Below are 57671 nucleotides of genomic sequence, written 5' to 3' on the forward strand. Positions count from 1 at the left end.
AAGGCTGAAAGGGTAAACATAGCTGTCAGGTTTTCCCTGTGCCGAAAACCGCTTGAATGGCAACTGGTAATTCTGCTCGCGCGTGATGCTCAGCAGGTGCTTGGCTTGTTCGACATCAATCAGTTGCAACAAAGGTACTTGGCGATCTCGCCCACCAAAACGGGTGAAATCGATGCCTTTGGCATCGTCATTGAGCAGGACCATCGCCCAGCCCCCCAACGTGAAGTGCCCGGCCACCAGCGCACTCAAGCGCCCGTCGATCCGAGCTTCAAGCGCGGGGATGGAACTGTTGACCGCGCTGAACAACATGTCACGCCCCGGAACGCGGCCGGCTTCTTGCGCGGCGTGCATGGCACCAAACGCCATTTCGTCATTGGCTGACCACACCAACGCAGTGTCGGGGTAGCGTTTAAACAACTGCGTTGCCTGTTCGTAAGCGCGCTGCTGACTCCACTCGCCGTAAACCATTTGGCGCAAGCGCACCTGCGGGTGCTCGCGTAGCGCGCGCAGCATGCCTTTTTCCCGCCAGCGCGATGCCGGGGTATTTTTCACGCCTAAAAAGGCCACGAGATCCAACGTCTTGGCCGGTCCCAACGCCGCATGCTGGCGCACCAACTCATTAAGCATCAGGTAGCCGCCCTCCTCGTCGTTGGTCACCATGCTGCCCACCCAGGTTGAATAGTTACCCGCATCCGGGCCGACCATTTGTATTTGCTCACCGGTCAGCCCGTTATTAACCATGAACAGCTTTACGCCGCTGCCTTGTGAGAGACGCAGGATTTGCGGGGCAATGTATTGCTCGTTGACGAAGACCAAGTAATCGGGACGGCGCGCTCCTTGCAGCGCTGCTCGCGCCTGAGCGATTGATGTATCAGGCGAGCGCCCGGCGTATTGCACCTCCAGGTGCATGCCTAAATCCTGGGCCGCCGCCTGCATGAACTGCGAATAGCTCACCCAAAAAGTTTCATCAGCGTTGCCGGGGTTAAGAAACAACACCGTCGCGCTGTGAGCCACCATCGAAAATGGCAGGCACAGCACGACTACGCATTGGCGCAAAAACTTGAGCATTGTCACCTGTTCCTGAACATTGAACCATCTGGTAGCTGGCACAATACCACTAGACAGCTGGCCCGCTGTCGCTTGCCCGGTAATCAATCGCTCTGGAATGGAGCAGGTGTTGCCCCTTCATGCTCAGGTCACTGGCGGCTGACCCAAAAAACCGCCGCCGCCACGACCAAAACAATCATAAAAAAAATGGCCCAAGCATCGACCTTGCTGTCGCTTTTACGCACTTTGACTGGAGTACTCATCGCATCGCCTTTTTTCGGTTTTATGGGTGAATGCTTGAAGACTTTAATCAGTTAAGTTGAGCAATGCCCACAGCACAAGTAAGTGATTGAGAATCAGCCTCTTATAGTCGATTTGGTTCTTTACATATGCTTAAACATCACTTTTGCGCATAACTGCAAACTGGTATCGTGCCTCGCTCCGTGGGGAGTGCGCGGCCGTGCGCGCAGATAAGCTGTCAGCAGCCTGAGAACAGGACCTATATGTACGTATATGACGAGTACGATCAGCGGATCATCGAGGACCGCGTAAAGCAGTTCCGGGATCAGACCCGACGCTATCTGGCAGGTGAGCTGAGCGAAGAAGAGTTCCGCCCCCTGCGCCTGCAAAATGGCCTTTATGTTCAACGCTTTGCCCCGATGCTGCGGGTTGCCGTGCCTTATGGCCAACTCACCTCGCGTCAAGCGCGGATGATGGCCAAGATCGCCCGCGACTACGACAAGGGCTATGCCCACATCAGTACCCGCCAGAACGTGCAGTTCAACTGGCCGGCGCTCGAAGACGTGCCGGACATTCTGCAAGAGCTGGCCACTGTGCAAATGCACGCCATTCAGACCAGCGGCAACTGCTTGCGTAACGTCACCACTGACCAGTTCGCCGGTGTTGCCGCCGATGAATTGATCGACTCACGCCCCTGGTGTGAGATCGTCCGTCAGTGGACGACCTTCCACCCCGAATTCGCTTACTTGCCGCGCAAATTCAAAATCGCAATCAACGGTTCTGCTTCAGACCGTGCGGCCATTGAAGTGCATGACATCGGTCTTGAACCCGTGTTCAACGAAGCCGGCGAGCTGGGCTTTCGTGTACTGGTTGGCGGCGGCTTGGGCCGTACGCCCGTGATTGGTTCGTTTATTAACGAATTCCTGCCGTGGCAACACCTGCTCAGCTACCTGGAGTCCATTCTGCGGGTGTACAACCGCTATGGCCGTCGGGACAACAAGTACAAGGCGCGGATCAAGATTCTGGTCAAGGCCCTGACGCCTGAAGTGTTCGCAGAGCGGGTTGAAGCCGAAATGGTTCACCTGCGCGGGGGGTCCACCACCCTGACCGAGGCCGAAGTGCAGCGAATTGCCAAGCACTTTGTCGACCCCGACTACAAGGACTTGCCTGATTTCAGTGCCGAACTGGCAGAGCTTGACGCCCAGCACCCAGGCTTCGCTCGCTGGCGCACCCGCAACACCCTGGCCCACAAAAAGCCGGGCTATGTCGCTGTTACCCTGTCGCTCAAACCGACGGGCGTTGCTCCAGGCGATGTGACAGACAAGCAGTGGGACGGCATTGCCGACATGGCCGATCGCTACAGCTTTGGCCAACTGCGAACCTCTCACGAGCAGAACATCATTCTGGCCGACGTTGAACAAAGCCAGTTGTTCACCATGTGGGGTGAACTGCGTGAGCAGGGTTTCGCCACGCCAAACATTGGCTTGCTGACCGACATGATCTGCTGCCCGGGCGGGGATTTTTGCTCGCTGGCCAACGCCAAGTCGATCCCGATTGCCGAATCGATCCAGCGCCGCTTTGACGACCTGGATTACCTGTTCGACATTGGTGAGCTTGACCTGAACATTTCCGGTTGCATGAATGCCTGTGGCCACCACCATGTGGGGCACATCGGCATTCTGGGCGTGGACAAAAAAGGCGCCGAGTTCTATCAGGTATCGCTGGGTGGCAGCGCCAGCCGTGACGCGAGCCTGGGCAAGATCCTCGGGCCCTCGTTCGCTCAGGACGACATGCCGGATGTGATTGAAAAACTGATCGACGTTTACGTTGAAAAACGCAACGAAGACGAGCGCTTTATCGACACCTATCAACGTATTGGCATCGATCCCTTCAAGGAGCGCGTCTATGCAACGAATCATTAAAAACAACGAAGTGATCGATGAAACTTGGCATTTACTGCCAAAAGGCACGAACTTCGACGATATCTCTAACTGTGATGACCTGATCGTTCCACTCGCGTTGTGGCGCGAGCACGGTCCGGCGCTCAGGGCACGCGATGGGGGCCTGGGCGTGTGGCTGGACAGTGACGAAGAGGCCGAAGAGCTTGGCAGTGACGTCGCGAACTTTCAGGTCATAGCCCTGAACTTCCCGGCCTTTACTGACGGGCGTAGTTACTCCAACGCCCGTCTGCTGCGAGATCGCTACGGCTACAAAGGTGAACTGCGCGCCATTGGTGATGTACTGCGCGATCAGTTGTTCTACCTGCACCGCTGTGGGTTTGATGCCTTTGCTATCCGGGCCGATAAAGACCCGTACGAAGCGCTTGAAGGTTTGAAAGATTTCAGCGTGACGTATCAAGCATCGACCGACGAGCCGCAACCGCTTTTCCGTCGCCGCTGAGCCCCGTGATGGCCCTGACTGATTGAATGAATGAATGATTGAGTCAGGCCGCACTTTAGCCCCCATTGAAGGTTTAAGGCATGGCGGGGAACATCAGCTCAGGGTGCTCTTGGATCTCCTGACGGGTCAGCCGAGTGGCCAACGCCACTCTGGACTGACTGTGTGCGCCTGCAATTGACTCTGCTTGTGAAGCATATTCATCACTCGACACACTCTCACGCGCCGTGAAAAGCCTATCCATGTATTGCTGATGTGGAATATCTGATGCTTTAAAACTTTCCGGGTATTTTTTCTCCAAAAAAGCCGTCCAAAAATCCCTCGCGACAATACTCGCCGTGAGTGCTGCAGATGTTTCCTGAGCCATTACATAGGCCTCGCCAGCGTCTAACTCCTCTTGTGTAACGTTGGCAACATTCACAAAGCGCATACTCTCGGGCCTGTTGGGCAAGTTCAGCGTCTCTGCCAAACGAATGTGGTAGTACATCTGTATTTCAAGTGGATCGATTTGCGCCAAATGGTTTTCCAGCCACACAGGACTAAGCCTTTCTGCCAGCGCAAGCCCTTCTGGCGAGCCGAGCCGGTACGCAACACCCTGGCGGTCTTGTGGCGTCATTTCACTGACCGGACCGGCCGAAAAATCAGGGCTTATCGCATCGCTCAGTTGTTGCAGTTGCTCTACAGCCTCCAAGGCAAGCGCACGTACCCGCGCCTTACGTAGCGCAATAACGGATTCAACATGCTCGTTAAGCTGCTCAATCCTGAATAACCCCCGGGCCAGTTTCAGGAGTTGCTGCTCGGTCTGCGGCTGGTGTTCAGCCATATAGATTTGTTGTTGCAGTTCAATGTCCGCAAACACCATTGCAATGCCATCTGAACACGTGCGCGGGTGGGTGCTGACCTCAAACACTCGACTGCGCAAGCCGCTGTTTTCATGCATGGCATTCACCAGCGCCCAGACGCGCAGGCGCAAATTTTCACGCTCGTGTAAAAATTGCGAGGACTCACTCAGGTCTTCCAGTACCCGAAAAAAATCCGATGCGTACTCGGCGCTGTTCAAGTCTTGCCAGGCGGCGAGCTGCGCTGCGCTTGGCGCAACCGCCCAATGCGCAATGCCCTGCCGGGGCATGACATGATGACGCGGGATCGATATTCCAAAATTAATGCCCTGCTCCCTTTGGTAGAGATAGAGACGGCGTAACGAATCGTTACTCAACGGGTTGTCGTGCAAAAACGTCACACGGTTAATGACGTTGCGTTCGGCGGTTAGCACTTGCGATGGAACATGACTGATCGCATTGTCACGCAAGTCCACTATGTTTAGGTGCTCAAGCATCTCGATGCCTTCGGGCCACTGCGTAAGCCCGGTATAGCGCACATACAAATACTCAAGTGCTCTCATCTGGCTGATCATCAACCTGCTGCCTAACGGATTGCCCGTGAGGTTGAGTGACTTGAGCTTTGTCAGCCCTGCCAGCGTACGGGCGGCCTCAGGGGTTAATACAAGCTGATTCCCTCTGAGATCTAGATCCAGCAACTCGCTCATTTCACCAATCGATCCGGGCAGCTCAACCAGCTTGTTTTGCTTGAGCGACAGGATCCGCAACTGGTGGAACTTATCAAGAAAGTGTGCAGGAAACGCCCCGCCCGGTGATTGGCTCAACCTCAACACATTGATATGCGCAAAGTCAGCCGACAACACGGGCAGACAGTCGACTGGCCAGGCATTCAGATCCAGTTCATAACCGATATGCCCACCTATGTGGGCGCTGGGCGTTAGCCGTCGCCAGGCGCGTATCAACACTTGGCTGATAGACCTTTTTACCTGTGCCGACACCTTAAAGCGCGGGGCGTTAAGCGGATGACTCCAGACCGTTGAGTTTTCCCACGCATGAAGTTCATGACGCAGTGTTTCAAGCTCAGCCTTAAGCGCACCTAATGCACGGGCAATCTGCGCAGGAGGCAGTTTTAAGCGGTGCAAAAACTGCCCGGCCTGCTCATCGTTCATTAAGGGGTACAACTCCAACACTGCGTGTTTGAGCAACTGTGGCTGCACATCTGGCAACGTGTGCCCCGAACGGCCGCCCAGGGTATAACCGACCCGTCCGTCAGCTAATCGCATTGGTGATTTAAACCAGGGTTTGAGGGTATGCATGCCCAATGCCTGTGCGCTTCGCTCACGCGCCTCAGTTGCTACCCTGGCAATTTTTGCTGTGAATGAGGCATACGGGTCTTGCGTTGAAAGCCCCATCTCAGAGCGTTCATTGGCTGACAGCAGCGTCAGTACGCACTGCAACAATGACCGGGAGCTGTAGCTATCGGCTGAGGATGTTGCAAAGTATTCGTAACCCTGCGCACTCTTGAACAGTTCACGCACACGGCGGGCCGTTGCACTGCCTGCACTGTCGAGTTCAAGCCCAGTGGCCTTGTCTCGGATCACCACGCGCAGTTCTCTGGGCCAGCCGGGCAGCCAGGGTAAGGACTTCCACCCAAGCGCACTGCTGTCTTCAGAGCTCAAGGCATCATTAAACAAGCCCTCCAAAGCGCGGTTCAATCGCAGCGTTTGCACCAAAGAACGGGCCTCCTCCAGCACCGTCATGGGTAAACGCTCTTCGCGCTCAAGCAGACTGACTTGCTCGGCAGTCAAATGCTCCAGCAACTCAGTGATCACCACGGCCGACAAACTTGGAAATTGCCGTTTAACGATGCTCCCCGCAGAGGCAAGCGTTTCGCCTTCAAGGTAGAGAGATGAGAACACCTCCTTTTTTTGTGTCTGCGTAAACTCTCCCAGGTGTTGAGCCAGCCTTTGAACTTGCAGTTCAAGCGATGACAGTTTTTGACCTAGCAAGCCTTCTATCTGATCCGGCGATAAACATTCCAGCGTTACGTTCAATAAGTCGCCCTGGGCCACCTGCGATTCAGTCACTTGCAGCCGTGGTAACCGAGAGACTAAATCCTTTCCATACTCTTTATACGCCTGGCCATCGTCGCTGATCACGCGCAAGACACGGTCGGCTGGCCAGCCGGGCAGCCGAGGCAGTACGTTCAACTGTATGTCCGCATCAGACGCATGCCCGGTATGGGCTGACTGCATTCGGGTTATGAAAGCCTCAATTCTTTCGATCAGCGCCATACGTTTCAGGCCATCGGCCAATAAGGACGGTGTGCTCAGGTTATCTATCAGCACCTTGCACAACACAGCGTCCGAAGTATTGGTCGCGGCCAAAAGACGATCGACAGCGCTGGCTGACAAAGCCTGCGCGTCGGGGCCCAGGCGGCGAAATAATTGCAAACGAGTCCATTCAAGGGGACGGTCCAGTTCATGGGTCCAGACCCCCATACCGTTGTGTTTCAACTGAGGCCTGTACGCCATTGGATCGGTGGGATGGCGCACGGAAAATGCCTGCGTTGCGGCCTCTGTATGCAGGCTATAAACCTTGTCATCCAGCTTTATATATGACTGGCCATTACGTGTATAAATGCCCTGCACGTCCGGCTTAATACCGCCAAGATCAACGCCTTCAACGGCATAAGGCGCCATTTGCGGGTTCCATAGTTTTCGTGCACCGCTTTCGAGTTTGACGGGGACCAGAGCATCCACCACCCCAGGCGCCTTCAACATTTTGCTGGCCGCTACAGGACCTGCGAGTAACGCAACATTCTGTGCGATATCAAATAGGTAATTAATGGCGGCCACTTTGTCACCGGCCTCCCACGCCTTGATACCTGCGTAGACCTCTTCGCCCAACTGGATGACACCCACCGCCAACAACACTTCCCCCAACACCGGGACAAACCCCAATGCCAAGCCCAGCGCACTGATACCCAGATTTAAATAAATAGCCTGACGTTCCAGACGCTCCCGGGTGTCTTGGTCTTCCGTGGGCACGATTAATATTCGTGCGTCATCTTTAATCCGCTTTAATTGTTGCAACCACATGACGTCGAAAGGGTCATCAGTTCTGGGGGTGACGCGTGACTCTGTAAACAAGGCAGGCTCATAAATAATCGGCGGGCGCCGCAAGAGCAGTGAGTCCCACGACGCATGCTGAGGATGAGTGCGGCGTATAAACTCTGCGCGCTGGCTCAAAGGCACACGCTGTGCAAAATAGTCGGCAAACTCCTGGCGCTTTAACCATTCACGTAAATGCACCTGAAACGTACTGAACGTCTCAAATGCATAAAATGACTTATCGGGACTTTGGGGAAGATAGACCAAGCAGGGTTGTGCCTGCGCAGCGGGCTTTCTCTGCGGCCATAACACCATGATGCCCGTCACTTCAACATCCATTATTTCAAATACGCCATAGGCGGGATTGCCCAGACCAAGGGTCGATGCAGGCCCCATGAGCACCCGTGATCCAAAGCTGTAAGAGTCGACGCTAATCTCGCCTTTCATATACGCCATGTGCAGAGCACATGAAAACTCATGGCGTAAATGGTCACTGAAGGTGATTTTAATTTTATAAGCCTGCGCACGAGGATCCGTGGCGGGCCAAGCGTTTTCGACCGGTGTAAAAACGCTGTCCAAATGCAACTGATACTGCAGGCCCGCGTTCAAGTCCCGGCATACGCGCGCAAACTGTTCAGGCGCCAGTTCGGTGTGCACGGTGGGCTGATTATTATTCACTGAATAGATAGAAGTCCCCGGATCGAAACCCTCGGCCTGCGTTTCTGACAACTCAAAGTTCTGCATGGCTGCTTGCAACAAGCTCTGATACGTCGTGGTCGCGCCCACGTTTACTTCAAGCGACTCAGGCACCCACGAAGAGGGAAATAACAGGCGAATAAAGGAGTCAGCTACGTTAATGTTTTGCCGTGAAATAAACGCCAGCACATTACTCGGCAGATGGACGTGCTTGAGTCCATAGCGCTTGACGTCAACGCTATACCACCCCTGCGCTATTAATGCGTTTTTTAGACGTGTTTCTACAAATTGCACCATTGGCGTAACGCTGGCCAAGATACGAGAGACTTCTTTATAGGTGTCGTCTCGTCGCTGCATACTTTCACGCAGTGCATCACGCACAGACGGCGGTGCTTTAACAAACCAGGGAGGCAGTAGAGTGGGTATGAGCGCTTGATGTTTATTGTCGGCGCGCGTATTGGCCAGACGTGTTGACTGATCATCGACCAATTTCATAGCGTCGCTAGGTATTATTTTATTCCTGTTAGTCATCACAAAAGCCTGTTTCAAATTAGAAACATCAGCTTAAAAACTGGCACTCAGGCACAGGCGTTAGTTATCTAATACCTCGCATGGACAATTAAAAATAAACGTTAAACTCTGCACGACTTATCGCCAGCTCATGCCAGTGCCCTTTGCCAGGGGCTGTACGAAATGTATCTGCGCTCGGTGATGCGGCGCTGACAACATGTCGTACAGCCCCTGAAGCCTGCCGGATGCCCCCATTGCGACAAGCCCGCAGGCTTACCAAAAACGCTGTTGCGACACTCGTTTCCAGAGTGAGTCGACCAGGTGTTCTGCCGAGGTGCTGGCGGCCAGCCCAACACGCTCCTGCAAACTTTTACGCTGGGCGTAATGCAGGTGGTAGAGCTGCGCGGTCTGTGCACGCTCGCACAAATATTCATCGCTGGTTTTCAACTCGTCCACCAGCTGTTTTTCAACCGCCGCTACGCCTAACCAGACTTCACCTGTGGCCACTTCATCAATCGCCAACTGCGGGCGGTATTGAGACACAAAGTTTTTGAATAACTGGTGGGTGATATCCAAATCCTGTTGGAATTTTTCGCGACCCTTTTCAGTATTTTCGCCAAACACTGTCAGCGTTCTCTTGTATTCGCCAGCTGTTAGTACTTCGTAATCAATGTCATGTTTCTTCAGCAGGCGATTGACGTTGGGCAGTTGAGCGACCACACCAATCGAACCGAGGATGGCAAAGGGTGCGCTGATAATTTTGGCGCCAATGCACGCCATCATATAGCCACCGCTGGCCGCCACTTTGTCGATACACACCGTGAGCGGGATACCCGCCTGACGGATACGGGCCAGTTGCGAAGACGCCAACCCATAGCTGTGCACCATGCCGCCGCCGCTTTCCAGGCGCAGCACAACTTCATCGGCCGGGGTGGCCAGGGTCAGTAAGGCCGTGATTTCGTGACGCAGGCTTTCAGTGGCAGAGGCTTTGATATCGCCGTCGAAATCCAGCACAAAGACACGAGGCTTGTCGTCGGGTTGTTTTTTTAGTTTTTTATCGGCTTTGCCTGTTTGCTTGCGTAACGACTTGAGTTGCCCTTTGGACAACAGCGACTGTTCAAGACGCTCACGCAGCCCCTTGTAGAAGTCATTCATCTTGATGACCTGCAATTGCCCCGTCGCACGACGGCCTTTACCCCGCAGCGCGGCGACAACAACCAGAACCACGATGATCGCGACCACCAGGGTCACGGTTTTGGCCAAAAAGCTGGCGTACTCAGCTAGAAATTCCACAGACTCTCCTTTAAACGTTACACCCCGTGAATCGCAGGGTGCGTGATGACGCTCAGCATACCGGCGCCAACCTGAGGCTGCCAGCCGCGAAACACCTTGCACGCAGGCGCATCGGGCAATTCAAACGAGCGTATGTTTTTTCATTGACAGCTTCCCGGCTTACTCCTAACCTCGCCAGACTTTCAACGTACCGGGGCATAGCGGACGTGGGCAGCATCTACTTGATAAGACATGGCCAAGCCTCCTTCGGTGCAGACGACTACGACGTGCTGTCGCCGCTGGGCAAGCAACAGGCACAAATAGTCGGCCAGCATCTGGTTGACCTGGGCGTGTGCTTTGACCGCTGTGTATCCGGAGATCTGACGCGCCAGCAAGACACGGCCCGCCATGCGCTGGAGCAGTTCAGCGCCGCCGGGTTAGCCAGGCCCACACTGGAGGTTGACGCAGCCTTCAATGAATTCGATGCATTCGGCGTGCTTAAAGCCTTGCTTCCCGGCTTGTTGCAGGATGAACCCCACGCAGTGGCCGCGATGACCGACGCCGTCCATGACCCGGTCGAATTCCAGCGTATTTTCGATCTGATTGTTGCGCGCTGGCTCAGCGGCACGTGGGACACCCCAGAGCTGGAAAGCTGGCTGGCCTTTGTCGAGCGCGTGCAGGGCGGCCTCAATCGACTGCTCGATCACGCCCATGACGCACAGCATAATATCGCCGTGTTCACCTCCGGCGGCACCATCACCGCCCTGCTTCACCTGTTGACCCGCATTCCCGCCGACGAAGCCTTCAAGCTGACCTGGCACATAGCAAACACCTCGCTCAGTCGCCTCAAGTTTCAAGGCCGCGAGGTGACACTGGCTTCCTTCAACAGTCATGTGCATTTGCAACTGTTGAAGACGCCGTCACTCATCACCTATCGTTGAGCGTCGGCAACCGCGACCCTCGGGTCGCCGTAACCCACCATAAAAGGATCGAACCATGACTTCTGTAGCTGATGCCGTGCAAGCAATGAAAGCCAAATTCAACCCAGCCGCTGCTGCTGGCCTGGACCTGGTGTTTGGCTTTCGCATTGATGACACCAAGAACTTCTCGCTGATCGTTAAAGACAGCACCTGCGAACTGCAAGAAGGCGAAAACCCGGACGCTCAAGTGACGCTGGTGATGGACGGCGAAACCCTGGAAGGCATCGTCAGCGGCGAAACTGACGGCATGCAAGCTTTTATGGGCGGCAAGCTGCGCGCTGAAGGCGACATGATGCTGGCCATGAAACTGAGCGAACTCTTCCCGAGCTAAGCCCAGCGCACCACGAAAAACCGAAGCCCACGCAGCTTCGGTTTTTTTTGCGCTGCGTTTTGTGCAACTGCCATCAGACACACTGATTACCCATTAACACCCACGCCTATTAAGGCCTGCATCGACTTGTCGCGAGCGGGGTGGCCCATTAGATTAGCGAATGTTGTCTGGCCCCAATAATAAGCAGAAGAGATAGATATGGCGCTCACCGACTCGTCCACCCGTATCCGCCCTGGCGAAGAACTCGACGTCAGCCAGATTGATCCGTATCTCAAGGCCCATATTGCGGGGCTCTCTGGCCTGCCGACCCTCAGCCAGTTCCCTGGCGGGGCTTCGAACCTGACGTATCTGATCGAGTATCCGGGTGTCGAACTGGTGCTGCGGCGTCCGCCCTTTGGCCACAAGGCCAAATCCGCTCACGACATGGGCCGTGAGTTTCGCCTGCTCAATCATCTCAAGGACGCCTTCCCCTACTGCCCAAAAGCCTACGCCCACTGCACCGATGACACGCTGATCGGCAGTGAGTTCTATGTGATGGAGCGGGTCAAGGGCATCATTCTGCGTTCCGACCTGCCCCCTGAACTGAATCTCTCGCCTGCGCACACCAGCCAACTGTGTCGCCGTTTTATCGACACACTGGTCGAGCTGCACAGCGTCGACTACACGGCCTGTGGGCTGGCTGATTTGGGCAAGCCAGAAGGTTATGTACACCGCCAGATCAGCGGTTGGTGTGATCGCTACGAAAAGGCCCTCACCCCGGATGCCCCGCAGTGGGAAGCGGTCAAGGCGTGGCTCAAGGAAAAAATGCCTGCCGATCATCCGACGCCTGCCATCGTTCACAACGACTACCGCTTTGACAACGTGATCCTCGACCCGCATAACCCGATGCAGATCGTGGGCGTGCTGGATTGGGAACTCACCACACTGGGTGACCCGCTGATGGACCTGGGCAACAGCCTCGCCTATTGGATAGAAGCCGATGATCCACCCGTCGTGCAACGCATGCGACGCCAACCGAGCAATGCTCCCGGCATGTTGACCCGCCGTGAATTCGTTGATTACTACGCACAACGTTCCGGTATTCAGATCGACAACTACGATTTCTATTACATCTACGGTTTGTTCCGCCTGGCAGGCATCGTTCAACAGATCTACTACCGCTACTACCACGGCCAGACTCAAGACAAACGTTTCGCCCCGTTTGTACAGATGAATGCACTGCTGGAGCAGATGAGCCTTAAGGTCATCCGCCAGTCCAGCCTTTAAACCTGCGCTCACCCGGGAATCAGCATGACCAAAACTCAACTGTTCGACCTTGATGGCAAAATTGCCTTTGTTTCAGGCGCCAGCCGTGGCATCGGCGAAGCCATCGCCAAGCTGCTGGCCCAACAAGGCGCCCATGTGATCGTTTCCAGCCGCAAGCTTGAGGGCTGCCAATCGGTCGCGGAGGCAATCATCGCGCAAGGTGGCAACGCCACCGCGATTGCCTGCCATATCGGCGACATGGAACAGATTCACCACACCTTCGCGCGGATTCGTGCCGAGTTCGGGCGCCTCGATATTCTGGTCAACAACGCGGCCACCAACCCACAGTTCTGCAACGTGCTGGACACCGACCTCGGCGCATTCCAGAAAACCGTCGACGTGAACATTCGCGGCTACTTCTTCATGTCGGTTGAAGGCGGCAAGTTGATGCGTGAACACGGGGGTGGCAGCATCATCAACGTTGCCTCTATCAATGGCGTCTCGCCGGGAGCGTTCCAGGGCGTTTACTCGATGACCAAGGCGGCGGTGATCAACATGACCAAAGTGTTTGCCAAGGAGTGCGCCTCGTTTGGCATTCGCTGCAACGCCTTGCTACCGGGCCTGACCGACACTCAATTCGCCTCGGCGCTGGTCAAAAACGAAGCCATCCTCAAGGGCGTGTTGCAACAGGTGCCACTCAAACGTGTCGCCGAGCCGGATGAAATGGCCGGCGCGGTGCTGTATCTGGCCAGCGCTGCTTCCACCTACACCACCGGCATTTCATTGAATGTGGATGGCGGGTTTTTATCCTGAGACCAAATCAGTAATTTAGTTCCACTGATTGCAAATTCGAAATATTTATTCCATTAATGGCCTTCCCTGAAAATAAGCATTCAAAGGAAGTGGCTATGCGTTCACTTGGAATAGGCTTGATCGGCACCGGATTTATGGGACGCGCCCATGCGCTGGCGTTTCGCAACGTCAGTGCAGCCTTCGAGTTACCGGTGAAACTGCACCTGGCGGCGTTGGCGGATGCCGACGCTGAACGGGCCCGACACTGTGCTGGCGCATGGGGCTTTGCTCAGGCCCACAGCGACTGGCAGCCATTGATCGCCAACCCCAACGTGGACCTGGTGGCCATCACCACCCCCAACCACTTGCACTTCCCGATGGCGATGGCAGCGATTGCGGCAGGCAAAGCCGTGTACTGCGAAAAGCCCTTGGCCGTGAGCCTGCAACAGGCCGATCAAATGCGCCAGGCAGCCAAGGCCGCAGGTGTCGTAACACGCGTGGGTTATAACTATCAGCACAACCCGATGCTGGTGCTGGCCCGCGACATGATTGCGCGTGGCGATCTGGGTCGCATCGTCAGCTTTGAGGGTGAATTCAGTGAAGACTTCATGGCCGATCCGGCCGCGCCCTGGTCATGGCGCTGCGAGCCGGGGCATGCTGGCGGGGCACTGGCCGATTTGGGCAGCCACCTGTTGGCCCTGGCGCGCTATCTGCTGGGCGACATTGAAGCGGTATGCGCCGACAGCCTGACTGTGCACACGCAACGTCCCGCACACACGGGCAGTCATGAGCAAAAAAGCATCCGGGTAGACGACCAGACCCATGCCTTGCTGCGCTTCAGTCAGGGCGCGCGCGGCACCTTGAGCAGCAGCTGGCTCAAACACGGCTACAAAAATCACCTCAGTTTTGAAATCAGTGGCACACACGGCACGCTCAAATTCGATCAGGAGCGCTTGAACGAACTTCAACTGTGTCTAGAGGGGCAATCGGGCTTCGAACGCTTGCTGTCAGGGCCAACACTGCCGGGATACGCGGCTTTCAGCCCGGCGCCAGGCCACCAATTGGGCTACAACGAGTTAAAAACCCTGGAAGTGCACGCGGTGATTCAAGCCTGCGCCGGGCTGCCCGCACCCGGCCCGGACTTCGAAGAAGCCTGGCACGTAGAACGCCTGGCCGATGCCATTCGTGTGGCGGCGCTGGAGCAGCGCTGGGTCCAGCTCTGAGGGCTCGTCAAACGATCGCAAAACCGATGACCGTGGTGTCTTTCAGGCACCCTGTTGCACGGTTTTACGACCGCTTCGCAGCCTCGCACCCCTCGTCAGCGACTACAGGTTATACGCCGCGCTGACGGCCATCAGGCAGCGCTTGGCTTCACGCACGATGTCACCGATGACCTGCTGGCAACTCTTCAGATCGCCAATCGCTGCCGCCACTTGCCCGCTGGGCAAAACTCCTTCATCCGGCAGGCCGTCTACCATTGGTTTGCGACAACGCGCCTGGGTCGGCTTTGAGCGACTGGGCAAACACACTGAGCATATGCCGCACACTCATGCCCGTCTGATTGGCGCGCAACCCGATACCCGCCTGCTGGATGAACTGACCCGTGCCGGGCTTGAGGCGCGCAGTATTGGCGATTGTCAGCACATCGGTTACATCGAAGGCGCCATCAGCGCAGGTCATAAGGCTTACGCTATCTGTTCAGCCACCGTTCAGCGAATGCAATCAATTCTTGTTTAGCAATACGTATCACTATGTTACAAATTAGCTCCCTATCTAATTTGTAACGCGGTGCGCTTTCCATGCTGGTTCCATTTCTGATCATGCTGCGCGAAGGGATTGAGGCCGCGCTTATCGTCGGCATCATTGCCAGTTACCTCAAGCAAACCGGACACGGGCAGTGGATGCCCGCCGTGTGGATCGGCGTGTTTCTCGCCGCTGCCTTGTCACTGTTGGTCGGCGGTGGGCTGGAATGGATGAGTGCCGAATTCCCGCAAAAACAACAGGAACTGTTCGAAGGCATTGTCGGCCTGATTGCCGTGGGGATTCTCAGCGCCATGGTGTTTTGGATGCGCAAGGTGGCGCGCTCGATCAAGCACACCTTGCACACCTCGCTGGATCACGCCCTCGCAGGCTCCAAACACCACGTCACGGCGCTGATTGCGATGGTGTTTTTTGCCGTGGCCCGTGAAGGCCTCGAAACCGTCTTTTTCCTCCTTGCCGTGTTCCAGCAAAGCGAGGGCCCCGCAGCCCCGCTGGGCGCACTGCTGGGTCTGATGCTGGCGATTGGCGTGGGCTTTGCCATTTACAGCGGCAGCATGCGCCTCAATCTCGGCCTGTTCTTCCGTTGGACCGGCCTGTTCATCCTGGTCGTGGCCGCCGGTATTTTGGCCAATTCAGTGCAGGCGCTGCACGAGGCCGGGTTGTGGAATCACCTGCAAGGCGTGGTCTTTGATCTGAGCGCCACCCTGCCGATGGACGGGCCCACAGGTTCAGTGCTGGCGGGCATGTTCGGGTACCAGGATGCGCCCACCGTGAGCGTGCTCGGTGCGTATGTGATGTACCTGGCGGTGGCGCTGGTGATGTTTTTTCAGGCGCCCGGCGCCCCTCAAGCGCCTCAATCTTCTCGCGTGACAAACCCATAAGGTCCTGCATGTCTACCCCTGCAAGCGGTACACCCCCTCGCGCCCTGCGCTGGGCAGTGGCTGGCTCGGTGATCGTGATGATCGCGGCCGGCGGGCTGTTCTATTACGCCTCGCAACTGGCTGCGGCCAAACGCAAGGCTCACCGCAATGAAATCACCGTCACGATTCACCCCCACAGTTGCGAGCCAAACGCACTGAGCGTGCCTGCCGGGTTCAATAGCTTTCGCATCGTCAATGCCTCTGAACGCGCCGTGGAATGGGAAATTCTCGACGGCGTGCTGGTGGTCGAAGAGCGCGAAAACATTGCCCCCGGTCTCAGCCAGGTGATCAACGCAACTTTGGCGCCGGGCGATTACGTCATCACCTGCGGCTTGCTCAGTAACCCGCGTGGCACCTTGCACGTCACCCCGACGGCTGAATCAGAAGCCAGCGCCAAGGCCCCGCCTTCAATGGTCGCGTTTATCGGCCCGCTGTCCGAATTTCGGGTCTACCTCAGCAGCCAAAGCAATGCATTGATCAATGCCGTTGACGGGTTGTCGCACTCCATTGCAGCGGGCGAGCTTGAGCACGCGCAAAGCCTGTATGTGCCCGCTCGCGAGGCGTATCAGCGCCTAGCGCCAGCGGCGCAACGACTGGCAGAGCTGGACAACGCGATCAATGCCCGTGCCGATTACTTTGAGCAGCGCGAGCAAGACCCAGGCTTCAGCGGTTTTCACCGGCTTGAATACGGTCTGTTCGACCAACACAGCACCCAGGGCCTGGCTCCGGTTGCCGAACAATTGCAGGCCAATGTGGTGCAGCTCAAGCAACAGCTGTTGGCGCAATCACTGCCCCCTGCGCAATTGGTCAACATTGTGGCCCGCACCCTGCACAACCTGGCCGACACCCGCGCCAACAGCGGTGAAGAAGAGCGCTACAGCCATATCGACGTCAATGGCTTCGCCGCCAACCTCCAAGCCACACGCAAAGTGGTGGAACTGCTGCGCCCGTTACTGGCCAAGAACAACGCCGACATCCTGCTCAACATTGATAACGCCAGCGCAGCGCTGGAGGCCGAATTCAATGCGCTCAAATCACCCAACGGCTACCTCCCGTACGACACGGTCACGAGCACGCAACGCCAACACATCAGCACCAAGGCCAAGGCTCTGGCCGACGCACTCGATGGAATCGACCCCGCCCTCGGCCTTTAAGGCCTGTAATTGCAGACGAGATGCACATGAGCGATTCACCACACAGCCCCAACGACTTCAACCTGCAACGCCGCCGCCTACTGATGGGCATGGGAGTCGCCGGTGCTGCTTTGGCGGGCGGCGCCCTGAGCTGCCCGGCCATGGCGGCCAGCGCCCCTGCGAACGCGCAAGTCACCCAGGCGCCCAGCAGCGACAAGACCCGTGACCATCACGACGTTCACGGCCAACACCAGACCGGCATCGTCACCCCGCGCCCGGCTGCCGGCATGCTGGTGGCATTTGATGTGCTGGCCAGCGACCGCGAAGACCTCGAACGCCTGTTCCGTACCTTGGATGAGCGCATCGCCTTCTTGATGACCGGCGGGCCGGTCGTCCAGGTGGACCCCAAGCTGCCGCCCACGGATTCAGGCATCCTCGGCCCGGTGGTCACCCCCGACAACCTGACCATCACCGTCTCGGTGGGCGCGTCATTGTTCGATGAGCGCTTTGGTTTGTCCGGCGTCAAACCCAAACGCCTGAGCCGCATGCAAGGCTTCCCGAACGATGCCCTCGACCCCGCACAGTGTCATGGCGACTTGAGTGTGCAGTTCTGCTCCAACACCGCCGACACCAACATCCATGCCCTGCGCGACATTGTTAAAAACCTGCCGGATTTGCTGCTGGTGCGCTGGAAACAAGAAGGCACCGTGCCGCCGCAGGCACCGGCCAAACCCGGCGAGCCGGCGCAAAGTGCGCGTAATTTTTTGGGCTTTCGTGACGGTTCAGCCAACCCCGACTCCAATGACCGCACCGCCATGAATCAGATCGTGTGGGTACAACCGGGTAGCGACGAGCCGCGCTGGGCGGTCGATGGCAGTTATCAAGCGGTGCGCATCATCCGCAATTTCGTCGAGCGCTGGGACCGCACCCCCCTGCAAGAGCAGGAAAGTATTTTTGGGCGCAGCAAGGCCAGCGGCGCGCCGATGGATGGCAGCCGCGAAACTGACGTGCCGGACTACAGCAAAGACCCGCACGGCAAGATCACCCAGCTCGACGCCCACATTCGCCTGGCGAACCCGCGTACCCCGCAGACCCGTAACAGCCTGATTTTGCGCAGACCCTTCAACTACTCCAATGGCGTCAACAAAAACGGCCAACTGGACATGGGCTTGCTGTTCATCTGCTACCAGCGCGACCTGGAGCAAGGCTTTATCGCCGTGCAAACACGGCTTAACGGCGAACCCCTGGAGGAATACCTCAAGCCGGTAGGCGGTGGCTATTTCTTCACCTTGCCGGGTGTGCACGACGACCAGGATTTCATTGGGCGTTCGTTGCTCGATGCCGCATCACCCCACCCCCGCGCCTAACCTCAACCTCCCGGAAAAGCCCCATGAAGAAGACGCCGCTTGCCCTGTTTCTCGCTTTAGGTTTGCTCCACACCCCGCTGTCGGCTTTCGCGGCAACGGCGCCCCTGGATTTGGTGGCGCCGATTTCCGACTACAAAATCTACGTCACCGAACAGTTGGATGAGTTGGCCAGCCACACCCAGCAGTTCACCGATGCGGTGAAAAAAGGCGACCTGGCCACCGCCAAAAAACTCTACGCCCCCACTCGCGTGTACTACGAGTCGATTGAGCCGATTGCCGAACTGTTCAGCGACCTGGATGCGTCTATCGATTCACGGGTCGACGACCACGAACAAGGGGTCAAGGCAGCCGACTTCACCGGTTTTCATCGCATCGAATACAGCCTGTTTTCCGAAAACAGCACCCACGGCCTCGATCAGTTGGCTGACGGCCTGAACAAAGACGTCAAAGACCTGCAAAACCGCGTGGCTGGCCTGACATTCCCGCCGGAAAAAGTGGTGGGCGGCGCGGCGGCACTGATGGAAGAAGTGGCCGCGACCAAAGTCACCGGCGAAGAGGATCGTTACAGCCACACCGACTTGTACGACTTCCAGGGTAACGTCGATGGAGCGAAGAAGATTGTTGATCTGTTGCGACCCTACCTCGAACAAAACGACAGCGCCTTTGCCGCCAAGGTGGATAAAAACTTCACCACTGTGAACACCATCCTGGCCAAGTACAACACCGCAGACGGTGGTTTTGAGACCTACGACAAGGTCAAGGAAAACGACCGCAAAGCCTTGATTGGCCCGGTCAATACGCTGGCCGAAGACCTGTCTACCTTGCGCGGCAAGCTGGGTTTGAACTAAACGCTCAACCACAGCGTCAATCAACGTGACCTGCGTGACAGACCCGCAGATTGACGCTGTTTTTTACCCGTTTAATAACGCTGCTGACTGTTTAATTGCATAGCTTGCTTAGTGTTTAAACCAACTAAGTGTTCGCCAGTATTTACTGTCAGTTAAAAAACACGCCTGTCATTCGGATTAAGTTTTGACGCCGTTAATACTTTCCTGAATAGCAGCTGTCTGGTTTCTGGAAACACGATGTGTTGATCTGACTTTCATAGGATTTTCACAAAAGTGCGTTTAACGTATGCACTGTCCTTGTACAGCAGGGTCAAGAGTTCGCAACGAAATCATGCAGATAACGCAGCCCGATGACTTTACCTTTTTGCGCAATGAGCTTTAATCCTCTGGGCGCGTGAACCTGCTGTGTCCTGTGACTGTTTCACGTGAAGCCCCGTTGTCTTGTGCCATTGAAACTGACTGGAACGAATACTTTGAAACCCTACCCTATCCAGTGTGTGTCGATCGTCATTCCGGTCTACAACGAAGAACAAAGTTTGCCTGAGTTGTTGCGTCGCACCGAAGCGGCCTGCGCGCAACTGACCCAACCGTATGAAATTGTTCTGGTGGATGACGGCAGCCGCGATGAGTCGGCGCAAATCCTCCAGGACGCCGCCGAGCGCGAAGGCAGCCCGGTGGTGGCGGTCATTCTGAACCGTAACTACGGGCAGCACGCCGCAATCATGGCCGGTTTTGAACACTCCAAAGGTGATGTCGTCATCACGCTGGACGCCGACTTGCAGAACCCGCCGGAAGAAATCCCGCGGCTGGTGGCCCAGGCGGCCTTGGGCTATGACGTGGTTGGCACGGTGCGCAACAACCGCCAGGACTCGGCCTGGCGCCGCTGGCCGTCACGCTTGATCAACCTTGCGGTGCAGCGCTCAACCGGGGTTGCCATGAGCGACTACGGCTGCATGCTGCGCGCTTACCGGCGCACCATCGTCGACGCCATGCTCGCCTGCCGTGAGCGCAGTACGTTTATCCCGATTCTGGCCAACAGCTTTGCCCGCCACACCACCGAGGTGCTGGTCGAGCACGCTGAGCGCGAACACGGCGACTCTAAATACAGCCCCATGCGCCTGATCAACCTGATGTTCGATCTGGTGACCTGCATGACCACCACGCCTTTGCGTCTGCTGAGCATTATCGGCTTTAGCATGGCGCTGCTGGGTGGACTGTTCGCGATCATGTTGATCGTGCTGCGCTTGATCTTTGGCGCGACCTGGGCAGGCGACGGCACCTTCGTGCTGTTTGCGGTGCTGTTTGTGTTTACCGGTGGCCAATTTATTGGCATGGGGCTTCTGGGGGAATACCTGGGCCGCATGTACAGCGATGTGCGGGCGCGGCCACGATTCTTTATCGAAAAAATCGTACGCGCCGAACCCGCCACCGCTTCAGTTTCAACTAATCCAACTCCCCTCTCTTCTTCGACGCAGGTCCCATCATGAGTTTGAAAGCTGTTGTTTTCGCCTATCACGATATTGGTTGCACAGGCATCGAAGCCTTGCTCAATGCAGGCTATGACATCGCCGCGGTGTTTACCCATGCTGACGACCCCAAGGAAAACAATTTTTACGCATCGGTCGCCCAACTGTGCGCACGCAAAGGCATCCCGGTGCACGCCCCCGAAGACGCCAACCACCCCCTGTGGATCGAGCGCATTCGCAAACTTAATGCGCAGTACATGTTCTCGTTCTACTACCGCCATCTGCTGGGTGAAGAGTTGCTGGCGAGTGTCAGCCACGGCGCCTTCAACCTGCATGGCTCATTGCTGCCGCGCTACCGGGGCCGCGCACCGGCCAACTGGGTGCTGGTCAATGGCGAAACGGAAACCGGCGTCACCTTGCACCGCATGGTCAAACGCGCCGATGCAGGCGACATTCTGGCCCAGCAACGCGTAAGCATCGAGCGTTCGGACACGGCGCTGAGCCTGCACGCCAAACTGCGTGATTCTGCCGCTAAATTGCTGGCCGAAGCACTGCCATTGCTACCCGAAGGCAAGCTTAAAGAAACCCCGCAAGACGAATCCAAAGCCACTTACTTTGGTCGCCGCACTGCCGCTGACGGCCTGCTGCAATGGTCGCGCCCGGCTGAAGAACTGTTCAACCTGGTGCGCGCAGTCACCCAACCGTACCCCGGCGCCTTCTGCGCGGTGGGCGAACACCAATTGATTGTGTGGGCAAGTGAAGTGATGCCGGGCAACAACGGCATGGCACCGGGTCACGTGATCAGCTGCGATCCGTTGCGCATTGCCTGCGGTAAAGACTCGCTGATCATTAACGCCGGCCAACGCAACGCCGATGGCTTGTATTTGAGCGGCCCGCAATTGGCCCGTGAACTGGGTCTGGTCGATGGCTCGCGACTGCGTGGCAGCGAGTCCGGGCGCCCGGCGCGTCGTACCCGCGTACTGATCCTGGGGGTGAACGGGTTCATCGGTAACCATTTGTCTGAGCGTCTGCTGCAAGACGATCGCTACGAAGTGTATGGCCTGGACATCGGCTCTGATGCCATCGAGCGTCTGCGCAGCCACCCTAATTTCCACTTTGTGGAAGGCGATATCAGCATCCACACCGAGTGGATCGAGTACCACATTAAAAAATGCGACGTGGTGCTGCCACTGGTGGCCATCGCTACCCCGATCGAATACACCCGCAACCCGTTGCGGGTGTTCGAACTCGACTTTGAAGAAAACCTCAAGCTGGTGCGTTACTGCGTCAAGTACAACAAGCGCGTGATCTTCCCGTCCACGTCCGAAGTGTATGGCATGTGCCAGGACAAGAACTTCGACGAAGACACCTCCAATCTGGTGGTCGGCCCGATCAACAAGCAGCGCTGGATCTATTCGGTGTCCAAGCAATTGCTCGACCGCGTGATCTGGGCCTATGGCCAAAAAGGCTTCAAGTTCACGCTGTTCCGCCCGTTCAACTGGATGGGCCCGCGCCTTGACCGTCTGGACTCGGCACGGGTGGGCAGCTCGCGCGCCATTACCCAATTGATCTTGCACCTGGTGGAGGGCACGCCGATTCGTCTGGTGGATGGCGGTGAGCAAAAACGCTGCTTCACTGACGTGGCCGATGGCATCGAGGCGCTGGCGCGCATCATCGAAAACCGTGATGGCAAGTGTGACGGTCAGATCATCAACATCGGCAACCCGGAAAACGAAGCCAGCATTCGTCAATTGGGTGAAGAGTTGCTGCGTCAGTTTGAAGCGCACCCGTTGCGTGATAACTTCCCGCCCTTTGCCGGTTTCCGTGACGTGGAAAGCCAGTCGTTTTACGGCACCGGTTACCAAGACGTCAGCCATCGCAAGCCGAGCATTGAAAACGCCCGTCGCTTGATTGACTGGACGCCCACCATCGAACTGAGCGAAACCATCGGTAAAACGCTGGACTTCTTCTTGCGTGAGGCCATGGTAGAAATCGCGGAAAAACGCTAATGCAGGCAGGCCTACGCATCGACGTCGACACGTATCGCGGAACCCGTGAGGGGGTTCCGCAACTGCTCGAACTGCTGGATGAAGCACAGATCAAAGCCACGTTTTTTTTCAGCGTGGGGCCGGACAACATGGGCCGCCATTTATGGCGGCTGATCAAGCCTCGGTTCTTCTGGAAAATGATGCGTTCCAAGGCCGCCAGTTTGTATGGCTGGGATATTTTGCTGGCCGGCACCGCCTGGCCCGGCAAACCGATCGGCAAGGATCTGGGGCACTTGATGCGCCAGACCCTGGCCGCAGGCCATGAGGTGGGATTGCACGCGTGGGATCACCACGGCTGGCAAGCCAACACCGGGCGCTGGAGCGAGGCACAGTTGATCGAGCAAATACGCCTGGGTGTCGACACGTTGAGCGACATCACCGGGCAGGCTGTCGAGTGCTCGGCTGCCGCCGGGTGGCGTGCCGATGAACGTGTGGTTGAGGCCAAGCAAAGGTTTGGTTTTCGTTACAACAGTGATTGCCGCGGGCACAGTCTATTTCGGCCAAGGTTGGCCGACGGCAGCCTGGGCGCGCCGCAAATCCCTGTCGATTTACCCACATTCGATGAAGTGGTCGGGCCGCACGTAAGTGCCGCCGACTTCAATTCATACATTCTTGATCGCTTCAGCCCGCAACGGCTGAACGCGTACACCATCCACGCAGAAGTAGAAGGGATTCTTATGGCAAACGACTTCCGGCAACTGCTGGCGCAAGCCCGCGCCCGCGATATCCAGTTTCAGCCGCTGCGCAACTTGCTGCCTGCTGATCTCGAGAGCGTGCCCGCCGGGCAATTGAGCCGTGGCGTACTGCAAGGCCGTGAAGGTTGGTTGGGAGTGCAGCAGCCATGACCCTCAATCGTTGGGCAATACCCCTGCTGATTCTGGGTTTCGTGCTGTTTTACCTGGTGCCGCTCGGCACGCACGGGTTATGGATTCCTGATGAATCGCGTTACGCCCAAATCGGCCAGCAAATACTGGTCGATGGTAATTGGGTCACGCCGCATTTCATGGATTTGCGCTACTTCGAGAAGCCGATTGCCGGTTACTGGATGATCGCCATTGGCCAGGCGATTTTTGGCGAAAACCTGTTTGGTGTGCGCATTGCGTCTGCCGTCGCCACCGGCCTGAGTGTGTGGCTGGCGTACGCCGTGGCGCGCCGCTTGTGGAACGACCCACGCAAGAGCTTCGCCTGCGCGTTGGTGTACATGACCTTTGGTTTGATTGCCGGGCAAGCCGGCTACTCCAACCTCGATCCGCAGTTCACCTGGTGGGTCAACCTGAGCCTGGCAGCCTTGTGGTTTGCCATTGACAGCAGCACCCGGCGTGATCGGGCGATCAGCTGGGCCGTGCTGGGGTTTGCCTGCGGCATGGGCTTTATGACCAAGGGCTTTCTGGCTTTTCTGTTACCGGTGTTGATCGCCCTGCCCTACATGATCTGGCAGAAACGCTTTGTAGAAATGGTCAAATACGGCCTGCTCGCAATGTTGGTCGCTGCATTGGTGTCGCTGCCCTGGGTGTTGGCGGTGCATGCGCAGGAACCCGATTACTGGCGCTTCTTCTTCTGGCATGAACACATTCGCCGCTTCGCCGGTGAAGACGCTCAGCATGGGCGCCCGTGGTGGTTTTACCTGCCGTTGATGGTGGTTGCCAGCCTGCCGTGGGCTGCGTTGCTGCCCGTCACGTTCAAAGATGCCTGGCGCAACAAGCATCAGGCCAAGGTGGTGTTTGTACTGCTGTGGATGCTGTTGCCGCTGGCCTTGTTCAGCCTGAGCAAAGGCAAGCTGCCGACCTACATCATGCCGTGCCTGCTGCCGCTGGCCCTGTTGCTGGGCCCTGCATTGATCCAGCGTGTTGAGCAGGCCAAAACCGGTGCGCTGCGGTTCAATGCGCTGGTCAACCTGTTGCTGGCCAGTGTCGCCTTGCTGGCCCTGATCTACTTCCAGATCAAAAAACCGTTTTACGACAACGAACCGCAGCATGTGGCGTTGCTGGTCATTGTGTTACTGACCTGGATCGGTGCAGGGGCCTTGCAACTGTGGCGACCGCTTAAGCTGTGGGCCGCCCCGGCCCTGAGCATGGGTGTACTGGTGCTGTTGCTGCCGGCCAGCATGCCCAGCAGCGTGGTGCACAACAAAATGCCCGACCAGTTTGTGCTGGAGCACCTTGCAGAACTGTCACAGGCCAAAACCCTGCTCAGCAATGATTTGGGCGCGGCATCAGCGTTGGCCTGGCGCCTGCGTCGCCCGGATGTGACGTTGTACAACACCCAGGGTGAAGTGAAATACGGCCTGACGTACGACGACGCCAAAGGTAAAAGCATCGGTTTGGCCGAAGTCGGCCCCTGGCTGAGTGCCGCACGTCAAAAAGGCCCGGTGGGCGTCGTGATGCGGGTCAAAAACAGCGACGAGAGCCATGAAATGGACAGGTTGCCCAAGGATGCGCAGCGGTATGACGAAGGCAACATGGTGATTCTGATTTTCCCGCAGATCACCCCATGACCCTGGCGCTCTTGCTCATGGCGTGTGTGCTGACGTGTGCGGGGCAAGTCGCGCAAAAGTACGCGGTCGAAAGCTGGCGCGACGTTGACCTTGGGGTGGCGCACAAGCTGCGCTCCCCCTGGTTGTGGCTGGCCTTGCTGTGCCTGGGGCTGGGGCTGCTGGTGTGGTTGCTGGTGTTGCAGCGGCTGGAAGTCGGCATTGCCTACCCGATGCTCAGCCTCAATTTTGTGCTGATCACACTGGTCGCCCGTTACCTGTTTAAAGAAACCATCGACCTGCGGCACTGGTGTGGCGTGGGGCTGGTAATTGCCGGCGTGGTTTTGCTGGGGCAACACGCATGAGCCTGCGCCGTGGCTTGACCTTTGCCAGTGCCAGCGTCTTGCTGGTGAGCGGGGCGCAACTGGGTATGCGCTGGAGCATGACGCGCTTGCCCGAACCTGCCCAATGGCTGAGTGCAATCAAACAGGGGGATGTTTCGTTCAGTGCCCTGGCCGTGGTGACGGGCGCGATCATGGCCTACGCCCTGTCGATGCTTTGCTGGTTGCTGGCCCTGCGGGATTTGCCCTTGGGCCGCGCCTATTCGTTGCTCAGTGTCAGTTATGCATTGGTGTACCTGTTGGCAGCCAGTTTGCCGGTATTCCATGAAAGCTTCACGTTGTCCAAAACCCTGGGCGTGGCGCTGGTGATCGGTGGCGTACTGACCATCAATTCGCGCCGCACACCCCACCGCGCACGGTGAGCATGGCCGCGTGCTGCGGCTCAGGCTTAAGACACTGACGGCGCCGCGACTGATGACCAGGGCGGCGTTTTTTTATGCTTTTTATTGAGTCAAGGAACGGTGCATGCCTGCTTACTCGTCCAACATCGCCTTACAGGTCCAACACCGTCACTCCTTGATCTTGGGCGCCCTGGCGTTGTTGCTGTTCATCCTGGGTGAGCACAACCAGGCGGCGATCGGCTTCGACTCACGCTTTGTATTATTCGCCAACGAGATGCTGCGTCACGGCCCCGGTTTCTTCCCCACCACTTATGGCCAGCCCTACCCAGACTACAGCGCCACCTCGACCTTGTTCATCTGGTTACTGTCCACACCTTTTGGCGAAGTCACCAGCCTCAGCGCGTGGCTGCCGACGGCCATTGCCAGCGCGACCACAGTGACCCTCACCTATCGACTGGTGGTGCCCCATTCCCGCCAATGGGCGCTAATGAGTGTTGCCCTGCTCCTGCTGAGCATGACGTTCATCACCGAAACACGTGCCGTGTCACTGGACCAAATGATCGCGGCGGTGAGCCTGGGGGCCTTCTACCTGGCCTACGCCCACGACCATTTGGCGGCCCCGCGGCGCCATGCCGGGTTACTGGCCTTGTTGGTCGTGGGCTTTGCCATTCGTGGCCCTATCGGTTTAGTCATCCCTGCGGGCGTGCTCTGCAGCTACTACCTGGTCAGCGGCCAAGGGCGCCGGATGTTCAGCCTCGGGTTGCAGGCCCTGGCGCTGCTGCTGGCGTGCATCGGCCTGCTGCTGACACTGGCCTGGCTCAGCGGCGGGCAAACCTTCGTCCACGAAGTGATCCGCATGCAAGTCACCGGGCGTATGGACGGCACAGAAGGCGCCAGCAGCGTGTTGTATTACTTCACCAGCTCCATGGGTAACTATGCGTTGGCCTATCCACTGGCGGCCTTGGTCCTGGCGGCGCTGCTGGTGACTGGCCGCCATCCATCGGGCGCAGCGCTGCAACTGGTCAAATACTGCGTCGCGGCGGGTTTGGTGGTGATGATCGGTCTGTCGATTCCCCAAGCCAAAAAAGCACGCTACGTGCTGGCGATGTTGCCCTTTGCAGCAATCATTGCGGCCTACCCTTTCCAGGCCATGCACGGCCGGGTGTTTGCGCTGTTGCGCGGGTTGATACAGGGGCTTTTTTTACTGTTGCCGGGGCTATTGATCGTCGGTCTGGTGATTGCGCGCAAACGTTTCGACGAGCAAGTGCCTTCACTGGAGGGGTTCTTCTTTGTGTTGGGCGGGTTGCAACTGCTGGCCGTCGGGGCGCTGTTCAGGGCGCAATGGCGCGCAACTGGCCTGGCGGGCTGTGCCGTTTTCGCAGTGTGGGGGACGTACATCATGGTGTATGAACCGCTTGAGCGCAGCGTGTACGACACCCGCGAATTCACACATCAGGCGCTGCGCCTGATCGAGCGCACACCCGCACCGCTGGTGCTGCATGGCATGGGCAAAGATGCCAAAGCCATCAAGTTCATGGTCAATGTGAACCGGGACATGTCGGCGCTGTTCACGCAAACGGCCGCCGAGCTGGGCACGATCAACGGACCCGCGTGGGTGGTCATGGACCGTAAGGATTACCAGCGCCTGCAAGGAACCGTGTTGGGTAATACCGCGCCGGCATTAAGCGCTCGTTTTGACAAAAACGATTACGTGCTGCTGAAGAAACCATGAGCGCAGGGGCTGCGCACAGCCTGTCGAGTTTCATGTTGCATGAGCGGATTATTCTCCAGCGTGCTGGTAAGGTGTGCGCCGACTTTTCGTGGCCCACCCTCTCATCGGCAGGCTGCGGTATTTGCGTTTTTTGATGTGAGACACCTGAACCATGCCCGAGCCGATCCCGCTTAAAGATCACGACACCGAGAAACGGCTGGTCAATAAAAGACTGATCGCCTGCGCGGCGCTGGTGCTGGCGATCAGTTGCGCGCTGGTGGCCAGGATGTACTTCTTGCAAGTCACCGAATTTGACTACAACTCCACCGTGTCCGAAAACAACCGCGTGCACGTGTTGCCGATCCCGCCCGAGCGCGGCTTTATCTATGACCGCAATGGCGTGCTGCTGGCCGATAACCAGCCCAGCTTCAACATGACCCTGACCCGCGAACGCGCGGGCGACAGCGCCAAAGTGCTGGATTCGGTCATCAGCATCCTGCATTTGCCCGAAGAAGACCGCGCCGTGTTTGCCAAGGCGATGAAACAGGCCCGCCACCCGTTCGACCCCTCGACCCTGCTCTACGAACTGACGGAGGAACAGATCGCGCTGTTGGCCGTCAATCAGTACCGCCTGCCGGGCATTGAGGTTGAGGCGCAGTTCGTTCGCCACTACCCCCAGGGTGATCACTTCGCGCATTCGGTCGGTTATGTGGGCCGCATCAACGAGAAAGAAGCCAGACAGCTGAACCCCGCCGAGTACCGGGGCACGCAATCGATAGGTAAAACCGGTATCGAGCGTTTTTACGAGCACGCGTTGCACGGCACTGTCGGCTTTGAAGAAGTTGAAACCAACGCCCAGGGCCGCGTCATGCGGGTGCTGCGCCACACCGATGCGGTGCCGGGCAAAAACATCGTGCTCAGCCTCGACATCAAATTGCAGGAAGCGGCCGAAGACGCGTTGGGCGACCGGCGCGGCTCGATCATCGCCCTGGACCCGAAAACCGGCGAAGTGCTGGCGATGGTCAGCAAACCCAGCTTCGACCCCAACCTGTTCGTGACCGGCATCAGCGCCAAGGATTACTCGGGGCTGCGCGACTCCATCGACAAACCGCTGTTCAACCGCGCGTTGCGTGGCCTGTATGCGCCCGGCTCGACAATCAAGCCCGAAGTGGCGATTGCCGGACTCGACAGCGGCGTGATTTCAGCCTCGACCCGGGTGTTCGACCCCGGTTACTTCCAGTTGCCGAACGTGGAGCACAAATACCGTAACTGGAACCACAGCGGGGATGGCTGGGTCGATTTGAATGCGGCGATCATGCGTTCAAATGACACCTACTTCTACGACCTAGCCTCCAAGCTGGGGATTGATCGCATGCACGATTACCTGTCGATGTTTGGCCTGGGGCAAAAAGTCTCGCTGGACATGTTCGAGGAATCTTCGGGGTTGATGCCCTCGCGTGAATGGAAGCGCAGCACACGACGCCAAGCCTGGTTCCCTGGCGAAACGGTGATTTTGGGCATTGGCCAGGGTTACATGCAGGTCACGCCATTGCAGTTGGCGCAGGCCACGGCGCTGATTGCCAACAAAGGCGTGTGGAACCGCCCGCACCTGGCGCGCACCATCGATGGCGCGCCGCCGGTGGATGAACACCCGATGGCCAATATCGTGCTGCACGATCCCAAGGAGTGGGAGCAGGTCAACCATGCCATGCAATTGGTGATGCACGATGCGCGAGGCATTGCACGGGCGTCAGCCACCGGCGCGCAATACCGCATTGCGGGCAAGAGTGGTACGGCGCAAGTGGTGGCGATCAAACAGGGCGAGCGTTACAACCGGTTGAAGACGGCCGAGCGTAATCGCGACAACGCGCTGTTTGTCGGCTTTGCACCGGCTGAAGACCCGCAGATCGTGATCTCGGTGATGATTGAAAACGGCGAAGCCGGTGGGCGTGTGGCAGGACCGGTGGTGCGCAAAGTGATGGATGCCTGGTTGCTCGACAATCAGGGCGCTCTGAAACCGCAATACGCCAGCCCGCAGCTCAAGCATGGCAATGCGCATGTGTGAATGAAGACCGCCACCCTCACCCCAACCCTCTCGCGCAGGGTGGGGGTTGGGGGAGGGGCTTTGATCTCAGTACCGCGCATCCACCGGTTTACCCCCATTCGGCCAATCCTTGACCTTGTCCGGGAAGTCCGGCCGTGGCTGGTGCGAGAAATACGCCGCCACGTCCACCGCCTCCTGATCCGACAAGCCGCCCTGCCCCAGCGGGAACTGTTCATGGAACCCGATCGGCATGTTGCGTTTGACGAACGCCGCAGCGGTGTAGGTACGCGCCATCCCGGCACCGATGTTGAACGACTCGTCACCCCACAACGGCGGAAAAATAAAACCGCCGTCCGCGTGTATCAAACCTTGCCCGTTGTCACCGTGGCACACCGCGCATTGCTTGACGTACACCGCTTTGCCGTTGCCCATGTCCGGCTTGATGCCCGGATCCACCTTGCCCACTCCTCGGCCCGCCACTTTGTCGCCGGGCGCTGTGTTCATTTTCATCCAGTCGAAATACGCAACCATGGCTTGCATATCAGGCGATGTCACCGCCAACGGTTTGCCATCCATAGATCGACGAAAACAGCCATTAATGCGTTCTTCGAGCGTGATTTGTTTACCCGCACGCGGCGCATAGCCGGGGAAGAACGCTGACACGCCAACGAAGGGTGAGCCATCGGCCACCGTGCCGGCGTTCAAATGGCAACTGGTGCAATTGAGCGCATTGCCTACGTTATCGGGCAGCAAGGCTTTGGTTTGCAGGTGCAGGCGCATGCCGCGCACCACTTGATCAGCATTGGAGGCTGTTAGCAGGTTGCCCAGCCGCGGGGTGACAAATGCACGGGTGTCGTGGGTATCCGGGTTCAATTGCTTGCGCATGTGGGCCACTTGCGCGGGCTTGATGGCGGGCGCGTCATTGCCCCAACTGCTGCGCACAAAGCTCAGAATCTCGGCGATTTCATCGTCTGCCAGCCGCGCAAACCCGGGCATGGTCCAGACCCGTGGATGGGCCGCCGTCTCAGCCGTTTTCCAACCGGTGAGGGTGATGTGCAGGAGCGTCGCGGGGTTGGACGCCAGAATGCCGGGGTTGCCATTGAGCGGTGGGAACATGCCTTTTACCCCGCCACCGTCCGGGCGATGGCAGTCGGCGCAAAACTGCGTATAACCCAGCCCGCCACGGGTGGTGAACAGCGTGTCCGGTGCTGTGGCGGGCGCGATGGCCACTGACGGCATGGGCAGATCGTCCTTGCCCGGCGGCAGCGATTTCAAGTAGCTGGCAATTGCCGTCAGGTCCGCGTCGGTGAAGTGTTGCGTGCTGTGGTGGATCACGTCCGCCATGTTGCCCGAGACCGTGGCAAAACGGTTTTGCCCGGTCTTGAGCAGTTGCACGGTGTCTTCGACGGTCCACAGGTTGCGCAGGCTCAAGGCGCGCCAGTCTTCGACGGTTTCCCCCGCGAGGTAATGTTTGCCGCGGCTGCCAGCGTCGCTCAGGGCTTTTTCCTGGAACGCGAGGCCGCGTGGCGTATGGCACGAACCACAGTGCCCCAGCCCTTGCACCAGATAGGCACCGCGGTTAATCACCTCGCTTTTGGACGGGTCCGGGGTGAACGGCTGCGCATCCACAAACATCCAGTTCCACAGCGACAGGCCCCAGCGCTGATTGAACGGGAAGCTCATGTCGGCGTGCAGGTTGGCCTGTTTGACCGCGGTTACGTCTTGCAAAAGATACGCGTACAACGCACGCATGTCGTCTTCGCTCATTTTCGCGTACGACGGATAAGGCATGGCCGGGTACAGGTTTTCACCCGCAGGCGTTTTGCCCTCGCGCATCACCGTGTCGAACTGTTCAAAACTGTAGCGGCCAATCCCGGTCTCGGGATCCGGGGTGATGTTGCTGGAGTAGATCGTGCCCATGGGCGTTTTCAGCTCCAGGCCACCGGCCATCACGGCCCCACCTTTGGCGGTGTGGCAGGCAATGCAGTCGCCGAGCTGGGCCACGTATTGGCCGCGTTGTATCAGGTCGGTGTCTGCGTTGTTGACGCTGGGCGCTGCCGCTGTCGGCTCGCTGGCAGGTGTTTGACAGGCGTAAAGAAGCGTCAGGCCGACCGTGGCCAGACGCGCACACTTGAAAATCATGGCGATATTCCTTTAAGGCACCGGCCTGGGGTGGTCCCCTCGGCACGGGCCGTGCTCGTTTTTTGTTATGAACTCCTCACCCAGCATTTGTAACCGGTTCTGATGCGGCTACGGTTGACCCGGATCATGCAGGCGGCGATCGATGGGCACGCGGCACGCTCTAAGCTAGTTCCAAAACGGTATTTTCCCCTTTGATTTAAAGCACTTAGATTCAGCCCACCGGACCGCCGAACTCACCTTATAAACACCTCAGTTCAAGGTTGCGCCCATGTCCCTGCGTCCACTTTTGCTTGCCCTCGCCCTTGCCGGTGCCACGTTTCAGGCACACGCGGCTGACCTGACCATTGGCTACATCACCGGTATCGACCCCACCAAACTGGCTCAGGCCGAAGGCCGTTATGAGCAGGCCATCGGCGAAAAAATTGACTGGCGCCGCTTTGATGCAGGCCCGGCCGTGGTCGCGGCCCTGGCCTCGGGCGATCTGCAAATCGGCAATTTGGGTTCAAGCCCGCTGGCCGCTGCGGCATCGCGCAATGTGCCGCTGGTGACGTTTATCGTCACCGCGCAAATCAAAGGCTCCGAAGCACTGGTGGTGCGTGACGGCAGCGGCATCAACGGCCCGCAAGACTTGATTGGCAAGACCCTGGCCACGCCTTTCGTCTCGACCTCGCATTACAGCCTGCTCGGCGCACTGAAACATTGGGGCCTGACCCCGCAACAGGTGAAAGTGGTCAACCTGAGTCCGGCGCAAATTACCGCCGCCTGGAAGCGCGGCGATATTGACGGCGCGTTCACCTGGTCGCCTGCGATGGGCGAGATCCGCAAAACCGGCAAAGTGCTGACCGACGCGGGCGAGGTCAGCGAATGGGGCGCGCCAACCTTTGAGGTGTGGGTCGCGCGCAAGGACTACGCCGAGAAACACCCCGAAGTCATCGCCCAATTTGCCAAGGTCAGCCTGGATGCCATTGCCGACTACAACGCCCATCAGGCGGACTGGACCGCCGATTCGCCCAACGTGCAGAAGATCGCCGCCCTGACCGGTGCCAATGCACACGACATCCCCGAGTTGTTGCAAGGTGCACACTTCCCTTCCACCCAAGAGCAAAAATCCGCCCGACTGCTGGGCGGTGGCACGGCCAAAGACCTTGCGCAAACTGCCGCTTTCCTCAAGGACCAAGGCAAAATCGAGAGCGTGTCAGCGGATTACTCGGGCTTTGTCAGCGACCAGTATTTGCCGGACTAAACAGCCTCGTGTCATTGATAGCAATTGCACAGCATCGCCAAGGGTGGGATATTCGCGAATGTTAAACGTTCTCAATCAGTGCCTTATGCGAACCTCTCCTCATCTGCTGCTTGTCGAAGACGATTTTCGGTTGCGCCATGACCTTGAACGTCACTTATTGCAACGCGGCTTTGCCGTGACCGCCTGTGTCGATGGCACCCAGGGCTTGAATGCCCTGCAAAGCCAACCCTTTGACCTGGTGCTGCTGGACATTATGTTGCCCGGCCTTGACGGCCTGAGCCTGCTCGAAACCTTGCGCACGCATCAAAACGTGCCCGTGATGCTGATGTCGGCGCTGGGCAACGAGCAGGACCGCATCAGCGGCTTTACCCGCGGCGCGGATGATTACTTGCCCAAACCTTTCAGCCTCGCCGAACTGGATGCGCGCACCGACGCCCTGCTGCGGCGCATGGCCATGCAGGCCCAACGCCCTGTGCAAAAACTCGACAGTGCGCTGACCTACGATGACGAGGCGCAGGACGTGCTCCACGCGGGCCGCTGCGCCGGGCTCACCGGCTCGGAATTTCGCCTGCTGATAACCATGCGCGAACATGGCGGCCAGGCCTTGAGCAAAGCTTTTTTGTATCAGCAGGTACTGCACCGTATTTACACGCGGCTGGATCGGGGGCTGGATGTGCATGTGTGTAACCTGCGGCGCAAGCTCGCCGCTGTCGGCGTGCAACATCTGCAAATTCAATCGGTGCGCAGTCAGGGCTACATCTTGATCGAGTCGCAACCCGCCTGATGCGCCGTCATCCGTTGTTGTGGAAACTGGCGCTGCTGCAAATCAGCTTTTGCCTGCTACTGACCTGGTTCATCTGGATCTGGGGGCTGTCGGCCGAGCGCAGCACCTATTTTCTGTCTGCCCAGGAGCGCGACTATCTGCGCGATTACGCGCAACAGGCCCAGGACATCTGGCGCGAGCAAGGCACCGACGGGCTGGAGCGCTTCACCGAGCGATTGTCTGCCCGCGAACAAACCTGGGTCGCGGTGCTTGGCCCACGACTTGAAAGCCTGAGCAAGACGCCTGTTACCCCCGCGCATTACCAACAGTTGACGTTCATGCGCAAGCTCGACTGGCCCATGAGCCGCCGCCTGATGGATGAACTGCCCTACGTGAGCATTCCGTTCCCGGACCACCCGCAACAGGGCCAATTGGTGATTCAGCTACCCGAGCGCTTGCTGCCCAACGGCCTGACCGCCTGGACCCATGTTTTCAGCCACGGCGTGATGCCGACCCTGCTGGCGGCGTTACTCGGCGTGTTGCTCTACCGCCACCTGGTGGTGCCGCTCAACCGCCTGCGTGATCGCGCCGACGCGTTGCGCGCTGACGACCTCGACAGCCAGGCGCCAATGGCCCTGATGCGTCGTCGCGACGAACTGGGCGAATTGGCACACGCCTTCGAGCACATGGCCAGCCGCTTGCGCAACAGCCTCAATCAGCAACGTTTGCTGTTGCGCACCCTGTCTCACGAACTGCGGACGCCGTTGGCGCGCCTGCGCATCGCCCACGACAGTCAGTTACCGAACGCGCAACTGCGCCAACGCCTGGACCGTGAAATCGATGACATGCAGCATTTGCTCGAAGACACCCTCAACCTCGCCTGGATGGACACTGAACGCCCACAACTGACCCGCGAGCCGGTGCTGGTGCTGTCGGTCTGGGAAGCGCTGCGTGAAGACGCCGGCTTCGAAAGCCAATGGCCCGTTGACCGCATGCCTTGCCTGTTGGGCACCGACTGTTGCGTCAACGTCAACCTCGACAGCCTGGCCCAGGCACTGGAAAACCTGCTGCGCAATGCCATCCGCCATTCGCCGCTGCAAGGCCAAGTGACCTTGAGCGGGTGGCGCGAAGGCGATGCGTGGCATCTGTGCCTGAAGGACGAGGGACCCGGTGTGCCCCCTGATGAGCTGGACACGCTGTTTGTGCCCTATCAGCGGCTGTCCGGATGCGTGGGCGAAGGCTTCGGCCTGGGGCTGGCGATTGCCCAGCGGGCCATTGAACTGCAACAAGGCCGGTTGTGGGCCACCAATGAGCGGCCGGGGCTGTGCATGCACCTGCTATTACCGGCAGCGCAGGCTGAGGGTGGCTGAGGACGGCGTTGTTGCTTAAAACGCCAGCATGGCGGCGCAACATCGGGGGGCGAGCTGTACGCGCTTCGCACGCGGCACAAGTGTTTAGAAAGTTAATGCGCTTTACTCTCAATTAGCAGTCATTATCATTCGTGATCTTCTTGTATCAGGCCGTCCCGGAGATCACCGATGTCGTTACGTGTGTTGCGCCCAATCGCCCCTTTTGTGTTGTCCGGTTGCTGGTTGTTGAGCAGTGCTGTTCATGCCGCTCTCGCAGACGAAGACACTGCGCCACCCGCGCTGCAACTGGGTAACACCAACGTGATCGCCACGGCGCAGGAAGAAACCAAACAGGCCCCCGGCGTATCGATCATTACCGCCCAAGACATCAAAAAGCGCCCTGCGGCCAATGACCTTTCGCAGATCATCCGCACCATGCCCGGCGTCAATCTCACCGGCAACTCCACCAGTGGGCAACGCGGCAATAACCGCCAGATCGACATCCGTGGCATGGGCCCGGAAAACACCCTGATTCTGGTGGACGGCAAACCGGTCAACAGCCGCAACTCGGTGCGTTACGGCTGGCGCGGTGAACGCGACAGCCGTGGCGATACCAACTGGGTGCCGGCCGATCAGGTTGAGCAGATCCAAGTGTTGCGCGGCCCCGCCGCCGCCCGTTATGGCAACGGTGCCGCCGGTGGTGTGGTCAATATCATCACCAAGCAGGCAGGCGCCGAGACCCACGGCGACGTGACCGTGTACACCTCGTTCCCACAGCACAAGGACGAAGGCGCAACGCAGCGCATGAACTTCGGCCTCAATGGCCCCCTGACCGAGAACCTCAGCTACCGCGTTTACGGCAACATCGCCAAGACCGATCCCGATGACTGGGACATCAACGCCGGTCACCAATCGGCGCGCAGCGCCAATCAGGCCGGCACCCTGCCCGCAGGCCGCGAAGGGGTACGCAACAAAGACGTCAATGGCCTACTGAGCTGGCGCATGACCCCGGACCAGACGCTGGACTTCGAAGCGGGTTTCAGCCGCCAAGGCAACCTCTACACCGGCGATACGCAAAACACCAACAGCAACGCCAACGTGAAAAAAATGCTCGGCCACGAAACCAATCGCACCTACCGCCAGACCTATGCCCTGACCCATCGCGGCGAATGGGAGGTGGGCAATAGCATGGCCTTTATCCAGTATGAAAAGACCCGCAACGCTCGTCTCAACGAAGGGCTGGCCGGCGGCACCGAAGGGATTTTCAGCGACACCAACTTCTACACCGCCGTGCTGCGTGACCTGACGGCCCACGGCGAAATCAACTTGCCGCTGCACGCCGGGCTGGATCAAACCCTGACCCTGGGCACCGAGTGGACTGAGCAAAAACTCGATGACCCGAGTGCCAACACCCAAACCACCCGCGAAGGTGGCACCGTCGGTAGCCTGAGCAGCAGCAACCGCAGCACCGCATCGTCGGCGCGGATCTTCTCGCTGTTTGCCGAAGACAACATCGAGCTGTTACCCGGCACCATGCTCACACCGGGGCTGCGCCTGGATCACCACAACGTGGTCGGGGACAACTGGAGCCCCTCGCTGAACCTGTCCCACGCGCTGACCGACACCTTGACCCTCAAAGCCGGTATCGCCCGCGCCTACAAAGCACCGAACCTGTACCAGCTCAACCCCGACTACTTGCTGTACAGCCGTGGCCAGGGTTGCTATGGCCAGAGCACCAGTTGCTACCTGCAAGGCAATGCCGACCTTAAGGCCGAAACCAGCGTCAACAAGGAACTGGGCATCGAATACAAGGACAACGGCGTGGTCGCGGGCCTGACGTATTTTCGCAACGACTACAAAAACAAGATCGAATCGGGCCTGAGTCCGATTGGTCAGGCCAGTGGCGGTAAAGGCGAATATGCCAATGCAGCGATCTACCAGTGGGAAAACGTCCCCAAAGCGCTGGTCGAAGGGCTGGAAGGCACGCTGACCCTGCCGCTGGCCGAGCAACTGAAATGGACCAACAACTTCACCTACATGCTGCAATCTAAAAACAAACAGACCGGCGACTACCTGTCCGTGACCCCGCGCTACACGGTGAACTCGATGCTGGACTGGCAAGCCACGCAAGACCTGTCGCTGCAAATGAGCGCGACCTGGTACGGCAAGCAAACACCGAAAAAATACGACTACCACGGTGATCGCGTCACGGGCACCGCCAACAACCCGCTCGCGCCCTACGCCATTGCCGGTGTGAGTGGCACTTATGCGATCACCCGCCACCTGAGCGTGACCGCAGGCGTGGATAACCTGTTCGACAAGCGCCTGTACCGCGAAGGCAACGCCCAAGGCGTGAACAACATCGCAGGTGCCGGTGCCGCTACATACAACGAACCGGGGCGCACGCTCTACACCAGCCTGACTGCATCGTTCTAAACCTGACGAGATCGCCTGATGAGACACCTCTCGCTCCCTCTGGCGTTGCTGCTTGCCCTGGCACTGCCAGGGTTCGCGGCGCAGGCCCGGCCTGCGCTGGACGCCCCAATGGACACCCGGTTGCTGCAACGCAAGGACCTGGATTATCGCTTCAGCCGGTTACTGATTGACTCGGCGGATGGCCAGCGCCATTACCAACTGTGGATCGGGCGCCCGGCCACTGCCGCCCCCAAAACCGGCTTCCCGGTGCTGTGGATGCTCGATGGCAACGCGGCCGTCGGTGCACTGGATGCTGAGTTGCTCAGTCGCCTGGCCCACGGTCAGGCTCCGCTGCTGGTAGCGGTGGGGTATGACACGCCGCTGCGCATTGAGCGCACGGCCCGCACATACGACTACACGCCTGCGCGCGCCGGTTTGAAGGCGCAGAGCGATCCCCTCACCGGTCTTCCCAGCGGCGGCGCCGATACGTTCCTTGACTTGCTGCGTGATCGCTTGCGCCCCGCCGTAGCGGCCAAAGCGCCCATCAACCTCGAACAACAAACCCTGTGGGGCCACTCGTACGGCGGTTTGCTGGTGCTGCACGCACTGCTGACCCGCCCCGGCGAGTTCGCTCACTATGCTGCCGCCAGCCCGTCATTGTGGTGGGGCGACGGTATCGCAGCCCAACAGGTCGCAGACTTGAAAACCCGCAGGGCGGGTCACACAACCGGGGTGTTGTTGATGCGCGGCACCGATGAACCCGGCAACCCGAGAGCGCCAACCAGCGGCCCCCCCGATCAACGGATGCAGCAGCTGGTCACGGATTTACAAGGTATCGAGGGGCTGAACGTGCAGTTCCACCCGTTCAAAGGCATGAGTCACGGCCAAACCCTGCCCGCTTCGCTGCGCTACGTGCTGCACACGCTGTACATCGACTAATCGGGCCTGGCTTGACCGAGATCACAGGCCTCTTCGCGCATCCCGTTAGACTCCGCCCTCCCTGAAACCCCAAGGAGGGCCGGTTTTCAGTCTTAGGCACAACGGATTGATGATGGGAGTACCCCCGTGAAGAACTGGCACTGGCTGGTTGGTATTTTGTTGATAACGGCACTGACACTGCTGCTGGAAATCCCCGCTGACACGTGGCTGACCTCCGCCACACTGAGTCTGATCCTCGGCGCCACGGCGCTGGCGTATATGGCCGTGTCTTGCCTGCTGGCCAGCCGTTGGCGCGTGGCGGAAAACCTGTTCGGCGGCCTCGACCGTGTCTACGACACCCACAAATGGCTGGGCATCTGGGCGCTGGTGTTTGCCTCGTACCATTTGGTGTTCAAAGCCAACCTGGAGGTGTGGAACAGCGTGCCCATTGTGGAGCTGTCCAAATACTGGACGCGCATGGTGCGTCAGTTGAGCTACGTCGCGCTGGGCATGATTGTGCTGCTCGCCTTGAACCGCAATATCCCCTACAGCGTATGGCGCTGGTGGCACAAACTGTCCGGCCCGCTGTTTTTGATCGTGATCCTGCACGGTCTGAGCTTCAAATCCCCCATCACCCTGCTCAGCCCTGCGGGCATTTGGCTGGGCGTGCTCTGCGTACTGGGCGTATTAGCGGCGCTGTACAAGCTGCTGCTGTACCCGTTCGTGGCGCGTGCCGGTGAATACCGCGTGATCAACGTGCGCAGCGACAAAGGCGCCGTGCACTTGACCCTGGCCCCCATCGATAAAGGCTTTGCCTTCAAGGCCGGTCAGTTCGCGTTTCTGTCGTTCAAGGACAAAGGCCTGCGCGAGCCTCACCCCTTCACCATCGCCTGCGCCCACCGTGAAAACGGCCACCTTGAGTTCGTGATCCGGGCCTTGGGGGACTACACCCAAGCCTTACGCGAGCAGGTCAAAATCGGCATGATTGCCGACCTCTACGCGCCTTACGGGCGCTTCAAACGCCCGGCCAAAGCGGCAAAGGAAATCTGGATTGGCGCAGGCGTCGGCATCTCGCCCTTTATCGCCTGGTTGCAAGACCCGCACGGCGAGCGTTTCGACGCCGCCACCCTGATCTATTGCTTCAACCCTGCCCGCGCCTTCCCGCCTGCCGAACAACTGCAACAGGTGGCCGAACAACGAGGCGTGGCATTCGTGGCCAATAGCGGGGGCACCGAGCAACTGGCCGCGCACCTGCGCCAGGCCCTTAACCACACTTCACCGGCAACGGTGCATGTCAGCTTCTGCGGTCCAAAAGGCTTGTTGCTGCGGGTTCGCGAACTGATGCGCGAGTGCGGCGTGCCCGAGAAGAATCTGCATGTGGAGTTGTTTGAGTTTCGCTGAGGGTAAAGGTGTACAGGCGCTGCTCAGGCAGCGCCTTTTTTATGGGCAGCAGATGCCATTTGATGCTAAAAGGCTGCGCTGCATAGCTGCCAGAGCGATTTTGAGTGTTCGAGTTCACCAGTTACATCGGGCTGTTCCTCGCCGCATTTGGCGCGGCGTCCCTGTTGCCGATGCAGTCCGAAGCGGTGCTGGTGGGCATGCTGGTGTCGGCCCACTACAGCGTGGTGGTGCTGTTGATCGTCGCCACACTCGGCAATGTGCTGGGGTCGGTGTTCAACTGGCTACTGGGGCGCTCGGTCGAGCGCTTTCGTCACAAGCGCTGGTTTCCCGTGAGCCAAACAAAGCTTGAAAAAGCGCAGCAGTTTTATCTGCGCTATGGCCGCTGGTCGTTGCTGCTCAGTTGGGTGCCGATCATTGGCGATCCTCTGACCCTGATCGCCGGGGTGATGCGCGAGCCGCTTTGGCGGTTTTTGCTGATTGTGACGCTGGCCAAAGCGGCTCGGTATGCAGTGTTAACCGCCCTTACGCTGGGCTGGATTAACGCTTAGGGCGCTGGCGCGCGCAGGGTGATGTGAGTGATTTCTGCCGCACGACCCAACCGAATCGGAAAGCCGTTCCACAACCCGGTGCCGTTGCTCACGTAAAGCTGCATGCCTTGCACATCGTAAAGTCCTGAGACAAACCCCTGATTGGCCCATTGCGCCAATAGATGCGGCCCCAGGATTTGGCCGCCGTGGGTGTGCCCCGACAGTTGCAGACCGACGCCTTGCCTGGCATTGGCCAGGGCGCCAATGGGGCGGTGACTGAGCAGGATGACCGGGGCATCCTGCGGAGCATCGCGCAGGGCTGCGGCTACGTCCGGCAACGGTAACCTCGTGGTCGCCGCCGCTTTGTCGGTGATACCCGCCAGTACCAATTGCCGACCGTTATGGGTCACCAGCACGTGGTCATTGAGCAACATGTGCAGGCCCAACTGTTCGAACGCGGGCAACCAGTGTACGTAGTCAACGTAGTATTCGTGGTTACCGGGGATGGCAAACACGCCATACCGGGCGCTGAGCTGCTGCAAGGGTTGCACATCGGCTGCACGGGCTTGCGGGGTACCGTCCACCAGGTCGCCGGTGATCACAATCAGATCCGGTTGCAGGGCATTGGTTTTTTCGACCACCGCCTGCATCCACGGCGCTTGCAGCAGTCGGCTGGCGTGCAGGTCGGTCAGTTGCACCAGCCGCAAGCCGTCCATTTGCGGCGGCAAATGCGGCACCGTGACTTCAATGTTTTTCACATCCGGCACGCGTATCGCTTGCCACACGCCCAATAACGACAAGCCGACGCTGATGATGCCCAGAGCGGCATTCAGGCGCCGATTGCGCAGCAGTTCACGACCGTTTTGAGGTGAGACAAAATACGTCAGCAAGCCGATCACATCGCGCACTAACAGCAGCAGTGCCAGCACGATCAGACTGCCAAACGCCCAGCCCAGCGCAATCAACACCTCACCGGGTAGTTCGGGCGACGCCATGCTGCCAGACACATTGCGGGTGATCAGGTGATGCTCGGCCACCAGCAACAGCAACGCGCTGAGCACCCACTTGCAGGGCAGGCTGACACGCAATGGCCAGATGAAGCGCACCATTACATACAGCGCGATGAATGCAGTAACCACATGAAACATGCTTATTTCCTGTCCAGACCTGAGGTGTACGGCGCAGAGAGTGACAAGCCGGTGATGTCATTGCAACCGTTCGCCCGTCTCATTGTGAATACCGCGCAGGCATTGGCTGAGGGGCAGGCTTCACACAATTTTCACACCTAGCTGTTATGCTACGCGCCTCTTTGGGGAGTAGCAGGTCGCCATTTACGTGGCGACGCTCTGGTCAACATTCTCGGCAACCAGCCGTGGCCAGGGCATCCGTCAGGATTTGCGAGACCAACGTCATACCTGTGCTGAAGTCGGGCGCGCAGTGTCATGTCGTTGTCTTGCGCCCGACTGGACCATAGCCGTGAGCCCAATTGCCTTGATTTTTCTCGCCTTTGCCATGTCGACGGACGCTTTTGCTGCGGCCATTGGCAAAGGTTCCAGCCTGCATAAACCGCGTTTCAGCCAAGCCCTGCGCACCGGATTGATTTTTGGTGTGATCGAAGCCATCACCCCCGTGATTGGCTGGGCCATCGGCCAGGCCGCCAGCAGTTATGTCACCCAATGGGATCACTGGATCGCCTTCACCCTGCTGCTGGGGTTGGGGCTGTACATGATGTACAACGGGGTTAAACCCGACGACCAACAAAGCGAAGAAAAGCCCGCGCAGCACTCGTTCTGGGTTCTGGTGCTCACAGCCATTGCCACCAGCATCGATGCGCTCGCCGTGGGCGTCGGCCTGGCGTTTGTGGAGGTGAACATTTGGGTCGCGGCGGCAGCCATCGGCCTGGCGACCATGACCATGGTCGTGATCGGCACCTTGCTCGGCCGTGCGCTGGGCAGTTGGGTCGGCAAGCGCGCCGAAATCATCGGCGGCGTGGTGTTGATGTTGGTGGGCGCGACCATCCTGTATGAACATTTGAGCGCGGTGTAAGCCACGTGAAGCCTCTGCCGCCATCGCGGCAGGGGCTTCGACACTCAGTCTTGCGGCGTGCTGTGTGCGGCAGAACGGCTGATCCGGTACATGCTCACGCAATAAATCGCCAAGGCCACACCCGCCAGTCCGCCGCCGGTTACGCCAATGTAGGAGTAACCCGCGTTTGCGCCGACCCAACTGCCCAGCAGTGCCCCGCCCCCGATACCAATGTTGTAGATGCCGGAGAACATGGCCATCGCCACGTCCGTGGCATCAGGTGCCAGCATCAGCACCCGCGATTGCAAGGCCAACCCGAAGCACATGATAGCCATGCCCCAGAACAGGCTTAACGTGGCCAGATACGACTCTTTACCACTGAGCGGCAACAGCAACGCCAGGCACACGGCCAGCACTGACACGGCAACCACCAGAAAGCGTTGCGGGCTATGGCGATGCAACACGCTGAACAACAGTGAACCAATGATCCCGGCGCCGCCAAACAGCAGCAAAATGATCGTCACCACATTGCCACTCATGCCCGCCACGGTCTGAATGAACGGTTCGATGTAGCTGTAAGCGGTGAACTGCGCGGTGACCACCATCGCGGTCAGCACGTAAACGGCCACCAGCGCCGGACGCTTGAACAGCACCGGCAAGCTTCTGAGCGAGCCCGAGTTTTGGCTCGGCAACAGCGGCAACGTTCGCGCCAGCCAAAACACCAACACCACGGCAAAACCGGCAATCACCAAAAATGTGGTGCGCCAGCCCATCGCCTCGCCCAGCAGTCGGCCCAGCGGAATCCCCAAGACCATTGCCAGTGAGGTGCCGGTCGCCAATAAGCCCAGTGCTTGCACCTGTTTGCCTTCTGGCGCCAGACGCACCGCCAACGACGCGGTGATGGACCAGAACAGTGCATGGGACAACGCGACACCAATTCGGCTGAGCATCAGGATGCCGAAGTTGGACGCCACACTGGACAGCACATGGCTGGCGATAAACATGCCAAAGAGGATCAACAGCAACTTGCGCCGCTCCACGTTGCGCGTCAGCAACATGATCGGCAGCGAGGTCAGCGACACGACCCACGCATAAATCGTGAGCATCAGCCCGACACTGGCGGTGGTCATATCAAAACTGGCACCTATCGCACTCAGCAGGCCCACGGGCACAAATTCGGTGGTATTGAACACAAACGCGGCCAGCGCCAGCGCGATGACCGGTTGCCAATTGGCATTGGATGAAACGTTGGGAGTGCTCATTTAAAGGGTGTACTACTCGCTATCGATGATCTAACAGGCCCATGACTCGACCTCCCCGTCACATGCTTTTTGCATTCACAACACGTGCCATGCGCAGCGGGTCAGCCGCCTGAGCCACACAGTGCGGCATTCTATAGGCATCTGCCCCAAACGTTAGTGCACATCGATTGAGCGCGCGAGACATTTTGTCGCACGGGTGCCTGTGCCCCGCGTCAACCGTGCTCGACCCCAAATAGGTTAGTGCGCAGCCCAGAGATGCTACCCTGCGCGCCTCAAAGATCTGGCAACCAGCCAGGCAACATCTCCCCGTGCCGGCGCCAGCGTGCACAGGCCAGCAGGCGCGGGGCTGTTCAGGAGTGTTCATGGTCAAGCCTTCGCCGCGTCTTGCATTCAATGCCTTCAGTTTCAGCCTGCTGGTCACCAGCGCCGTGCAAACGGCTCACGCCAGTGAAACCGAGCTGCCCGCCATTTCGGTCACCGGCCAGGACAGCATGGGCTATCAGGCCGACACGGCATCGGTCGGCGGGTTTGACGCGGCACCGTTGCTCGACACCCCGGCTTCGATTTCGGTGTTCAATGAGGCGCTGATCAACGACCAACAGGCGCGCCTGCTCAGCGACGTGTTAAAAAATGACGCCTCTGTCGGCGAAAGCTATGCCCCCATCGGTTATTACCAGAACTTTGTAGTGCGCGGTTTCTCGCTGAACGCGGCCAGCAGCTACAAAATCAACGGGCGCACCATCGCTGGCGAGCAAAACGTCGGGCTTGAGAACAAGCAGCAAGTGGAACTGCTCAAAGGCCTTTCTGGCTTGCAAACCGGCATGTCGGAACCCGGCGGTTTGGTCAACTATGTGACCAAACGCGCGGCCGATGTGCGCTCGGTAACGGTGTCCACCGATGACCGTGGTAGCGGTTACATCGCCACCGACGTCGGCGGCTGGTTTGGCAGTGAGCAACAATTTGGCCTGCGCGCCAACGTGGCCCATGAAGACATCCACTCTTACGTTGAGCACGCCAATGGCCAGCGCGATTTCGTGTCGCTGGCCTTCGACTGGAACATCAGCCCTGATGCGCTGCTGCAACTGGATGTCGAATACCAGACCAAAGAACAACGTTCAGTGCCCGGTTACCAACTGCTGGGCGGCACTGAACTGCCCCATGACGCCTCGCCAAAAAAACTGCTGGGTCATCAAAGCGGCTCAAAGCCCGTCACCATCGACTCGCTGAACATGAACGGCAACTTTGAGTACCGCTTCAGCGACAACTGGAAAGGCACCCTCAGCGCCTCACGCAGCAAAGTGGTGATCGACGACTACAGCGCCTTTGCCTGGGGCGGATGCGCGACAGGCGACGCGTGCTCACAAGGCAACTATTTCACCCCGGAAGGCGGCTACAACATTTACGACTTCCGCAGCCCCGATGACACTCGGCGCAACGACGAGGCCCAAGCCACCCTCAGCGGCAGTTTCAATACGGGCGGCCTGCGCCATGAATTGGCGGTGGGCAGCAGCGCCTTGCGCCGCGTAGTGAATAACCGCACCTCGATCATGGAGTGGATCGGCAGCGCTAATATCAACGCCGAACCCGCAGACTACCCGCGCTACAACGGTGCCTTGAACGACAGCCACCGACGCCTCGACAGCCGCCAATATGGGGTGTTCTTCAACGATCGCATCAGCTTCAACGAGCAATGGCAAACCGTACTGGGCGGGCGTGAAGTACGCCTGGACGAAAAAACCTTCGACGACAGCGGTGACACCACGCGCCACACCCAACGCTACGAATTCCTGCCGCAGGCAGCGCTGATCTACAAACCGCTGCACAACCTGTCGCTCTACACCCGCTACAGCAAAGGCTTGTCGCTGGGTGGCACGGCGCCGTGGTTTACCAGCAATGCCTTCGAGATCCTGGCGCCCAGTGTGTCGCGCCAAATCGAAGCCGGGGTCAAGTACGACTGGCAGCGCCTGAGCCTCAGCGCCACGCTGTTTCAGATGCGCCAGGCGTACTCGTATTCGCAACCCGATGGCGCTGGCCACTTCACCTACGTGCAGCAGGGCGAGCAGAAAAACACCGGCCTGGAATTGGCGGCTAACGGCTGGGTGACTCAGCGCTTGCAGGTGTCTGCAAGTATTGCGGCCATCCGCTCACGGGTATCGGGTAGCGGCACGCCCGAGTACGAGGGCCATCAAACCCTCAACGTCCCGACCCTGCGCGCCAGCCTCTATGGCGATTACGCCCTGCCGTGGGTCGATGGCCTGGCGCTGCTCGGCGGCGTGCAATACAGCGGCAAAAAATACGCCAACCAACAGGGCAACGTGCAGGCGGCCAGTTATGCGGTGTTCAACATGGGTAGCCGCTACAGCACCCGCATTGAAGGGTACGACACGGTGTTTCGCCTGACCGTCGACAACCTGTTCGACAAGCGTTACTGGCGCGATGTCGGCGACTACATGGGCGACAACTACGTGTTCCAGGGCGCACCGCTAACAGCCCGGTTGAGTGCTTCAATCGATTTTTAAACTTCACGCGTGCACTGCGCTTTGAATCTCGCGTGGGTGACACTGGCCAGCTCTCACGCGGGTCAGCAGGTCCCGCTAAATCAACAAGGACTTTAGCGCATAGAGCGCTCAACCTATTAAGGCCTGATAGACAGATTGGTTCCTTTAGGTCTGTACGCGCAGGTTTTTGAACTCGCGGTGGCAGAATCACAGACTTGCAAACAACCGCCCCCCTCCGGAAATTGAGCACTGAGGGTCAACGTGTCGCCATAGATCGGAGTCACGGCCGTGAATTGCCGTTCGCAACGAACATCGGGACTGAACGCCAACGTTATCGATTCATGCCCTACGCGGGTACGGTAGTTCAACGCAAAACTGTGTGTGCTGTGCCAGCCACTGCGTGACGGCAACACAAAGCGATAGTTGAGGTCATCGAGTTTCTCGCCGCGCACGTCAGTAAAGCTCCAGTCGATGTGCATGGTCGGAACCCAATAAGGCACCGGCAGTATCGTTAAGGCCATGTGAAACCTCAGGTCCAGTACCGGGGTTTTTTTAAAGGAACTGAACTCCAGGCGCGGGTTGCTGCTAGCGAACTGTTTAACGAGATCGCCCTGTGGAGGTGAGTAGTCAGGCGAACGACTGAAGCGCACATCCAGTTGCAGCTCCGTTTGGTCTTTCGGAACATCCCGGGAAAATAATTTTTTATCCGAGTTGGCCCTGTTAAACGCACAACTTGCCAACATCAGACACACCAGGACAGTGAACACTGCTCGCGCGCAGTGAGAAAAAATAAACATGGCTCAGCATCCCTTCTTTATCAAAACCGACGTCCTGCCAAGCCCTTCTAACTGGCACGATGACCCCATCCACCGCAGGTGCTCTGCAAACCAGATGACACGTGATTCCTCCTCATAGCGAAGCGGTTCAAAGTCTCGCATTCCCGCTTCAAACGCCTTGCGACCTTGGGCAGTGGCCGTTTGCGATAGGGGCCAGAGGTGCCGAGCTGAGTCTTCATCCGTCAGCGGAAAAAAACTTTGACGGCCATCCTGAGTGGCGGTGGTCAATCCCTTATGGGTTATATAAGCACCGCAGCGATTGTCAGGGGAGACAGCTACCAGCGTGCCCGCAACATCACATCGCCAATCCGAATTAGCATCAAACCAAAGCACCTGCCCCGTGTTGGTTAACAATGCCCGGCCATTGTCAGGAAAAATCAATACGTCCGGCCGTCCCGGTTGCACCACCCCAAGATCGGGACGCCCAAAACTTTTAGAACGACTCAATACACGCGACAGAGGGACACCGTGCTGCACCCTGATCAGTACAGTGCCTACGGCGGTATCGCCAACAGTCGTGGCCAGCAGCATCGGCTGGCCTTCTTGGCGGGCAGGCAGGACTTTGAGTTGGTGGATCTCTCTGGCCCCCAGGGGAGAGTATTCCTGCCCCTGAAAGAACAGCGATATACGTTGCATTTCAGGAGGAATCACATCGCCACGCATATAAGCGTATTTGGCGCAAGCCAACATCGAAAAATCACCGCCCAACGGTGTTGGCCTTGTGGGGCTGTCTGGAGCCGCCGCAACCGATGAACTCAGGACCCAACTCAATAGTGCGGATAGGGCTAAACTTTTTTTCCGTGTCAACAAACGCATCATATTTCCTTATATGCAACCGCTAACGTCCCTTCAAACTCCTGCGCACGAGAGTTGTACACGTTTAACCCTTCAATACTTGAGTGAGTCACGTACGCGCAGAGAGCGGACGCCCGCAAACATAACACTTACATGCGCATCAAGCTCTGATGGAGGTTCTGTTTGCGGTGGCCAGTGGCCGAATGACGCGGTTTTACGAACCCCTACCCCCAGTGCTTTCATTTGTGCGTCGCTTTTACATTTCTGTGCGACAGATCGCATTTGAGGGGCTGCCTGCGCGACGATGGGGTGTTAGCTTGGAAAAGTTTTGTAGCAACTTAACCACCTACTCACTCATTACCTGCAAAGGAATGCCCATCGCAATGGATTTCTCCCTGAAAAAACTGGCTGCGGCCACCTTGGTACTGGCGGCCTTGTCCTCGTTCACCAGCGTCGCCAACGCCAACATCACCCCGCAACAAAGCGCGGCGATTTTGAAAAGCTTCAATGACGCTTCGATCAACGACTTCAGGCAGTTCGTGACTGTCCTGAGCAAAAGCGAGCTGGCGAAGACCGATAACCTGGGCGCGACCCTCGACGCTTTTCTCGCCAACAAGCCGCTTAACGCTGAACAGCAAAACGAGATTCATCGCCTGCTGGGCTTGTATACGCGCGTGAAGTACGGCAAGGCCGCGACCCAAACGCTGCGTGAATTGGTGGCCATCCCCACCGTGACGGTCGAGGGCGTGGCGCAACATGAAAACCCTGAATTCATCAAAATCGCCGACAAGATCAAAAGCCTGGCCGAGAGTTTTGGCCTGAAGTTTCGCAACGTCGATAACCGCGTCTATGAGATCTCCCTCGACGGCAACGGCGATGAAGTGGTGGGCATTCACGCCCATGCCGATGTGGTACCCGTCACCCCTGAAAACTGGGTGCTCAAAGACGGCACACGCCTTGATCCGTTCAAGGTCACGCTGATCGGTGACCGCATGTACGGCCGCGGCACAGAAGATGACAAGAACGGTATCGTGGTCACCCTTTACGCCATGAAGGTGATCAAAGAAGAAAAACTGCCGCTGGCGCGCAACTTCAAGCTGTTGGTCGATACCACCGAAGAGACTTCGGGCGACGCCATGCCGTACTACTTCGAGCATAACCCGACGCCCCAGTACAACTTGGCGCTGGACGGTGGCTACCCGGTGGTGATTGCAGAAAAGGGCTACGGCACCGTCATGGCCAACTTCGCGCGCCGCGACGGTCTGGGCCAGGGCGCTGAAATCATCTCGTTGACGGGCGGCATGGCCACCAACCAGATTCCATCGACGTCGGTGGCCACCTTGGTGACGGACAAACCGGCCGAATTGGCTGGCGAGTTGAACAAAGCCGGGGCCGAGTATGCCAAGCGCAATGGCGGTGACTTCGAGGTAAACGCCAAGGTCGTCGGCAAGGACGTGGTCCTGACCGTCACAGGCGTATCCGCCCACTCGTCCGAGCCTGAATCGGGGGTCAACCCTGTCGCGCGCATGCTCGACTTCATTCACGGTCTGAACGGTAAAGTCGCGCTCAAGTCCAACCACATCACCGACGCTGCGCGTTATGCGTCCGAAAATTGGGGGCTGGATTACACCGGCGAAAAACTCGGCGTCGGGTTCAAGGATGCCTTCATGGGGCCGTTGACCACCTCGCTGACCTATGTCGGCCTGGATGACAAAGGCTTGAAACTGGCGGTTAACCTGCGCGTGCCAAAAGGCAAGTCACCCGAGGTGCTGAAGAAAGAAATCGCCGACAAACTCGGCGCCTGGAGCGCCAGCACGAAAACCCCGGTGACCTTCGATTACACCATCGCTGAGCCGATGTATCGCAACCCTGAAGGTGAGTGGGTCAAGGCGCTGCTGGCCGTCGCTACCGAAAACCTGGGCCTGGAGCATAAGTTCGAGTCGTCGGCAGGCGCCACCTCGGTGCACGACCTGCCCAACGGCGTGCAATTTGGCCTGGCCATGCCTAACGTCAAATACACCGGGCACACTGACAACGAGTTCAAGACTGTTGAGCAGTTCATGCTGGACCTGCAAATTGTCACCGAAATGATGGGCCGTATCGGGCAGCTGCCTAACCTGTAAACGCAAAGAAGACCCGCCACGGCATGAGGATCAACTCATTGCCCTGGCGGGCCCTGCCATCAGCAACCGCTCAAAGCCACCTGTGGACGCTCGCCGGCAAAGAAAAACGGACGCAGGCGCACACCCACGCTGTTCCCAATAAATGCTGCGACTAACCACGCCCAGCCATGCAGGCTGCCCGAGGCGATGCCACTGAAATACGCGCCAATGTTGCAACCGTAGGCCATACGCGACCCGTACCCCAGCAACAGCCCCCCGATGACAGCCGCCAACAGCGCACGCGCCGGGATTTTCAGGCTGGGTGCGAATCGCCCTGCCAGTCCAGCCGCCATTAAAGCGCCCAGAATGATGCCGACGTTCATCACGCTGGTGACGTCTTGCCACACGGGTGCGGCCAGCGCCTTGGCATTCCCGGGGATCTGCCAGAACCCCCAACTGCTGACATCGACACCCAGCGCAGTGACCGCTTTGGCCCCCCACAACGCGAACGCCGAGGTGATGCCCCACGGCCGCCCGGCCAGCGCCAGCGTGGCGTAATTGAGCAGCGCTAACCCAATCGCCCCCCAGACCAGGGGCCACGGCCCGCGCAAGAAGCGGCGTAGCCCCGGCTGCTGGCTGGCCACCGGGACTTCAAGTGCACCATGACGACGCTTTTCCAGGTGTACCGTGACCGCCGCAATCAAGGCAAAGACGGCCAGGCTCACGAGCAATGCGGGCACGACCCCAAAGCTTTTGACGATGGAGGTGGCCGGGAACGACGGCAGTGAAAACCACCAGTCAACGTGATGAGTGGCGATCAATGACCCGCAGATAAAAAACAACAATGTCACCAGCATGCGCGCATTACCGCCACCGACCGTGAACAGCGTACCCGATGCGCAGCCCCCGCCCAGTTGCATGCCGATGCCGAAAATAAACGCACCCACCACCACCGACACCCCGATGGGCGCTACCAATCCGACCACCGGCTGACCGAACAACGTTCCCGCAGCCAGTGCCGGGAAGAACAACACCACCGCCACCGCCAGCATCACCATTTGCGCACGCAAGCCAGCGCCACGCCGATCATTGATAAACACCCGCCAGGCCGAGGTAAAACCGAAAGCCGCGTGATAAAGCGTCAGCCCTAGCGCCGCCCCGACCACCAGCAATAACACTTGACGTGAGCCGACACTGTTTTGCAAAAACACGGCCCCCAGCAACAGCAAAATAAAAGCCACCAGCGGCGCAACCGCCGTGCGCGCCGGGGTCATAGAGAGGGAACGGCTCATGAGGTATCTCGGTTCGTTTGAATAAGGTTAATTGCGTTGGCGGCCAGTATAAGCCTGAGGACGGGCTCATTGCCGTGCAAATGCGCGTCGAGGGATGTTTGATCGACTTCGTACAATTCAGTCGTACCACCGCGGCTCTTTTTCGGTCGAACTGTCAACTTTGACAGTAGCCAGTCTGCTCTTGCCTCCTGCTAGATAGGTTCGATGGCTACCTATCTGATATTGAACTGGAGCATTACCGGATGACTAAAAGACTGCCTGATACGCTCACTGACCTGCGCACTATCGCTGCCAACCCCGAACTGCCCTACCCAACCATCAGGCATGCATCCAACAACAACTTGCTGTACCCCCTTGATGCCAAAGAGGGAACTGTAGCGACCATTACCGTTGAGGGCCTGCAGGATGCTCCGGTTACTCTGTACTGGGTGATCAAGGATCAGGCATTGCCCACGTTCCAGCCGATTGTGGTAACTGGCAGCAGCAGGGACAGTGTCGAGGTTCAAATACCTTGGGAATATGTGAGCACCTGCATAGGTCACACGGTACTGATCTGGTACACCGCCAAGGTGAGTGGCAGAGTTAAGGAATCATTGGTGCTGGAGTTAGAGATCCAGGACGTGCGAGAAGCAGATTTGCGCGCATCGCTGCCAGTATTTGAACACGCCAAACCCAATAGCCCCACGGATCCTACGGTTGTGTTGGATATGTTCAAGTTTCAAGGGGATGAAACGATCAGCCTCAAGGCATGGCCGATGATTCAAGCCGGGCAGCGATTGTTTATCACCATTGCGGGTGACCAGCATGTGACACCGTATCAATTCATTTGGGTGGCATTTGACCACCTGGTAACAGAGGCCGAAGCGACAGCCGACCATGTTTTCAGGTTCACTCTGTCCCGTGCCTGGATGGGGCGCCGAATGGACTATTCCTCCTTGACTACCCACTTGGGCGTTATATGGGACGGTGTTGACCCGATCCTTCCGGTACCCAATGATCCTGTGCATGAAAATCCGCTGCCGCTCAATGCTCAAGACTTTCACCTGCGCACGACCACACTCTTACGCGTGGACCCGGCGCTGGACTTACCACCACCGCACCTCAAGGAGTCAGTGGATTGCGCAGAACAAGGGTGGATGGTTAACCCGGTCAATACGGTTAAGGGTGCGCACATCGTCATTACTTACGATGGCATAGAAGCTGGAGATATTGTTTGCCCTGCGTTTATTGGCACCTCGGGGCCGGGATCACCCGTACTCGAGTGCCGAACGGTGCAGGATAACGAAACCAGCCTTGAATTTGTTGTGCCAGCCTCGGCGATCAGTGCCAATTTTGGTCAACCGATTACCTTGACTTACACCGTCAGTGTCAACGGTATCGAGGTGACGTCGCCAGAACGCGTGGTGAACGTTCTCAATGTCAGTCGCTTACCCTTGCCCGAGGTTGAGCAGGCCACCGGTAAAACACTGGATCTCAATACATTCGCCGGTGACGCTGATGCCAGCGTTATGCCGTGGCCCTACATAACACTAGAACAACCGTGTTGGTTATGGGTGACGGGTGAGCTTGAAGACGGCACACCCTACAGCTTTGAGGTTTTGGAAGGCGTACCCGTCAGTGCCCAGTGGCTGGCAGAGGGGGTCAATACGCCCTTGCCTCGGAACGAGTTGCAAAAGTTGGCCGATTGCCAACCCTTCCACGTGCACTTTGCAGTTAACTTCAATGGCCTGAAAGATAAAGCCAGCGCGACGAAATTCCCTCTGTTGACGCTGGGCATGGTTCAAGAAAACCTAGTGCTGCCAGTTCCAGCTGTCCTACAAGCCGTGGGCTCAGATCTGACGATTTGGAACGGCCGCGACGGTGTGACCGTACGGGTAACGTACGAACGAATCAGCGAACACCAGACAATTAATGTGCAATGGACCCAACCGGACGGCACGCATCTATCGCTGGCGCCAAAAACTGGCAACCGTGAAGCGGGCCATGTCGATTTCGACATCCCCAGAGAGGCAGTCATTCACGGCGCGGGTAAACAAACCCTGATCCGCTACACCGTTACCAGTGCCTGCAAGATGGCATCGTCCGAAACCCTGACGTTGAATATCAGCGGGCCAGTTCGCTTACCTACCCCCGTCGTGCCCCAAGCGACACCGCCAGCTACCCAGAATGGAATTCTGGATATCCGCACGTTCGCCGGGGATGCCACCATTACTGTCAATGACAACACCTACGAAGAGGCCTGGTGGTTTGCACTGGCTGGGCAACGGGTCTGGTTGCGTGGTGACGGGACGTTGAAGAGCGGAGCCCCCTACACCATCAATGTGTATCTGGGCACCGTCATTACGCCTGCCGAAGTCTATGCAGGCCTTACGGCTGCCTTGAAACGCACTGAGCTATTAATGTTGAAAAACGAGAGTCCATTGATCTTTACCTGCAAAGTAACCGCCGATGGCAGCACTCATGAAAACCAAGCGGTGGTTTTCCCTGTGTTGCAATTGATCGTACGCTCAGGTTTCAAAGACTTCACACCCTTTACAGCCGGTTGGAACGGCTGGATTGCAGGTTCGGCAGCCAATGGGGAAATGAAGTCCTACCATCACCAGGGCAAAAGCTGTGTGGCCAATGGGACGGCCAGCACTGGTGGCGTGGGCGTTGTTTTGTACAAAGACCTAACGGGGCTTGAAGCTGGCGCGCAATACGATTTCAGCCTCCTCGCATGCACCCTCAACGGAGCAGCTCCCCTGCCAAAATTATCGCTAAAAACCCGTGAGACCGAGAATGTTACAACCATTAAGACCTTTAACTCGAGGTCATGGACACCGCTCAAAGGGAGCTTTATTGCAACCGCAACTTCAATGCGACTGGAGATTCATGGTCACGAACCGCAAGGCGCCACCGGCAACGATTACGCTATCACTGACATTCTGATTACCGGGTAGCGTTTAAAAGCTGTTTACCCTCATAAAATGCTCCGGCCTTTGGCTGGAGCATTTTTTCATACGCATGATCGTTTCCGGCAACTTGAATCGCCCAGCGTCCCATCTTTTTTGGTCACACGGGTGAAGGGACCGGCTATCGGTAACTAAACTGATACAAATCATGTAGGAAGCGCGCTCTGAACTTGTAGTCATTGGCGCAGACTGCGATAAGGTGCGCCGTAAATCCGGGTTAAATCCTCAGCAAAGCCTTCGCCACCGAACGCAGCGTTCGATGGCGGCTAAAAAGACGGATCAGGCCACGTTGACGTCGCCACCGGTTCAATTAACACCCTCAGGAATTATCAATATGTGCGTGGTTATTGCATGAAGTGGCTCAAGGGCATATTGCTGGGCACCGCCCTGCTTGCAGTGGGCGCGGTTGGGCTAGGGTTGTTTTACTTTCTGCCCCAACACGATGTGGTGATGGTCACGGGCGTGGAAGTCAAACGGGTCGATCACAACGGCGTGATCAACGCAGAAAACCCCGCTGACGGCCCGACCCGGGATGTTTACTTCATCAACACTGAAGACCCGGTCACCAAAGAGGTGATGGTGTATCGCAATGAGGACACGGGCTGGTCCTTTCCGTGGTATTTCAAGTTCGACTCAGCTGACATCCAGGCCAAGGCCCAAGGGTATTCGCGCGATGCCAACCAACTGGCCTTGATTCGTTACTACGGCTGGCGCATCAAGATTTTCTCGGTGTTCCCCAACATCACTGCGATCGAAGCCACCAACAGCCGCACTGAACCCTTCCCCTGGTTCAATACAGTGTTTTTCAGCGTGCTGGCGCTGGTCCTGATTTGCCTGGCAGTCTTTATCAAGCGCCGTTTGAAGCGTCGTCCGCAAATGCTGGCCAATTGATCCATGCGCCCCTGACCGGGGCGCCTCCCCCGGTATAAGGCGACCTTTGAGTGGCCAGGCACTACTAAGCGCCCGCAGTGGATTACCTGCGATCAGGGCCGTGGCCCAGTCTGAAAAAGCCCGCACCCGCAGCGATAAATCACGGGGCGGGAGCTGCCCCATGCGGACTCGGCTTTGGACGTTTAGACGCACGAACGGGCGCTTCGCACGATCACTGCGCAGCCGAAACGAGCACAGGCTATTGATCGGTGACGGATACATCGTTGAGCGCCGGGCTAATCCAGCGCACTCAAGAATGACGAATAAGGCGCTTAACCTCCAAAGAGCTGACGCACTTTTGCAGAATCGGCGTGTCCGCTTTGTTCAAGAGCAAGGAAGTATCGCAGTTGCCATTGCTGTGTTCTGACGGCTTCTTTGGCGACAGGTTTGACCCACGGTGGATAAACCCGGATAGCGCGCTTACCGCCTTTACCGTTAATCGCCATGATGCCTTTTGATGCCAGTATCTTGAGGTCGAACACAAACTGTCCGCGATGCCTTGCGTCGAACACACTCACCACAACAAAAGCTGCGCCATCATCGATATCCAGAGGTGCAATGATGCTGTCGGACGTTCGGCGCTTCCAGAGCGTGACGAACTGTCCAATCTTCGTCGGCGTTGTTTTAGCCACACGAAAAACAATCGTATGCCCATCAAGGCCAAAGCGCGAAGCACCGTACTGCGCACTTTCAGCCTCGCGTTGAGCCTGCTCCGTCAATTGCATGCCCGCCGGCGTGTACACCTTCTGGATAGCAGCCATCAGATCGTTCGGAACATGGCCGAGGGCTGGGTCAGGCGCACCTGCATAGTTTGTGTGCTGTTCAGTTAAATCGACTTTCAACACGAGCAACTCCTAAATTACTCAATGACCCTACGGTCCACGCCAGCACATAGGCCAGGCCTCCAACATGCCGATGCTCACCGCATGTGTTTTTAGCCAGCCGATGATGGTACACAAACGCAGAACACGGCCACAGCCCAATTTTGCCGAACATTGCGAGCAGATCAGCCCGCAAGCTGCCCCGCTGCTGTGCTCACCTGAGTACCATTATTCGCCGCGTCTAAAGCCCTGAACCTACTTCATCAAGCGCCCACAGCGGGTCATTGGCCATCAGCGCTGTTACCCCATCGGTAAAGGCACGCACCCTGGCGCCGAGATTACCGAGCAACAGCAGGTACAGCTCATGGCGTTGCATCGATTTAAGCAGTCTTTGCACGAGGTATTGGCACCTTCGAAAGCGACCTCTGAGCAGCTGTCACTTCGATTGCCTTACCCCCCCGGTGAGGCAAATACCGATCGGGCATTGCTGGCCGGGCTGAACACAGCCGTCACCACCAACATCGACACAACAGCCACCACCAGTACCCACCAGGCACTGACAAAGCTGCCTGTCAGTTCACGAAGCCAGCCCGTCAGCCAAGGTGATAGCGCATTAACCAGAAACCCCGCCCCTTGCACGAAGCTGGCTAGCTGCCCCGCCTCGCGCGGCTGGCGGCAATGATCGAGGATCAAAATCAGGCTCAAGGCAAAACAGGCACCCAGACCGAAACCGATCAAGGCCACCCACAGGTGCGGCGAATCAAGCGGCCACATCACCAGCCCGACATAACCCAGCGCCTGTGCGCACAGACTGATTGCCAACAGCGGGCGCCGGTCAATACTGCGGTGCGCCAGGGCTGGCATCACCAGGGCGGCGATCACCTGAAACACGGTCATGAACGCCAGCAGCGAACCGCTGTGTGCCGCGCTCCAGCCCATTTGCACAAAATACGCAGGCAGCCAGGCAACCATGCTCATGTAGCCGCAGTTCACCAGGCCGAAGTACAACGCCAACAGCCACGCCCGGCGTGTGTGCCAAGGCCGTGTACCGGCCCCGGCGGCCTCAGGCAGTACGCTGGCACCAAGGGGCAGCCGCCACCACATCACCAGTGCCACCAGCGCCGGAACCAGCCAGATTCCCAACCCGCTTTGCCAATGATTGAAATGATCCGCCACCCGTGGGCTGACCAGTGCCGCCAATCCCCCGCCTGCCATCAGCGAGGCGCTGTACACCCCCAAAGCCAGGGCAATGCGATGCGGGAACTGGCGCTTGATCAGTACCGGGACCAGAACCTGAATCAACGCCACCCCCGCACCTCCTAACAAGGCCGTGGCCAGCAGGCTTGGGGCGTGCGTCCCATAGAACCGCCACAGGCATGCGCCCAGAATCAGCGTCAGCCCCAAAGCCACACCATAGCGTTCACCCACA

43 protein-coding genes, 1 pseudogene and 1 riboswitch (2 of these 45 cut by a window edge) are annotated in these 57671 nt (G+C 58.1%); of the genes and pseudogenes, 31 read left to right on the plus strand and 13 right to left on the minus strand.

What is annotated here, in order from left to right; genetic code table 11:
• Positions 1-1068, minus strand: the 5' portion of a protein-coding gene (locus tag TU86_RS18840) for an ABC transporter substrate-binding protein (RefSeq protein ID WP_048365826.1). It extends 24 nt beyond the left edge of the window; 1068 of the gene's 1092 nt are visible here — the first part of the coding sequence; the start codon lies at positions 1066-1068; the stop codon falls past the left edge of the window.
• Positions 1069-1550: 482 nt separating this feature from the next.
• Between TU86_RS18840 and TU86_RS18845 the strand changes: the two genes are divergently transcribed.
• Together TU86_RS18845 and TU86_RS18850 are read left to right on the plus strand one after the other, a co-directional pair.
• Positions 1551-3209, plus strand: coding sequence for a nitrite/sulfite reductase (locus TU86_RS18845; RefSeq protein ID WP_048365827.1), 1659 nt, complete (start codon positions 1551-1553; stop codon positions 3207-3209).
• Positions 3193-3687: a DUF934 domain-containing protein gene (locus TU86_RS18850; RefSeq protein WP_048365828.1), complete on the plus strand. Its 495-nt coding sequence runs from the start codon at positions 3193-3195 to the stop codon at positions 3685-3687. The genes TU86_RS18845 and TU86_RS18850 overlap by 17 nt, the downstream gene beginning before the upstream one ends.
• A gap of 73 nt (positions 3688-3760) precedes the next feature.
• Here the strand turns inward: TU86_RS18850 and TU86_RS18855 are convergent, their stop codons facing one another.
• Together TU86_RS18855 and sohB are read right to left on the minus strand one after the other, a co-directional pair.
• Positions 3761-8881: an NEL-type E3 ubiquitin ligase domain-containing protein gene (locus tag TU86_RS18855; protein WP_239658836.1), complete on the minus strand. Its 5121-nt coding sequence runs from the start codon at positions 8879-8881 to the stop codon at positions 3761-3763.
• A 234-nt stretch (positions 8882-9115) separates the two neighbouring features.
• On the minus strand, positions 9116-10135 hold the full coding sequence (gene sohB / locus TU86_RS18860; RefSeq protein ID WP_048365830.1) for a protease SohB: 1020 nt from the start codon (positions 10133-10135) through the stop codon (positions 9116-9118).
• A gap of 206 nt (positions 10136-10341) precedes the next feature.
• On the opposite strand from sohB, the gene TU86_RS18865 reads away from it, so the two are divergent.
• The 5 genes from TU86_RS18865 (at position 10342) to TU86_RS18885 (ending at position 14685) form a co-directional block, all read left to right on the plus strand.
• Positions 10342-11055 (plus strand): histidine phosphatase family protein, encoded by a 714-nt coding sequence (locus TU86_RS18865; protein WP_048365831.1) that lies wholly within the window; start codon positions 10342-10344, stop codon positions 11053-11055.
• A 55-nt stretch (positions 11056-11110) separates the two neighbouring features.
• Positions 11111-11425, plus strand: a complete 315-nt coding sequence (locus TU86_RS18870; protein ID WP_003182883.1) for an SCP2 sterol-binding domain-containing protein — start codon at positions 11111-11113, stop codon at positions 11423-11425.
• 198 nt (positions 11426-11623) lie between these two features.
• A complete protein-coding gene (locus tag TU86_RS18875) occupies positions 11624-12691 on the plus strand; it encodes a phosphotransferase family protein (RefSeq protein WP_048365832.1) in 1068 nt (355 codons plus the stop codon).
• 24 nt (positions 12692-12715) lie between these two features.
• Positions 12716-13483, plus strand: a complete 768-nt coding sequence (locus TU86_RS18880) for an SDR family oxidoreductase (RefSeq protein ID WP_048365833.1) — start codon at positions 12716-12718, stop codon at positions 13481-13483.
• A gap of 95 nt (positions 13484-13578) precedes the next feature.
• Positions 13579-14685, plus strand: a complete 1107-nt coding sequence (locus TU86_RS18885; protein ID WP_048365834.1) for a Gfo/Idh/MocA family protein — start codon at positions 13579-13581, stop codon at positions 14683-14685.
• Between the two features lie 102 nt (positions 14686-14787).
• On the opposite strand, the pseudogene TU86_RS22640 reads toward TU86_RS18885, so the two are convergent.
• Positions 14788-15022, minus strand: a pseudogene (locus tag TU86_RS22640) (nitronate monooxygenase); the annotation flags it as partial.
• A gap of 239 nt (positions 15023-15261) precedes the next feature.
• On the opposite strand from TU86_RS22640, the gene efeU reads away from it, so the two are divergent.
• From efeU to mrdA, 12 genes are all read left to right on the plus strand, one after another.
• Complete coding sequence (gene efeU / locus TU86_RS18895) at positions 15262-16104, plus strand: iron uptake transporter permease EfeU (protein WP_048365836.1); 843 nt, start codon at positions 15262-15264, stop codon at positions 16102-16104.
• Positions 16105-16112: 8 nt separating this feature from the next.
• Positions 16113-17297 carry an iron uptake system protein EfeO gene (efeO, locus tag TU86_RS18900; RefSeq protein ID WP_048365837.1) on the plus strand — a complete coding sequence of 395 codons (1185 nt, stop codon included), beginning with the start codon at positions 16113-16115 and terminating at the stop codon, positions 17295-17297.
• Between the two features lie 26 nt (positions 17298-17323).
• The gene (efeB, locus tag TU86_RS18905) at positions 17324-18643 is read left to right on the plus strand and encodes an iron uptake transporter deferrochelatase/peroxidase subunit (protein ID WP_048365838.1); all 1320 of its coding nucleotides are present in this window, start codon (positions 17324-17326) and stop codon (positions 18641-18643) included.
• Between the two features lie 23 nt (positions 18644-18666).
• Positions 18667-19491, plus strand: a complete 825-nt coding sequence (efeO, locus tag TU86_RS18910; protein WP_048365839.1) for an iron uptake system protein EfeO — start codon at positions 18667-18669, stop codon at positions 19489-19491.
• 473 nt (positions 19492-19964) lie between these two features.
• Positions 19965-20978, plus strand: a complete 1014-nt coding sequence (gene arnC, locus TU86_RS18915; RefSeq protein ID WP_048365840.1) for an undecaprenyl-phosphate 4-deoxy-4-formamido-L-arabinose transferase — start codon at positions 19965-19967, stop codon at positions 20976-20978.
• On the plus strand, positions 20975-22966 hold the full coding sequence (gene arnA, locus TU86_RS18920) for a bifunctional UDP-4-amino-4-deoxy-L-arabinose formyltransferase/UDP-glucuronic acid oxidase ArnA (protein WP_048365841.1): 1992 nt from the start codon (positions 20975-20977) through the stop codon (positions 22964-22966). Before arnC ends, arnA begins: the two co-directional genes overlap by 4 nt.
• Entirely contained in the window at positions 22966-23850 is an 885-nt protein-coding gene (gene arnD, locus TU86_RS18925; protein WP_048365842.1) for a 4-deoxy-4-formamido-L-arabinose-phosphoundecaprenol deformylase, read from the plus strand. Before arnA ends, arnD begins: the two co-directional genes overlap by 1 nt.
• The gene (gene arnT, locus TU86_RS18930; protein ID WP_048365843.1) at positions 23847-25499 is read left to right on the plus strand and encodes a lipid IV(A) 4-amino-4-deoxy-L-arabinosyltransferase; all 1653 of its coding nucleotides are present in this window, start codon (positions 23847-23849) and stop codon (positions 25497-25499) included. Before arnD ends, arnT begins: the two co-directional genes overlap by 4 nt.
• Complete coding sequence (gene arnE / locus TU86_RS18935; RefSeq protein ID WP_048365844.1) at positions 25496-25840, plus strand: 4-amino-4-deoxy-L-arabinose-phosphoundecaprenol flippase subunit ArnE; 345 nt, start codon at positions 25496-25498, stop codon at positions 25838-25840. The genes arnT and arnE overlap by 4 nt, the downstream gene beginning before the upstream one ends.
• Positions 25837-26238: a 4-amino-4-deoxy-L-arabinose-phosphoundecaprenol flippase subunit ArnF gene (arnF, locus tag TU86_RS18940; RefSeq protein ID WP_048365845.1), complete on the plus strand. Its 402-nt coding sequence runs from the start codon at positions 25837-25839 to the stop codon at positions 26236-26238. The genes arnE and arnF overlap by 4 nt, the downstream gene beginning before the upstream one ends.
• A 103-nt stretch (positions 26239-26341) precedes the next feature.
• Complete coding sequence (locus TU86_RS18945; RefSeq protein ID WP_048365846.1) at positions 26342-27949, plus strand: ArnT family glycosyltransferase; 1608 nt, start codon at positions 26342-26344, stop codon at positions 27947-27949.
• A 151-nt stretch (positions 27950-28100) separates the two neighbouring features.
• Positions 28101-29993 carry a penicillin-binding protein 2 gene (gene mrdA / locus TU86_RS18950; RefSeq protein ID WP_048365847.1) on the plus strand — a complete coding sequence of 631 codons (1893 nt, stop codon included), beginning with the start codon at positions 28101-28103 and terminating at the stop codon, positions 29991-29993.
• 66 nt (positions 29994-30059) lie between these two features.
• Here the strand turns inward: mrdA and TU86_RS18955 are convergent, their stop codons facing one another.
• Complete coding sequence (locus tag TU86_RS18955) at positions 30060-32114, minus strand: c-type cytochrome (RefSeq protein WP_048365848.1); 2055 nt, start codon at positions 32112-32114, stop codon at positions 30060-30062.
• Between the two features lie 268 nt (positions 32115-32382).
• On the opposite strand from TU86_RS18955, the gene tauA reads away from it, so the two are divergent.
• The 7 genes from tauA to TU86_RS18990 all read left to right on the plus strand — a co-directional run bounded on the left by tauA (position 32383) and on the right by TU86_RS18990 (position 40751).
• Positions 32383-33357: a taurine ABC transporter substrate-binding protein gene (tauA, locus tag TU86_RS18960; RefSeq protein WP_048365849.1), complete on the plus strand. Its 975-nt coding sequence runs from the start codon at positions 32383-32385 to the stop codon at positions 33355-33357.
• An 85-nt stretch (positions 33358-33442) separates the two neighbouring features.
• On the plus strand, positions 33443-34141 hold the full coding sequence (locus TU86_RS18965; protein WP_048365850.1) for a response regulator transcription factor: 699 nt from the start codon (positions 33443-33445) through the stop codon (positions 34139-34141).
• The gene (locus tag TU86_RS18970; protein WP_048365851.1) at positions 34141-35490 is read left to right on the plus strand and encodes a HAMP domain-containing sensor histidine kinase; all 1350 of its coding nucleotides are present in this window, start codon (positions 34141-34143) and stop codon (positions 35488-35490) included. Before TU86_RS18965 ends, TU86_RS18970 begins: the two co-directional genes overlap by 1 nt.
• 168 nt (positions 35491-35658) lie before the next feature.
• Complete coding sequence (locus TU86_RS18975; protein ID WP_048365852.1) at positions 35659-37905, plus strand: TonB-dependent siderophore receptor; 2247 nt, start codon at positions 35659-35661, stop codon at positions 37903-37905.
• Positions 37906-37923: 18 nt separating this feature from the next.
• The gene (locus tag TU86_RS18980; RefSeq protein ID WP_048365853.1) at positions 37924-38823 is read left to right on the plus strand and encodes an alpha/beta hydrolase; all 900 of its coding nucleotides are present in this window, start codon (positions 37924-37926) and stop codon (positions 38821-38823) included.
• A 126-nt stretch (positions 38824-38949) separates the two neighbouring features.
• Complete coding sequence (locus tag TU86_RS18985) at positions 38950-40203, plus strand: ferredoxin reductase family protein (RefSeq protein ID WP_048365854.1); 1254 nt, start codon at positions 38950-38952, stop codon at positions 40201-40203.
• Between the two features lie 104 nt (positions 40204-40307).
• A complete protein-coding gene (locus TU86_RS18990; RefSeq protein ID WP_048365855.1) occupies positions 40308-40751 on the plus strand; it encodes a YqaA family protein in 444 nt (147 codons plus the stop codon).
• On the opposite strand, the gene TU86_RS18995 is transcribed toward TU86_RS18990, so the two are convergent.
• Complete coding sequence (locus TU86_RS18995; protein WP_048365856.1) at positions 40748-41878, minus strand: metallophosphoesterase; 1131 nt, start codon at positions 41876-41878, stop codon at positions 40748-40750. The two genes, TU86_RS18990 and TU86_RS18995, sit on opposite strands and share 4 nt — an antisense overlap.
• 151 nt (positions 41879-42029) lie before the next feature.
• Positions 42030-42199: riboswitch (yybP-ykoY riboswitch) on the plus strand.
• 7 nt (positions 42200-42206) lie between these two features.
• Here TU86_RS18995 and mntP point away from each other — a divergent pair.
• On the plus strand, positions 42207-42776 hold the full coding sequence (gene mntP, locus TU86_RS19000; RefSeq protein ID WP_048365857.1) for a manganese efflux pump MntP: 570 nt from the start codon (positions 42207-42209) through the stop codon (positions 42774-42776).
• A 44-nt stretch (positions 42777-42820) separates the two neighbouring features.
• Here the strand turns inward: mntP and TU86_RS19005 are convergent, their stop codons facing one another.
• Positions 42821-44017 (minus strand): sugar transporter, encoded by a 1197-nt coding sequence (locus TU86_RS19005; RefSeq protein ID WP_048365858.1) that lies wholly within the window; start codon positions 44015-44017, stop codon positions 42821-42823.
• A gap of 362 nt (positions 44018-44379) precedes the next feature.
• Here TU86_RS19005 and TU86_RS19010 point away from each other — a divergent pair, with 362 nt between their 5' ends.
• Complete coding sequence (locus tag TU86_RS19010; protein ID WP_048365859.1) at positions 44380-46536, plus strand: TonB-dependent siderophore receptor; 2157 nt, start codon at positions 44380-44382, stop codon at positions 46534-46536.
• Between the two features lie 116 nt (positions 46537-46652).
• Here the strand turns inward: TU86_RS19010 and TU86_RS19015 are convergent, their stop codons facing one another.
• Entirely contained in the window at positions 46653-47258 is a 606-nt protein-coding gene (locus TU86_RS19015) for a hypothetical protein (RefSeq protein WP_048365860.1), read from the minus strand.
• Between the two features lie 57 nt (positions 47259-47315).
• Entirely contained in the window at positions 47316-48167 is an 852-nt protein-coding gene (locus tag TU86_RS19020) for a hypothetical protein (protein WP_053076070.1), read from the minus strand.
• Positions 48168-48529: 362 nt separating this feature from the next.
• On the opposite strand from TU86_RS19020, the gene TU86_RS19025 reads away from it, so the two are divergent.
• The gene (locus tag TU86_RS19025; protein ID WP_048365861.1) at positions 48530-50269 is read left to right on the plus strand and encodes a dipeptidase; all 1740 of its coding nucleotides are present in this window, start codon (positions 48530-48532) and stop codon (positions 50267-50269) included.
• A gap of 59 nt (positions 50270-50328) precedes the next feature.
• Here TU86_RS19025 and TU86_RS19030 read toward each other — a convergent pair whose 3' ends face one another.
• Positions 50329-51540 (minus strand): YeeE/YedE family protein, encoded by a 1212-nt coding sequence (locus TU86_RS19030; protein ID WP_048365862.1) that lies wholly within the window; start codon positions 51538-51540, stop codon positions 50329-50331.
• Between the two features lie 242 nt (positions 51541-51782).
• Between TU86_RS19030 and TU86_RS19035 the strand changes: the two genes are divergently transcribed.
• A complete protein-coding gene (locus TU86_RS19035) occupies positions 51783-54479 on the plus strand; it encodes a carbohydrate binding domain-containing protein (RefSeq protein ID WP_048365863.1) in 2697 nt (898 codons plus the stop codon).
• 363 nt (positions 54480-54842) lie between these two features.
• A complete protein-coding gene (locus tag TU86_RS19040; RefSeq protein ID WP_048365864.1) occupies positions 54843-55382 on the plus strand; it encodes a DUF1523 family protein in 540 nt (179 codons plus the stop codon).
• A 311-nt stretch (positions 55383-55693) separates the two neighbouring features.
• Here the strand turns inward: TU86_RS19040 and TU86_RS19045 are convergent, their stop codons facing one another.
• The 3 genes from TU86_RS19045 to TU86_RS19050 all read right to left on the minus strand — a co-directional run.
• Positions 55694-56266: a MepB family protein gene (locus TU86_RS19045; RefSeq protein WP_239658838.1), complete on the minus strand. Its 573-nt coding sequence runs from the start codon at positions 56264-56266 to the stop codon at positions 55694-55696.
• Between the two features lie 217 nt (positions 56267-56483).
• Positions 56484-56639 carry a hypothetical protein gene (locus TU86_RS22965; protein WP_157395928.1) on the minus strand — a complete coding sequence of 52 codons (156 nt, stop codon included), beginning with the start codon at positions 56637-56639 and terminating at the stop codon, positions 56484-56486.
• Between the two features lie 53 nt (positions 56640-56692).
• On the minus strand, positions 56693-57671 hold the 3' portion of the coding sequence (locus tag TU86_RS19050; protein ID WP_048365865.1) for a CynX/NimT family MFS transporter. Its footprint extends 218 nt past the window's final position; the window shows 979 of its 1197 coding nt (coding positions 219-1197); its start codon lies off the right edge, out of view; its stop codon occupies positions 56693-56695.

This window comes from Pseudomonas weihenstephanensis (assembly GCF_001043055.1).
GTDB lineage: Bacteria > Pseudomonadota > Gammaproteobacteria > Pseudomonadales > Pseudomonadaceae > Aquipseudomonas > Aquipseudomonas weihenstephanensis.

Excerpts from the sequence above, each read along its gene's own strand:
- TU86_RS18845 (WP_048365827.1), top strand. The coding sequence starts at position 1,551 with ATGTACGTATATGACGAGTACGATCAGCGGATCATCGAGGACCGCGTA.
- TU86_RS18850 (WP_048365828.1), top strand. The coding sequence starts at position 3,193 with ATGCAACGAATCATTAAAAACAACGAAGTGATCGATGAAACTTGGCAT.
- TU86_RS18870 (WP_003182883.1), top strand. The coding sequence starts at position 11,111 with ATGACTTCTGTAGCTGATGCCGTGCAAGCAATGAAAGCCAAATTCAAC.
- TU86_RS18875 (WP_048365832.1), top strand. The coding sequence starts at position 11,624 with ATGGCGCTCACCGACTCGTCCACCCGTATCCGCCCTGGCGAAGAACTC.
- TU86_RS18880 (WP_048365833.1), top strand. The coding sequence starts at position 12,716 with ATGACCAAAACTCAACTGTTCGACCTTGATGGCAAAATTGCCTTTGTT.
- TU86_RS18885 (WP_048365834.1), top strand. The coding sequence starts at position 13,579 with ATGCGTTCACTTGGAATAGGCTTGATCGGCACCGGATTTATGGGACGC.
- efeU (WP_048365836.1), top strand. The coding sequence starts at position 15,262 with ATGCTGGTTCCATTTCTGATCATGCTGCGCGAAGGGATTGAGGCCGCG.
- efeO (WP_048365837.1), top strand. The coding sequence starts at position 16,113 with ATGTCTACCCCTGCAAGCGGTACACCCCCTCGCGCCCTGCGCTGGGCA.
- efeB (WP_048365838.1), top strand. The coding sequence starts at position 17,324 with ATGAGCGATTCACCACACAGCCCCAACGACTTCAACCTGCAACGCCGC.
- efeO (WP_048365839.1), top strand. The coding sequence starts at position 18,667 with ATGAAGAAGACGCCGCTTGCCCTGTTTCTCGCTTTAGGTTTGCTCCAC.
- arnA (WP_048365841.1), top strand. The coding sequence starts at position 20,975 with ATGAGTTTGAAAGCTGTTGTTTTCGCCTATCACGATATTGGTTGCACA.
- arnD (WP_048365842.1), top strand. The coding sequence starts at position 22,966 with ATGCAGGCAGGCCTACGCATCGACGTCGACACGTATCGCGGAACCCGT.
- arnT (WP_048365843.1), top strand. The coding sequence starts at position 23,847 with ATGACCCTCAATCGTTGGGCAATACCCCTGCTGATTCTGGGTTTCGTG.
- arnE (WP_048365844.1), top strand. The coding sequence starts at position 25,496 with ATGACCCTGGCGCTCTTGCTCATGGCGTGTGTGCTGACGTGTGCGGGG.
- arnF (WP_048365845.1), top strand. The coding sequence starts at position 25,837 with ATGAGCCTGCGCCGTGGCTTGACCTTTGCCAGTGCCAGCGTCTTGCTG.
- TU86_RS18945 (WP_048365846.1), top strand. The coding sequence starts at position 26,342 with ATGCCTGCTTACTCGTCCAACATCGCCTTACAGGTCCAACACCGTCAC.
- mrdA (WP_048365847.1), top strand. The coding sequence starts at position 28,101 with ATGCCCGAGCCGATCCCGCTTAAAGATCACGACACCGAGAAACGGCTG.
- TU86_RS18955 (WP_048365848.1), bottom strand. The coding sequence starts at position 32,114 with ATGATTTTCAAGTGTGCGCGTCTGGCCACGGTCGGCCTGACGCTTCTT.
- tauA (WP_048365849.1), top strand. The coding sequence starts at position 32,383 with ATGTCCCTGCGTCCACTTTTGCTTGCCCTCGCCCTTGCCGGTGCCACG.
- TU86_RS18965 (WP_048365850.1), top strand. The coding sequence starts at position 33,443 with ATGCGAACCTCTCCTCATCTGCTGCTTGTCGAAGACGATTTTCGGTTG.
- TU86_RS18970 (WP_048365851.1), top strand. The coding sequence starts at position 34,141 with ATGCGCCGTCATCCGTTGTTGTGGAAACTGGCGCTGCTGCAAATCAGC.
- TU86_RS18975 (WP_048365852.1), top strand. The coding sequence starts at position 35,659 with ATGTCGTTACGTGTGTTGCGCCCAATCGCCCCTTTTGTGTTGTCCGGT.
- TU86_RS18980 (WP_048365853.1), top strand. The coding sequence starts at position 37,924 with ATGAGACACCTCTCGCTCCCTCTGGCGTTGCTGCTTGCCCTGGCACTG.
- TU86_RS18995 (WP_048365856.1), bottom strand. The coding sequence starts at position 41,878 with ATGTTTCATGTGGTTACTGCATTCATCGCGCTGTATGTAATGGTGCGC.
- TU86_RS19005 (WP_048365858.1), bottom strand. The coding sequence starts at position 44,017 with ATGAGCACTCCCAACGTTTCATCCAATGCCAATTGGCAACCGGTCATC.
- TU86_RS19010 (WP_048365859.1), top strand. The coding sequence starts at position 44,380 with ATGGTCAAGCCTTCGCCGCGTCTTGCATTCAATGCCTTCAGTTTCAGC.
- TU86_RS19015 (WP_048365860.1), bottom strand. The coding sequence starts at position 47,258 with ATGTTGGCAAGTTGTGCGTTTAACAGGGCCAACTCGGATAAAAAATTA.
- TU86_RS19020 (WP_053076070.1), bottom strand. The coding sequence starts at position 48,167 with ATGCGTTTGTTGACACGGAAAAAAAGTTTAGCCCTATCCGCACTATTG.
- TU86_RS19025 (WP_048365861.1), top strand. The coding sequence starts at position 48,530 with ATGGATTTCTCCCTGAAAAAACTGGCTGCGGCCACCTTGGTACTGGCG.
- TU86_RS19030 (WP_048365862.1), bottom strand. The coding sequence starts at position 51,540 with ATGAGCCGTTCCCTCTCTATGACCCCGGCGCGCACGGCGGTTGCGCCG.
- TU86_RS19035 (WP_048365863.1), top strand. The coding sequence starts at position 51,783 with ATGACTAAAAGACTGCCTGATACGCTCACTGACCTGCGCACTATCGCT.
- TU86_RS19040 (WP_048365864.1), top strand. The coding sequence starts at position 54,843 with ATGAAGTGGCTCAAGGGCATATTGCTGGGCACCGCCCTGCTTGCAGTG.